General features: G+C 55.9%; 54 protein-coding genes and 2 pseudogenes (2 of these 56 cut by a window edge). 13 read left to right on the top strand and 43 right to left on the bottom strand.

Features of this window, described 5'->3' with window-relative positions:
- Positions 1-884: the 3' portion of a LysR substrate-binding domain-containing protein gene (locus ABTV22_RS14710; protein WP_433741213.1), read on the top strand. The gene continues 16 nt to the left of window position 1, outside the view; only the last 884 of its 900 coding nucleotides appear in the window; the start codon falls outside the window, past its left edge; its stop codon occupies positions 882-884.
- Between the two features lie 40 nt (positions 885-924).
- Here the strand turns inward: ABTV22_RS14710 and ABTV22_RS14705 are convergent, their stop codons facing one another.
- From ABTV22_RS14705 to ABTV22_RS14565, 29 genes and pseudogenes are all read right to left on the bottom strand, one after another.
- Positions 925-1,833, bottom strand: coding sequence for a LysR family transcriptional regulator (locus ABTV22_RS14705; protein ID WP_433741211.1), 909 nt, complete (start codon positions 1,831-1,833; stop codon positions 925-927).
- A gap of 102 nt (positions 1,834-1,935) precedes the next feature.
- Positions 1,936-2,328, bottom strand: coding sequence for a nuclear transport factor 2 family protein (locus ABTV22_RS14700; protein ID WP_433741209.1), 393 nt, complete (start codon positions 2,326-2,328; stop codon positions 1,936-1,938).
- Positions 2,329-2,382: 54 nt separating this feature from the next.
- The gene (locus tag ABTV22_RS14695) at positions 2,383-2,847 is read right to left on the bottom strand and encodes an SRPBCC family protein (protein ID WP_433741207.1); all 465 of its coding nucleotides are present in this window, start codon (positions 2,845-2,847) and stop codon (positions 2,383-2,385) included.
- A gap of 75 nt (positions 2,848-2,922) precedes the next feature.
- On the bottom strand, positions 2,923-3,687 hold the full coding sequence (locus ABTV22_RS14690) for an SDR family NAD(P)-dependent oxidoreductase (RefSeq protein ID WP_216743076.1): 765 nt from the start codon (positions 3,685-3,687) through the stop codon (positions 2,923-2,925).
- 98 nt (positions 3,688-3,785) lie between these two features.
- Positions 3,786-4,226, bottom strand: a pseudogene (locus ABTV22_RS14685) (4-hydroxy-2-oxovalerate aldolase); the annotation flags it as partial.
- Positions 4,227-4,388: 162 nt separating this feature from the next.
- Positions 4,389-5,831: an NADP-dependent succinate-semialdehyde dehydrogenase gene (gene gabD, locus ABTV22_RS14680; RefSeq protein WP_433741204.1), complete on the bottom strand. Its 1,443-nt coding sequence runs from the start codon at positions 5,829-5,831 to the stop codon at positions 4,389-4,391.
- A 40-nt stretch (positions 5,832-5,871) separates the two neighbouring features.
- Positions 5,872-7,515, bottom strand: a complete 1,644-nt coding sequence (locus ABTV22_RS14675; RefSeq protein ID WP_007938271.1) for an acetolactate synthase large subunit — start codon at positions 7,513-7,515, stop codon at positions 5,872-5,874.
- Between the two features lie 173 nt (positions 7,516-7,688).
- Complete coding sequence (gene dmpG / locus ABTV22_RS14670) at positions 7,689-8,708, bottom strand: 4-hydroxy-2-oxovalerate aldolase (RefSeq protein ID WP_008018097.1); 1,020 nt, start codon at positions 8,706-8,708, stop codon at positions 7,689-7,691.
- Positions 8,709-8,718: 10 nt separating this feature from the next.
- Positions 8,719-9,657, bottom strand: coding sequence for an acetaldehyde dehydrogenase (acetylating) (locus ABTV22_RS14665; protein ID WP_007971595.1), 939 nt, complete (start codon positions 9,655-9,657; stop codon positions 8,719-8,721).
- A 35-nt stretch (positions 9,658-9,692) separates the two neighbouring features.
- Positions 9,693-9,893: a 2-hydroxymuconate tautomerase family protein gene (locus ABTV22_RS14660; RefSeq protein WP_008055305.1), complete on the bottom strand. Its 201-nt coding sequence runs from the start codon at positions 9,891-9,893 to the stop codon at positions 9,693-9,695.
- Between the two features lie 16 nt (positions 9,894-9,909).
- The gene (gene dmpH, locus ABTV22_RS14655; RefSeq protein ID WP_007987885.1) at positions 9,910-10,713 is read right to left on the bottom strand and encodes a 2-oxo-3-hexenedioate decarboxylase; all 804 of its coding nucleotides are present in this window, start codon (positions 10,711-10,713) and stop codon (positions 9,910-9,912) included.
- 11 nt (positions 10,714-10,724) lie between these two features.
- A complete protein-coding gene (gene dmpE / locus ABTV22_RS14650) occupies positions 10,725-11,507 on the bottom strand; it encodes a 2-oxopent-4-enoate hydratase (RefSeq protein WP_007987883.1) in 783 nt (260 codons plus the stop codon).
- A 10-nt stretch (positions 11,508-11,517) separates the two neighbouring features.
- A complete protein-coding gene (locus tag ABTV22_RS14645; RefSeq protein WP_008055308.1) occupies positions 11,518-12,978 on the bottom strand; it encodes a 2-hydroxymuconic semialdehyde dehydrogenase in 1,461 nt (486 codons plus the stop codon).
- 18 nt (positions 12,979-12,996) lie between these two features.
- The gene (locus ABTV22_RS14640) at positions 12,997-13,701 is read right to left on the bottom strand and encodes a class II aldolase/adducin family protein (protein ID WP_433741200.1); all 705 of its coding nucleotides are present in this window, start codon (positions 13,699-13,701) and stop codon (positions 12,997-12,999) included.
- The gene (locus ABTV22_RS14635; RefSeq protein ID WP_433741198.1) at positions 13,698-14,561 is read right to left on the bottom strand and encodes a VOC family protein; all 864 of its coding nucleotides are present in this window, start codon (positions 14,559-14,561) and stop codon (positions 13,698-13,700) included. The genes ABTV22_RS14640 and ABTV22_RS14635 overlap by 4 nt, the downstream gene beginning before the upstream one ends.
- Before the next feature lie 192 nt (positions 14,562-14,753).
- Positions 14,754-15,989 (bottom strand): MFS transporter, encoded by a 1,236-nt coding sequence (locus tag ABTV22_RS14630; protein WP_433741196.1) that lies wholly within the window; start codon positions 15,987-15,989, stop codon positions 14,754-14,756.
- Between the two features lie 86 nt (positions 15,990-16,075).
- Positions 16,076-17,023 (bottom strand): SphA family protein, encoded by a 948-nt coding sequence (locus ABTV22_RS14625; protein ID WP_433741195.1) that lies wholly within the window; start codon positions 17,021-17,023, stop codon positions 16,076-16,078.
- 184 nt (positions 17,024-17,207) lie between these two features.
- A complete protein-coding gene (locus tag ABTV22_RS14620; RefSeq protein WP_008055313.1) occupies positions 17,208-18,161 on the bottom strand; it encodes a fumarylacetoacetate hydrolase family protein in 954 nt (317 codons plus the stop codon).
- A 10-nt stretch (positions 18,162-18,171) separates the two neighbouring features.
- The gene (locus ABTV22_RS14615) at positions 18,172-18,549 is read right to left on the bottom strand and encodes a YciI family protein (protein ID WP_433741192.1); all 378 of its coding nucleotides are present in this window, start codon (positions 18,547-18,549) and stop codon (positions 18,172-18,174) included.
- Positions 18,542-19,474: a VOC family protein gene (locus tag ABTV22_RS14610; protein WP_433741191.1), complete on the bottom strand. Its 933-nt coding sequence runs from the start codon at positions 19,472-19,474 to the stop codon at positions 18,542-18,544. The genes ABTV22_RS14615 and ABTV22_RS14610 overlap by 8 nt, the downstream gene beginning before the upstream one ends.
- Positions 19,475-19,489: 15 nt before the next feature.
- The gene (locus ABTV22_RS14605; RefSeq protein WP_007938251.1) at positions 19,490-19,804 is read right to left on the bottom strand and encodes an NIPSNAP family protein; all 315 of its coding nucleotides are present in this window, start codon (positions 19,802-19,804) and stop codon (positions 19,490-19,492) included.
- A complete protein-coding gene (locus tag ABTV22_RS14600) occupies positions 19,798-20,715 on the bottom strand; it encodes an NAD(P)-dependent oxidoreductase (protein ID WP_433741189.1) in 918 nt (305 codons plus the stop codon). The genes ABTV22_RS14605 and ABTV22_RS14600 overlap by 7 nt, the downstream gene beginning before the upstream one ends.
- Positions 20,716-21,072: 357 nt before the next feature.
- Positions 21,073-22,107 (bottom strand): arginine N-succinyltransferase, encoded by a 1,035-nt coding sequence (astA, locus tag ABTV22_RS14595; RefSeq protein WP_433741187.1) that lies wholly within the window; start codon positions 22,105-22,107, stop codon positions 21,073-21,075.
- The gene (ctlX, locus tag ABTV22_RS14590) at positions 22,104-23,042 is read right to left on the bottom strand and encodes a citrulline utilization hydrolase CtlX (protein ID WP_433741185.1); all 939 of its coding nucleotides are present in this window, start codon (positions 23,040-23,042) and stop codon (positions 22,104-22,106) included. The genes astA and ctlX (ABTV22_RS14590) overlap by 4 nt, the downstream gene beginning before the upstream one ends.
- A gap of 172 nt (positions 23,043-23,214) precedes the next feature.
- A complete protein-coding gene (locus ABTV22_RS14585; RefSeq protein WP_433741183.1) occupies positions 23,215-23,694 on the bottom strand; it encodes an Lrp/AsnC family transcriptional regulator in 480 nt (159 codons plus the stop codon).
- 12 nt (positions 23,695-23,706) lie between these two features.
- Positions 23,707-24,468, bottom strand: coding sequence for an ABC transporter ATP-binding protein (locus ABTV22_RS14580; protein ID WP_433741182.1), 762 nt, complete (start codon positions 24,466-24,468; stop codon positions 23,707-23,709).
- Positions 24,469-24,524: 56 nt separating this feature from the next.
- A complete protein-coding gene (locus tag ABTV22_RS14575; RefSeq protein ID WP_433741180.1) occupies positions 24,525-25,235 on the bottom strand; it encodes an ABC transporter permease in 711 nt (236 codons plus the stop codon).
- The gene (locus ABTV22_RS14570; RefSeq protein ID WP_433741179.1) at positions 25,232-25,957 is read right to left on the bottom strand and encodes an ABC transporter permease; all 726 of its coding nucleotides are present in this window, start codon (positions 25,955-25,957) and stop codon (positions 25,232-25,234) included. The genes ABTV22_RS14575 and ABTV22_RS14570 overlap by 4 nt, the downstream gene beginning before the upstream one ends.
- A gap of 59 nt (positions 25,958-26,016) precedes the next feature.
- The gene (locus tag ABTV22_RS14565; RefSeq protein ID WP_433741177.1) at positions 26,017-26,796 is read right to left on the bottom strand and encodes a transporter substrate-binding domain-containing protein; all 780 of its coding nucleotides are present in this window, start codon (positions 26,794-26,796) and stop codon (positions 26,017-26,019) included.
- 556 nt (positions 26,797-27,352) lie between these two features.
- On the opposite strand from ABTV22_RS14565, the gene ABTV22_RS14560 reads away from it, so the two are divergent.
- Entirely contained in the window at positions 27,353-28,396 is a 1,044-nt protein-coding gene (locus tag ABTV22_RS14560; RefSeq protein ID WP_433741175.1) for an ornithine cyclodeaminase, read from the top strand.
- 77 nt (positions 28,397-28,473) lie between these two features.
- Here the strand turns inward: ABTV22_RS14560 and ABTV22_RS14555 are convergent, their stop codons facing one another.
- Entirely contained in the window at positions 28,474-28,608 is a 135-nt protein-coding gene (locus tag ABTV22_RS14555) for a hypothetical protein (RefSeq protein WP_433741174.1), read from the bottom strand.
- A gap of 34 nt (positions 28,609-28,642) precedes the next feature.
- Between ABTV22_RS14555 and alr the strand changes: the two genes are divergently transcribed.
- The gene (gene alr / locus ABTV22_RS14550; protein WP_433741172.1) at positions 28,643-29,881 is read left to right on the top strand and encodes an alanine racemase; all 1,239 of its coding nucleotides are present in this window, start codon (positions 28,643-28,645) and stop codon (positions 29,879-29,881) included.
- A gap of 662 nt (positions 29,882-30,543) precedes the next feature.
- On the opposite strand, the gene ABTV22_RS14545 is transcribed toward alr, so the two are convergent.
- The 4 genes from ABTV22_RS14545 to ABTV22_RS14530 all read right to left on the bottom strand — a co-directional run bounded on the left by ABTV22_RS14545 (position 30,544) and on the right by ABTV22_RS14530 (position 34,842).
- On the bottom strand, positions 30,544-31,761 hold the full coding sequence (locus ABTV22_RS14545; protein ID WP_433741171.1) for a DUF3422 domain-containing protein: 1,218 nt from the start codon (positions 31,759-31,761) through the stop codon (positions 30,544-30,546).
- Positions 31,762-32,077: 316 nt separating this feature from the next.
- Complete coding sequence (locus tag ABTV22_RS14540) at positions 32,078-32,410, bottom strand: hydantoinase B/oxoprolinase family protein (RefSeq protein WP_433741169.1); 333 nt, start codon at positions 32,408-32,410, stop codon at positions 32,078-32,080.
- Between the two features lie 406 nt (positions 32,411-32,816).
- Positions 32,817-33,755 (bottom strand): citrulline utilization hydrolase CtlX, encoded by a 939-nt coding sequence (gene ctlX, locus ABTV22_RS14535; RefSeq protein WP_433741167.1) that lies wholly within the window; start codon positions 33,753-33,755, stop codon positions 32,817-32,819.
- A gap of 34 nt (positions 33,756-33,789) precedes the next feature.
- Positions 33,790-34,842, bottom strand: a complete 1,053-nt coding sequence (locus ABTV22_RS14530; protein ID WP_433741165.1) for an ornithine cyclodeaminase — start codon at positions 34,840-34,842, stop codon at positions 33,790-33,792.
- 189 nt (positions 34,843-35,031) lie between these two features.
- On the opposite strand from ABTV22_RS14530, the gene ABTV22_RS14525 reads away from it, so the two are divergent.
- The 4 genes and pseudogenes from ABTV22_RS14525 to ABTV22_RS14510 all read left to right on the top strand — a co-directional run.
- Entirely contained in the window at positions 35,032-35,454 is a 423-nt protein-coding gene (locus ABTV22_RS14525) for an Lrp/AsnC family transcriptional regulator (RefSeq protein ID WP_433741163.1), read from the top strand.
- A gap of 365 nt (positions 35,455-35,819) precedes the next feature.
- On the top strand, positions 35,820-37,238 hold the full coding sequence (locus tag ABTV22_RS14520; RefSeq protein ID WP_433741161.1) for an amino acid permease: 1,419 nt from the start codon (positions 35,820-35,822) through the stop codon (positions 37,236-37,238).
- 23 nt (positions 37,239-37,261) lie between these two features.
- Positions 37,262-37,513, top strand: coding sequence for a transcriptional regulator (locus tag ABTV22_RS14515; protein ID WP_433741159.1), 252 nt, complete (start codon positions 37,262-37,264; stop codon positions 37,511-37,513).
- Positions 37,514-38,226: 713 nt separating this feature from the next.
- Positions 38,227-38,583, top strand: a pseudogene (locus ABTV22_RS14510) (IS66 family transposase); the annotation flags it as partial.
- Positions 38,584-39,119: 536 nt separating this feature from the next.
- Here the strand turns inward: ABTV22_RS14510 and ABTV22_RS14505 are convergent.
- Together ABTV22_RS14505 and ABTV22_RS14500 are read right to left on the bottom strand one after the other, a co-directional pair.
- Positions 39,120-40,505, bottom strand: coding sequence for an ATP-binding protein (locus ABTV22_RS14505; RefSeq protein WP_433741157.1), 1,386 nt, complete (start codon positions 40,503-40,505; stop codon positions 39,120-39,122).
- A gap of 368 nt (positions 40,506-40,873) precedes the next feature.
- On the bottom strand, positions 40,874-41,686 hold the full coding sequence (locus ABTV22_RS14500) for a hypothetical protein (RefSeq protein ID WP_433741156.1): 813 nt from the start codon (positions 41,684-41,686) through the stop codon (positions 40,874-40,876).
- A 650-nt stretch (positions 41,687-42,336) separates the two neighbouring features.
- Between ABTV22_RS14500 and ABTV22_RS14495 the strand changes: the two genes are divergently transcribed.
- On the top strand, positions 42,337-42,903 hold the full coding sequence (locus ABTV22_RS14495; RefSeq protein WP_433741154.1) for a hypothetical protein: 567 nt from the start codon (positions 42,337-42,339) through the stop codon (positions 42,901-42,903).
- Positions 42,904-42,907: 4 nt separating this feature from the next.
- On the top strand, positions 42,908-43,741 hold the full coding sequence (locus tag ABTV22_RS14490) for an ATP F0F1 synthase synthase (protein WP_433741152.1): 834 nt from the start codon (positions 42,908-42,910) through the stop codon (positions 43,739-43,741).
- A 412-nt stretch (positions 43,742-44,153) separates the two neighbouring features.
- Here ABTV22_RS14490 and ABTV22_RS14485 read toward each other — a convergent pair whose 3' ends face one another.
- The 3 genes from ABTV22_RS14485 to ABTV22_RS14475 form a co-directional block, all read right to left on the bottom strand.
- Complete coding sequence (locus ABTV22_RS14485; RefSeq protein WP_433741151.1) at positions 44,154-44,552, bottom strand: hypothetical protein; 399 nt, start codon at positions 44,550-44,552, stop codon at positions 44,154-44,156.
- A 112-nt stretch (positions 44,553-44,664) separates the two neighbouring features.
- Complete coding sequence (locus tag ABTV22_RS14480; RefSeq protein ID WP_433741149.1) at positions 44,665-45,147, bottom strand: hypothetical protein; 483 nt, start codon at positions 45,145-45,147, stop codon at positions 44,665-44,667.
- 508 nt (positions 45,148-45,655) lie between these two features.
- A complete protein-coding gene (locus ABTV22_RS14475) occupies positions 45,656-46,522 on the bottom strand; it encodes a DNA-binding protein (RefSeq protein ID WP_433741147.1) in 867 nt (288 codons plus the stop codon).
- Between the two features lie 78 nt (positions 46,523-46,600).
- Between ABTV22_RS14475 and ABTV22_RS14470 the strand changes: the two genes are divergently transcribed.
- Positions 46,601-47,791, top strand: coding sequence for a tyrosine-type recombinase/integrase (locus ABTV22_RS14470; RefSeq protein WP_433741145.1), 1,191 nt, complete (start codon positions 46,601-46,603; stop codon positions 47,789-47,791).
- A 213-nt stretch (positions 47,792-48,004) separates the two neighbouring features.
- Here the strand turns inward: ABTV22_RS14470 and ABTV22_RS14465 are convergent, their stop codons facing one another.
- The 4 genes from ABTV22_RS14465 to ABTV22_RS14450 are packed head-to-tail and all read right to left on the bottom strand — an operon-like array spanning position 48,005 to position 52,851.
- Positions 48,005-49,354 (bottom strand): hypothetical protein, encoded by a 1,350-nt coding sequence (locus ABTV22_RS14465; protein WP_433741144.1) that lies wholly within the window; start codon positions 49,352-49,354, stop codon positions 48,005-48,007.
- Positions 49,320-50,264 carry an ATP-binding protein gene (locus tag ABTV22_RS14460; protein ID WP_433741143.1) on the bottom strand — a complete coding sequence of 315 codons (945 nt, stop codon included), beginning with the start codon at positions 50,262-50,264 and terminating at the stop codon, positions 49,320-49,322. Before ABTV22_RS14460 ends, ABTV22_RS14465 begins: the two co-directional genes overlap by 35 nt.
- Positions 50,261-52,174, bottom strand: a complete 1,914-nt coding sequence (locus ABTV22_RS14455; RefSeq protein ID WP_433741141.1) for a hypothetical protein — start codon at positions 52,172-52,174, stop codon at positions 50,261-50,263. The genes ABTV22_RS14460 and ABTV22_RS14455 overlap by 4 nt, the downstream gene beginning before the upstream one ends.
- Positions 52,174-52,851 (bottom strand): hypothetical protein, encoded by a 678-nt coding sequence (locus ABTV22_RS14450; protein WP_433741139.1) that lies wholly within the window; start codon positions 52,849-52,851, stop codon positions 52,174-52,176. The genes ABTV22_RS14455 and ABTV22_RS14450 overlap by 1 nt, the downstream gene beginning before the upstream one ends.
- Before the next feature lie 549 nt (positions 52,852-53,400).
- Here ABTV22_RS14450 and ABTV22_RS14445 point away from each other — a divergent pair.
- The 3 genes from ABTV22_RS14445 to ABTV22_RS14435 form a co-directional block, all read left to right on the top strand.
- Complete coding sequence (locus ABTV22_RS14445; protein WP_433741137.1) at positions 53,401-54,078, top strand: tyrosine-type recombinase/integrase; 678 nt, start codon at positions 53,401-53,403, stop codon at positions 54,076-54,078.
- Between the two features lie 1,359 nt (positions 54,079-55,437).
- Complete coding sequence (locus ABTV22_RS14440) at positions 55,438-56,730, top strand: tyrosine-type recombinase/integrase (RefSeq protein WP_433741135.1); 1,293 nt, start codon at positions 55,438-55,440, stop codon at positions 56,728-56,730.
- Positions 56,731-57,072: 342 nt separating this feature from the next.
- On the top strand, positions 57,073-57,344 hold the 5' portion of the coding sequence (locus tag ABTV22_RS14435; protein ID WP_433741133.1) for a hypothetical protein. It continues 196 nt past the right edge of the window; the window shows 272 of its 468 coding nt (coding positions 1-272); it begins with the start codon at positions 57,073-57,075; its stop codon lies beyond the right edge, outside the window.

Below are 57,344 nucleotides of genomic sequence, written 5' to 3'. Positions count from 1 at the left end.
TGCGCGCTTTTGCGGCCTTGGCCGAAGAGCTGCACTTTGGCCGCGCGGCGGCGCGCCTGCACATTGTCCAGCCGGCCTTGAGTGCGCAAATACGTGCCCTGGAAGAAGATGTCGGGGCGCAGTTGTTCGAACGTGACCGGCACCGGGTCGAGCTGACTGAAGAGGGAGCGCTGTTTCTCCCCGAGGCCCTGGCGACCCTGCGCCAGGCCGGGCGAGCGCGTGAAGTGTTGCAGCAGGCCGCCGCCGGAGAGGTCGGGGTGTTGCGCCTAGCATTTGTGTCTTCAACGTTGTCGCACTTGTTGCCGGTGCTCGTGCGTACACTGGAGGAGCGCTACCCGCGTATCGAACTGGAACTCAAGGACATGCCTTCGCTGCCGCAGGCCCGGGCCTTGCTGGACAATGCCCTGGATTTTGGCTTGGTACGCCTGCCCTTGAGTCTGCCTGGCGTGCACACGCGTCTGCTCTTCGAGGAATCGCTGGTGGTGGCGCTGCCGCAAGATCATCCGCTGTGCAACCTACGTCGTATCAAGCCTCAGGATCTGGTCGGATGTCCGACGCTGGTGCTGGCGCGCAAGTTCGCTCCCGGTTTGTATGACCAGATGCTGGCGGGTTTCCACCGACGCAAGATCACCCTAACGATTGCCCGGGAGATGGGCGAGTTCACCACCCAGTTGGCGTTGGTGGCCGCCGGCCTGGGCGTCGGCATCCTGCCAAGCGGTGCCGCATCGGCGCTGCCCATCGGTGTCGTCATCCGCCCGTTGGCGCTTGCCATGAGCGGAGCTGGCATCGGCGTGGCCTGGACCGGCCTGGAAAGCCCACGTAAGCGGGCGCTGATGCAGGTACTCGACGAGCTCTACCCCGCGTCGAGTCCTGAAGTTACTTAGGAGTCGTAGGGAAGATGGCCGAGGTTTCCTCTGAAAGCGACTATCGCCAGGCTGATTGTTGGCTGCGTAGGACCTGGCCGACCATTTCTCTCAACCACTTGTTCTGAGGGTCTCGGTGAAATCGGTCATGCCAATACAGATCAATCTCGAACGAGGGTATTTGCAGAGGCAGAGGGTGTATGACAAGAGGATAAAAGCGCGCCAGGGTTTTACCCAGGGAAATGGGCAGCGTCCATATCATGTCGGTATCCAACAGCAAGTGCGGAGCAGACAAGAACTGAGGGGTGCGAATTTTAATGCAGTCTCTGCCGCCCGCATCGACCAAAGCACGCTCCAGTGCCTGGTGACCGCCACCACCTGACTCCACCAACAAATGCTCACTGGCGACAAAGGCTTCGAGGCTCAAGCCGCGATGTGCCAAAGGGTGGTCTTTGCGCATGGCGCAGACGTAATACTGAGAAATAACCGGGGTTCGGTGAATGTCAGTCTGAAGGGTTGGCAAAAAGCCGAGCGCCAGGTCGATTCTGCCAGTGGACAGGCCATTGAGCGTCTCATCCATCCCACCCACAACGGTGTGTATCCGAGCTTGAGGTGCAACTCTGGACAATTCGCTCAAGATGGGCGGCAAACAAACGACCTCGCCAATGTCGCGCATTCTGAAGACGAATGTTTTTTCACAGTTTTTCGGATCGAACACCGGCATTTGGCTTCCTGCCTCCCTGACCATCGCAAGGGAGGCCAACAGTCGCGGCGCGATATGGACACAAAACGGCGTCGGTTCCATTCGGCGACCGACCAGCGTAAACAGCCTGTCGCCATAGTCGTTGCGTAACCGTTTAAGCGAACCGCTGACGGCTGCCTGCGTAACACCCAGATTCTGCGCCGCAATGGAAGCTGAGTGGTCTCGCCACAACGCCTCAAAGGTATAGAGCAGATTCAAATCCTTCATCACGATGCCTTGACTGATATTCGGAAACCAAAACACTGCACTTGCCAGCAAAGTTTCGTGGCTTCGACTGGCAAGTGCAGCTCAACTGGCACTCATCAGTGGTTATGCAGACGCTTGGATAACATTACCCGCAGATGCGCTGCTGTACAGGGGCGAAATATCAATATGTATTCGATAATCATTGATCAATCGGGAAGCATTGAAGTGAACAACGACACAACAAGGAACATTGATAATCGTGCCGTCATGCTGGGTGTAATAGGTATCAAAACGCATGATTGTCGTGTCGCCTTCGCTCCACACGCCTTGAAGAATGTGTTCCAGCGAGGCTATTTGAGTAAAAAATAACTCAATCGCCGCCCTGACACCCTTTTTCCCCACTACTTCCGGGGAATTGCCAAACCGAAACACGACGTCATCGGTCAGATAACTCAAAAAGCCTTCGACCGACATCCGATCGACACTTTCAAACATACCTGTCAATTCATGGTTCATTGCACGCCTCATTTTTTGTTTTTGTTTTTTCATGTCTGGTCGCTGCGGTTTCACTTATGCCGCTTTGCTGACCTTGTTACGGATGGCTTGCAGGGTGGATCGCACGGCGCTGAGGTAGGACGTCTGCATGCCGGTTGAGAACTGGACTTCCTTCTCGCTGCCTGCCGATACGCCCGGCAGGGAGAAATCGAATGAGAAGCGCAGGAACAGTTCGCCATCCTCCTCCTCAATGACGTTCTTGATCAGACCACGGGCATTACCGGAGAGGCGCACGAACTCGACTTGCTGCTCTTCAGTAAGAAGGACCATTTCCTGAAGGCGCTCACCGTGAAGCACCACTTCGCGGATAAAGGTATTGCCCTGGTCCTCAACGACATTACATTCGGTAATGGCATCAACGAACGGCACCGCATTGCGAGCCTTGCTCACCAAGCCTTCCCATACCTGGCTGCGGTTCAGGTTCACACCGCCCGACTCCTCAGGGGCATTGACTTTCAAGCGACGACTTACATTGATCATGGGGGTACTCCGGGGTTTCAGGTTCAAAAGTGACCGACTCCCTGTCGAGTGTCAGGGACAGTCTTTCAGGGGGGCTCAAACGGTGAGATAACCACCGTCTACGGCCATTGCCGTTCCGGTCACAAAACTGGCGTCATCGGACAGCAGCCATAGCGCAGCCTTGGCGATTTCTTCCGGTTTTCCGAAACGACCGATAGGGTGTCGCTCACGCAATGCAGCGAACTGTTTGGCAAAATTCGGCTCTTCACTCGCACGCACGATCATCGGTGTTTCGATGATGCCTGGCATGATTGCGTTGACCCGGATATTGAGGGTGCCGTAGTCGACGGCGGCGGCCTTGGTCAAACCGACCACCCCATGCTTGGCAGCGATATAGTCCGACGCAGCGGCAATCGCTACCGAGCCCAGAGACGAAGCGGTATTCACGATGGCGCCACCGCCACTGTTTAACATGGCGCGGATCTGGTGCTTCATGCAGTAGAAAACACCGGTCAGGTCGATGCGGATAATGCGATCCCACGCCGCAGACGAGATTTCATGCAGAGGCAAATTGCTTTGCTCGACCCCCGCATTGTTGAACGCACCATGCAGACGGCCAAATCGAGTGACGACATCATCGACTGCTGCGGCCACAGCATCTTCGTCGGTAACGTCGCAGGGGATTGAATAAACCTTGCCGCCGGCAGCCGTGACAGCACTGGCGGTTTCTTCGATGCCTGCGGTATCGCGATCAAGCAGCACAACCCTCGCGCCCGCTTTGGCAAAAGCCAGTGCCGAAGCACGGCCAATTCCGCCTGAGGCGCCAGTGATAATGATGTTCCGGTCGTCAAGGTTGCTCATATCCACACTCTCGTTTTGTAATGCCACTTACTGTATTTACCGGGGCAACGATCGAGAATCCCGTAAAACCACCAAAGACTGTTGCGCTGTTGCACCAATCAGCGGCGGGTCAAATCCAGCGCCACATCGACGATCATGTCCCCTTGCCCACAGACCATTTTTCGCCGACTCAATTCGACCAGGATGTCGACTGTACGAAACCCGTAGCGCTGGGCAGCCGCTTCGGCATGGCGAAGGAAGCTGAGTAAACTCCGGCACAACCCAGTGCCAGCGTTTCGCGATCAACGCGCACTGGACGGTCCTGTAGGGACGGATGATGTCATTGGCGGCATCCATCAGGGTGTACAGACCGGTGCTATGGTTTCAGCCCAGGCGCTCGGCTGCGGCGATGAACACCTCCAATGGTGTGTTGCCTGCACCGGCCCCCATTCCAGCCAGACTGGCGTCAGCGTGATCACAACCCTGACCACCGCGACGATGGAGTTGGCAACGCCCAAGCTCAGGTTGTGGTGGGCATGGATACCCGTCTTCGCATGGGGGGCGTGGTTCAAGGATTAAGCGGCGCGGAAGCAACTGCGACAGCATGCGATGATCGACTGCTACAGCGTTCCCGGCCACAAAGGATAGGTCCGTTTGGAGCGGCGCAAAGGGACAGCGCTCTCGTGCCCTTTGCGCTTGAAGCAATGCCTTTACCGCGGAGCTTAGATGCCCAGGCAGAGGTATTTGATTTCCAGGTAATCTTCGATGCCGTACTTGGAGCCTTCACGGCCCAGGCCCGAAGCCTTGATGCCGCCGAATGGCGCGACTTCGTTGGAGATCAACCCGGTGTTGACGCCGACCATGCCGTATTCCAGGGCTTCCGCCACGCGGAATACACGGCCCAGGTCACGAGCGTAGAAGTACGAGGCCAGACCGAACTCGGTGTCGTTGGACATCGCGATCACTTCGGCTTCGTCTTTGAAGCGGAACAGTGGGGCCAATGGACCGAAGGTTTCCTCCTTGGCCACGGCAGCGTTTTTCGGCACGTTGGTCAGGATGGTCGGCTCGAAGAAGTTGCCTTCGATGGAGTTGCCGCCGGACAGCACGGTGGCGCCTTTGGAAACGGCGTCAGCGATGTGTTCCTGAACCTTGGCCACGGCTTTCTCGTCGATCAGCGGACCGGTGGTGGTGCCTGCTTCCAGACCGTTACCGATCTTGAGCTTGGCCACGGCCACTTTCAGCTTCTCGGCGAACGCGTCGTAGACCGAATCCTGAATGTACAGACGGTTCGCGCAGACGCAGGTCTGGCCGTTGTTGCGGTATTTGGAAATGATCGCGCCTTCGACGGCCTTATCCAGGTCCGCGTCGTCGAACACGATGAACGGCGCGTTGCCGCCCAATTCCAGGGACACTTTCTTGATGTCCTTGGCGCATTCCGACATCAGTTGACGACCGATTTCGGTCGAACCGGTGAAGGACAGTTTGCGCACGATCGGGTTGCTGGTCAGCTCGCTGCCGATGTCGCCGGCGCTGCCGGAAACAACGCTGAACACACCGGCAGGAATGCCGGCACGCTGGGCCAGTTCGGCCAAAGCGAAAGCCGAGAACGGCGTTTGCGAAGCAGGCTTGAGCACCATGGTGCAACCGGCGGCCAGTGCCGGGCCGGCTTTACGGGTGATCATCGCGGCCGGGAAGTTCCACGGGGTGATTGCAGCGGTCACGCCGATAGGCTGCTTGATCACGATCAGGCGCTTGTCAGGCTGGTGGCCAGGAATCACGTCACCGTAGATGCGCTTGGCTTCTTCGGCGAACCACTCGATGAAGGAAGCGGCGTAAACGATTTCACCCTTGGCTTCAGCCAATGGCTTGCCTTGCTCCAGGGTCATCAGGCGAGCCAGGTCATCCTGGTTCTCGATCATCAGTTCAAACCAGCGACGCAGCTTGCCCGCACGTTCTTTGGCGGTCAGTGCACGCCAGGCCGGCAGCGCTTTGTCAGCGGCTTCGATGGCACGGCGGGTTTCAGCAGCGCCCATCTTCGGCACGGTGCCCAGAATTTCGCCCGTTGCCGGGTTGTTGACCTTGATCGTCTGACCATTGTCCGCATCAACCCAAGCGCCATCGATGAAGGCTTGCTGGCGGAACAACTGAGTGTCTTTAAGCTGCATGACGTTTCCTTTTCTGAATGAGGGGTTGGCGAGCGTTGGCTTAAACCAAAGCGCTACGTCTTTTCAGCTCATGGTTCAGAATGAAATCGTTCTCGGAATAATCCACCGGGCAATCGATAACGTGCACACCCGGCTCACTGATGCAGCGCTGCAGTAGCGGCAAGAAGCCTTCGGCGCTTTCCACCCGGTGGCCCTTGGCACCATAGCTTCGCGCATACATGACGAAATCCGGGTTGCCGTAGTCCAGCCCAAAATCAGTGAACCCCATGTTGGACTGCTTCCAACGGATCATGCCGTAGCCATCATCGCGTAGGATGATGACCGTCAGGTTCATCTTCAAACGTACGGCGGTTTCCAGCTCCTGGCTATTCATCATGAAGCCGCCGTCACCGCACACAGCTACCACAGGACGATCCGGATAGACCAAATGTGAAGCCATCGCCGAAGGCAGGCCCGCACCCATCGTTGCCAAGGCATTGTCTAACAGTACGGTGTTGGGTTTATGTGCCTTGTAGTTGCGCGCGAACCAGATTTTGTAGATGCCGTTATCCAGAGCCACGATGCCTTCGGAGGGCATGGCACGACGCACGTCGGCGACAAAGCGCTGCGGGTAGATCGGGAAACGGTTGTCGTCCGCGCCCTCGATCACTTGGGCCTCGTTGGATTCACGGATCGTCATAAGGCGGGTGAAGTCCCAGTGTGAAGTGTCATTCAAGGACTCGCCGATCTGCCAAACAGCATTGGCGATATCGCCGATCACTTCGACCTGTGGGAAGTACACCGGATCGACCTCGGCGGAGCGGAAGTTGATGTGGATGACTTCGGTGCCGCCACGGACCATGAAAAATGGCGGTTTCTCAATCACGTCGTGGCCAATGTTTACGATCAGATCAGCTGCCTCGACGGCACGGTGCACGAAGTCGCCGGAAGACAGTGCGGCATTGCCAAGGAAGCGTGGATGACGCTCATCTACCACGCCTTTGCCCATCTGAGTAGTGACAAAAGGGATGCCGGTCTTGTCGATCAGTTGCTTGAGTACCTTGGCAGTCATCTTGCGATTGGCGCCGGCACCAATCACGAGAATTGGGCTACGGGCTGTCTGCAATTTCTCGACAGCGGCCTCGATGGCCTTGTGTTCGGCCAGTGGGCGACGATGCAGGCTCGGAGGAATTGGCCGGCTTTCGGTCTGCTCCGCGGCGATGTCCTCGGGAAGTTCAAGATGAACCGCTCCGGGCTTTTCTTCCTCAGCAAGGCGGAAAGCTTCACGCACACGCGAGGGAATGTTGTCAGCGGACGCCAACTGGTGGGTGTACTTGGTCAGCGGTTGCATCATCCCAACAACATCAAGAATCTGGAAACGGCCCTGCTTGGACTTTTTGATTGGCTTCTGCCCGGTAATCATGAGCATTGGCATTCCACCCAAGTAGGCATAGGCGCCAGCAGTGACCAGGTTCGTAGCGCCAGGGCCAAGGGTCGATAAGCTGACTCCCGTTTTTCCGGTTAACCGGCCATAGGTTGCCGCCATGAAACCAGCCGATTGTTCATGTCGAGTGAGAACGAGCCGGATGTTGGAGCGCCTGAGTGATTCAAGTAAATCCAGGTTCTCTTCACCAGGAATCCCGAACACGAACTCTACGCCCTCATTCTCGAGGCACTGCACTACGACGTCTGAAGCCTTGAGCATTTCACTCTCCTCTAAAATCATGTATCCGCGCTTGAGGTGCAACCTTGGACAATTCGCTTACGATGGATATTCAGAAACCAAAACACTGCACTTGCCAGCAAAGCGACGTGGGCTTCGACCGGCAGGTGCAGTAAAACTGGAATTCCTTAGTGTTATGCGGACGCGTGGATAACTCAACGTCGTGTCAGGTCCAGTGCCACATCGACGATCATGTCCTCCTGCCCACCGACCATTTTTCGCCGCCCCAATTCGACCAGGATGTCGACGGTACGCAACCCGTAGCGCTGGGCCGCTGCTTCGGCATGACGCAGGAAGCTGGAGTAAACGCCTGCATAACCCAGCGCCAGCGTCTCGCGATCTACGCGCACCGGACGGTCCTGCAGCGGACGGATGATGTCATCGGCGGCATCCATCAAGGTGTAGAGGTCGGTGCCATGATTCCAGCCCAGTCGCTCGGCGGCAGCGATGAACACCTCCAATGGCGCGTTGCCCGCCCCCGCCCCCATGCCAGCCAGGCTGGCGTCAATGCGGTCACAGCCCTCTTCCACCGCGACGATGGAGTTGGCCACGCCCAGGCTTAAGTTGTGGTGCGCGTGCATGCCGGTTTCGGTTTCCGGCTTGAGCACCGCCTTGAACGCCCGGAAACGCTCGCGGATGTCCTGCATGTTCATCGCCCCACCGGAGTCGGCCATGTACACGCAGGTCGCGCCGTAGCTCTCCATCAACTTGGCTTGGGCAGCCAACTGCTCGGCCGGAATCATGTGGCTCATCATCAAGAAACCGACGGTGTCCATGCCCAGCTCGCGGGCATATTCGATGTGCTGTTTCGACACATCGGCCTCGGTGCAATGAGTGGCGATGCGCACCACCCGGGCACCGGCGTTGTAGGCTGCTTTCAAGTCATGCACGGTGCCGATGCCGGGCAACAACAAGGTAGTGATCTTGGCGTGGCTGATCACATCGGCGGCGGCTTCGATCCATTCCAGGTCGGTGTGGGCGGCGAAGCCGTAGTTGAAGCTCGACCCTTGCAGGCCATCACCGTGCGCCACTTCGATCGAATCGACCTTGGCTTTGTCCAAGGCGCGGGCGATGTCCTGCACGTTTTGAAGCGAATACTGGTGACGAATCGCGTGGCTGCCGTCGCGCAGGGTTACGTCGGAGATGTAAATTTTTTTGCCGGGATTGAAAGTCATGACGGTCTCCTCAGGCGTTGAGCATTGACTGCGCCATACGCTCGGCGGTGGCCAAGGCAGCGGAAGTCATGATGTCGAGGTTGCCGGCATAGGCTGGCAGGTAGTGGGCGGCGCCTTCGACTTCAAGGAACACTGAGGTCTTGAGGCCGGAGAACTTGCCAAGACCCGGTATGTTCAGTGGTGCGTCTTCGGGGATGACGTCGAACTGGACTTTTTGCTTGAGGCGATAGCCCGGCACATAGGCCTGTACGGCGGCCGCCATCTCTTCGATGGAGGCCTCGACCAGTGTCTGATCAGCGGCTTCGGACAGCACAAACACCGTGTCACGCATCATCAGCGGCGGTTCGGCCGGGTTCATCACGATGATCGCCTTGCCCTTGGCTGCGCCGCCGATCGCTTCGATAGCCTTGGAGGTGGTTTCGGTGAATTCGTCGATGTTGGCACGAGTGCCGGGACCCGCGGACTTGCTGGCGATCGAGGCGACGATTTCGGCGTAGTGCACCTTGGCCACGCGTGATACCGCTGCAACCATGGGGATGGTCGCCTGCCCACCGCAAGTGACCATGTTGACGTTGAGTTGGCCGAGATTCTGTTCCAGATTGACCACCGGCACGCAATACGGGCCGATGGCTGCAGGTGTCAGGTCGATCAGACGGATACCGGGTTTGATCGAACGCAGGAAGGCGTCGTTCTTCACGTGGGCGCCGGCCGAGGTGGCATCGAAGACGAAATCGATGTCCTTGAATTCGTCCATGCGGGTCAGGCCTTCAACACCTTCATGAGTCACCGCCACGCCCAAGCGTTGGGCGCGGGCCAAACCATCAGAAGTCGGGTCGATGCCGACCATAGCGGCCATTTTCAGGTGCTTGCCGTGACGCAAAATCTTGATCATCAGGTCAGTGCCGATGTTGCCCGAGCCGATGATGGCGACGCTTATTGGATTGCTCATTGTTATTGTGTCCTGTCGTTGCACACAGCCTGGGATCAGGCGTTACCACGCCGGCGTTCGGCAAGGGTCTTGCCACCCGCAGCCCACTGGGTTTCGGGAATCTCTTGAAGCAGCACACGGACGCTATCTACGGGCACATCGAGGCTTTGCGCGATGGCCTGGGTGACATTGACCAACAGCGCATGCTTCTTCTCTTCACTGCGTCCTTCGGCGAGGTGGATCATGGCGATAGGCATGGTCGATAGCTCCGGATCAACGCTGGCTGGACGAAGTGAAGCGCATGGAGACGCTGCCCAAATGCTGGTAGCGGACGGTGATGTTGTCCCCGGCAGCAACGGCAATGGCCTCGGTGATGCCGCCGGTCATGATGAAGCAGCCCGCCGGCAGTTCACGCCCCTTGGCACCGAGCATGTTGGCCAGCATGGCGACGCTCTGCGCCGGGTGCCCGAGCACTGCGGCGCCGGCACCGGTGGCGACTACTTCGCCGTTCTTTTCCAGCACCACACCCAGGCATTTAAGGTCAATGCCCTGCACGCCACTCATTTGTCCGCCGGTGACGAAGCGTGCCGAAGAGGTGTTGTCGGCAATGACGCTCTTGAGATCGAAGCGGAAATTCTCGTAGCGCGAGTCGATCACTTCAACTGCCGGCAAAATAAAATCTGTAGCCGCCAATACGTCGCCAACATGCACGCCCGGTCCCTTGAGTGGATGCTTAAGGACAAAGGCGATCTCGGCCTCGACCTTGGGATGGATCAACCCGTCAACATCGATAGCCGCGCCGTCCAGGCAAGAGCCGTAGTCCGTAAGGAACCCGTGGATCGGGTCAGTGACCCCCATTTGCTTCATTTTTGCGAAAGACGTCAGGCCCATTTTCAGGCCGGCGATACGTACACCGCGTGACTCTTTGCGTTGGCGAATGGTGTCCTGAATGGCGTAGGCGTCTTCCCAGTCCATGTCCGGGTGGGCGTCGGTAATCTTGGCCACCGCCTCGCGGTTGAGCTCGGCGTTTTCCAGGTGTTCGGCCAGTTGGGCGATAGTGCTTGCAGAGAGATTCATAAAGGATTCCTTCAAACGAAACGAACAGAAGCTGAGCCGATACCGCCCAGGCTGATGCGCAATTGATCACCGGCCTTGACCGGTACCATGGCCGCCAGTGAACCAGAGAGAATGACTTCGCCCTTATTCAGGCCAATGCCAAGTTCACCGAGTTTGTTAGCCAGCCAGGCCACGGCATTCGCCGGATGGCCGAGGGCCGCAGCACCGGCGCCGGTGGCAACCACTTCACCGTTCTTTTCCAGGGTCATGCCGACACAGGCCAGGTCAACGTCACGCGGGGACACGCCCTGCCCGCCCAGGACGAAAGCCCCGGCGGAGGCGTTGTCGGCGACGGTGTCCTGGATGCGGATCTTCCAGTCACGGATGCGCGAATCGACGATCTCGAAGCACGGCATCACATAGTCAGTAGCCCGTAAAACATCAGCCACGGTGATACCGGGGCCATGCAGGTCTTCCTTAAGCACGAACGCGATTTCGCCTTCGGCTTTGGGTGCGATCAAACCGTCGATGGCGATGGCGGCGCCGTCGGCATAGAGCATGTCCGAGAGCAGATGACCGAAGTCCGGTTGATCGACGCCGAGCATGTCCATCACTACTTTGCTGGTGACGCCGATCTTTTTTCCGATGACCCGCTGGCCGTCGTCAAGGCGTCGCTGGATCATCGCCAGCTGTACCTCGTAGGCCTGCTCCAGGGTCATGTCCGGGTAGGTGTCGGTCAGTGGCGCCAGAGCCTGGCCGTTGCTGAGGGCCTGGTGCAGTTGCTGACCGAGTACGTGGATCTCTTGTTTATTCATGAATGGCTCCTTACAGCCGCACGCAGACGTTGCGCAGTTCGGTGTAGAACTCAAGCGAATGCACGCCCCCCTCACGGCCGATACCCGACTGTTTGGCACCGCCGAAAGCGGTACGCAGGTCGCGCAGAAACCACGAGTTGATCCAGCAAACACCCACGTCCAGTGCACTGCCCAGACGATGAGCGACCTGCAGGTTGCTAGTCCACACGCTGGCAGCCAGGCCATAGGGTGTGTCGTTAGCCAGGCGGACGACTTCTTCTTCGGTATCAAAGGGGGCGATGTGGCAAACCGGACCGAAAATTTCCTCGCGTACCACGGCCGAGGTTTCGGCAAGGCCGGTCCAGATCGTCGGCTCGAACCAGGCGCCTTCGGCCAGGTGCTCCGGTACCTGCGCAATGCCACCGCCGTGGACCACGGTTGCACCATCGGCGACAGCCTGACGGCAGTAAGAGAGAATTTTTTCGCGGTGACCGAGCGAGATGACCGGCCCCATGGTGCTGTCGTGCTGGTTCGGATCACCCACTTTGATGCCTTCGGCGTGGGCCTTGAACGCAGCGACAAAACGCTCGAACAGCGGACGTTGCACGTAGATGCGCTCGGTCCCCAGGCAGACCTGGCCACTGTTCTCGAACACGGCGCGCCCCAATCCTTTGACGGCTTTTTCCAGGTCCGCATCGGCGAAAACAATACCGGCGTTCTTGCCGCCCAGTTCCAGCGATACCGGGCGGATACCCTTGGCTGCGGCCTTCATGATGATCTCGCCCGTGCCCGTTTCACCGGTGAAGGTGACACCATTGACCTCAGGGTGAGCGGTGAGGAAGGCACCGGCCGAGTCCCCGCCGAAACCATGCACCACGTTGTACACACCCGGTGGCACGCCGGCTTCATTCATGACTTCGGCGAGCAGAGTGGCGGTGGCCGGAGTCTCTTCGGAGGGTTTGACCACGACAGTATTGCCACAGGCCAGGGCCGGCCCAACCTTCCAGGTCATCAGCAACAGCGGCAGATTCCAGGGACAAACAACAGCGATGACGCCACGTGGTGCTCGCACGCTGTAGTTCACCGCCTTGCCACCGTCAGGGGTGTCCATCACGAAGCTTTCAGTCGGCACATTCTTGATCAGGTCGGCGAACACCTTGAAGTTGGCCGCCCCACGAGGAATGTCCAAGTGCCCGGCGAGTGCGCGGGGTTTGCCGGTGTCGGCCACTTCCGCAGCCACAAACTCTTCATGGCGACGTTCGATGCCCTCCGCCACTTTGTGCAACAAGGCCGTTCGCTGGGCGACAGTCATGCTGCCCCAAGGGCCTTTCAATGCTGCTTGCGCAGCTCGCACGGCGGCGTCGACCTCAGCCTTGCCGGCCTCGTGCACCAAGCCGATCAGGCTGTTATCGGCTGGGTTGCGGTTTTCGAAGGTACGGGTGCTACTCACCCATTCACCATTGATGAAATGGCGGAATTCTTTAGCAGGCATAAGGTGTTCCTTCTTTTTCTAGTTGGCTGGAGCGCTGGCTTCGGGATCACCCGCCGTCAGGTATTCCCACATACGTTCGTAAATTCGGCCGCTGGTGACAGCCCGTCGCGCGCAGGCCTGTGGGTCGAGTACCGGCCCTTGGGTGGCAAGACCTGCGCTGTGCAGTTGCAACTCAATCCGCGCGGCGTCTTCCAGATACCAGGTCAGCGTCAACGCTTCGATCAGTGACGCGCCAACGACGATGGCGCCGTTGCCACGCATGACCAGCGCATTCCCCTGCCCTAATTGATTGGCCAAGGCGCTGGCTTGCTCGTCGCTGCGCAGCAGTTGCGGGTCGTCCCACAGCGGGATTGGCTGCTGAAAGTAGCTGCCCATACCATGGCGCGGTTGAGGTGTGAGCCTTGCGCATGACAGGGTCATGACCTGGGCAGGCATGCTTCGGATCACGGCGTGGACGTCTGGGCGCCGACGATATATTTGCTGGTGGATACGAACCTCACCCAGCACGCCGTCGGGCAACTCACCTTTGACCGGTACCACGATTCCTGGCTCGCCCGGCTGGATCAAACCCATCGGTTGCGCGGCGCAGACCAGAAAGTGCTCCTCATCCAGACGCAGGCTGCAGTGCCCGTAGGCATGCACCAGACCCGCACGGGCCAAAGCGCGCGCAGCCACGCGCACCTGCGACTGCTCCTCGCGGCCGGGTAATGGCAAGCGACTCACGATTTGAACTCCGGAATGTCTGGCTTCGCACCCCATGCGCAGAATCCCGCACCCTCCGCCGGAAACTGCCGAGGTTGGTGGGTTGCATCATTTTCTGGAGAGATCAGGCTGACCCCTGTCGAGTATTCGTATGTCATGCCGTCAGGTCCCTCGAAATAAAGGAACATCGCGCCCGAGGTGGGGTGGCGGCCCGGACCAAAGAGGATGCGTATGCCCCGCTCAACCAGGAAGTAATAGGCACGCATCAAGTCATCGACGGACTCCACCTGGTGGTTGATGTGTTGCACGCCGGGATGGGACGAAGGGAACAAGGCGATCTTGTGATGGATTTCGTCGATACGCAGCAGTGGCGCCTCGCCAATTCGGTCACTAACCCTGGCGTTTGCCAGCTGAGTCCAGAACAGTTCATCACGCCGGGCATTCATGGTGCGCAAGCCAATGTGGCTGAAACCGGTGATGCCGGCATCGCGACTAGGGAAATAGCGTCGCCCGCTTGCCTGGGGACGCAAGACCAGCTCGATGTTGTTGCCGCTGGGATCCTTGAAGCGAATGAAGTCGTCTACATAGCGCACTTCAGCGTCTGCACGCGCCCCATGCTGCACGCTGTATTCATTACGCTCGAGCAAGACTGCCGCGTCCTCGAGGTCTTGGGCAGTCCTTACTTCGAATGCCGTCGTGGTTTCTTGCGGGTCACCCTCGTAGTAGCAAAGCGTATGGTCGCGACTGTCCGATCGGAAGTAGACCGCACCATTGGCTTCGCGGGCGATCTGCAATCCGAGAACCTGGGTGGCGTAGCGACGTGCCTCGTCCAGATTCGCGGTTCCCAGCCGAACGTATCGAATGTCATGCAAGTTGATCATGAGGGATGTCCTCTTATTTATAGTTGTCTGGGACTCATCTTCCCGTCACCCCATAGATAAAAGAAGCAAATATTAGTTATTCGCACTATCTGATATCGTTATACAGATACCGACATCAAACTCCGATTTTCAAACGCAAAAAAAAGCCCCGTATCAGTAGATACGGGGCGGCATTAGCACCAACGAATCAGGTCACCCAATAGCCTCCTTAGCAATGTCTGAATTGACCGTCTGCGTACTCACTTCGCCCACTGTTTTGTTCCTTGGCATGGAGATTACAAACAATGCGGAGATGACGTAGAACCCGGCGCACACCATCAGTCCCGCCGCCAGGCTATAAAAGCTGGCAATGCCACTGAGCAGTACGGGGGCAAAAGCCGCCAGGCCTCGGCCCACGTTGAAACAGAAGCCCGCCCCAAGCGTTCGCACCCGGATGGGGTACATCTCGCTGAAGTAAGAGCCGAATAACCCGGCGAATACCATGAAAAATGCGTATCCCGCCCCTATCCAGATCAGCGATTGGGTCTGGGTGGTATAGACATAGACCAGCGCCATCATGGATGTCAGCAATAGCGATATGACAATCGTAAGCCGCTTGCCAATGCGATCGGCGATGAAGCCGAATACGTTCAGGCCACAGAAATTCCCGAGATGCAGTACAGCCATAAAGCTGGTCATCGACGCCAGACTCAAGCCTCGGTCCTGTATCAGGTAGGTGGGCAGCCACGTGCTGACGCCCCACGAACCAAGCAACGCAAAGCTGGCTGCAAGAGACCCCAGCAGGGTGTAACGAAGTAACTCAGGCGAAAAAATCTCCTTGACCGATATCCGCTGCGCAGCAGTGCCCTGAGTAACGCGTTGAGCTTTCCAGGCCGACGATTCCGGAATCAGAAAATACACATAAATAATCGGCAGTATCACCGAGGCGCCGGACACGAAAAACATCAAACGCCATTCCGGCAGCATGAACTTTGCCGCCAGGGCAGCGGCGATGGCGCCAACCGGGAAGGCACTGATCACGAAGGATATGGCCCTGGCGCGCTGCTTGGGCGGCCACGTTTCAACGATATAAGCCGAGAGGATTGTCCATACCCCACCGAGCCCAAGACCCGAGATAAACCTCAGGCCCATCAGTACGTAGAGATCATGGGCGAATGCAAAGACGCACGTCAGTGCACCGAAGATCGCCAGCGATGCAATCAGTGCCTTGCGCCGGCCGAAGTTGTCGGAGTACCAGCCTGTGGCAACTCCGCTGACACCAATACCCAACAATGTAGCGCTAGCCAGCGCACCCACCTCGTGGAGGCTGAAACCCAGGTCCTGGCGGATAACGGGCAGTGCGAGCGTTAGCAGAATGATCTCCATTGCATCAAAAAGGTACGCAATGAATCCACCGATCAGTACGTGCCACTTAGATATTCCAGTCATGGTTTCACCTGATTTTAATTATTGGACAGTGATATTCGTTCGATGGGCCGCCACGTTCTTATGACTTCCCATCAAGGACGCGACGTTCAGAACCGGTAAACAGCCTGCAGCCAGATGCGATCACCTTCAGCTCGGTTCTCTACCATCGTCTCGTGCTGCCATTTCATGACAAACCCGATTGCCGGGGTCTGGTATTTGATCGCGGGGCCTATAGCGGCGACCTGACCACGGTTACCATCCAAGTAGGTCTGGCCATTCTTTTCATCGTCGCTGAGCTGCTTGTACAAGTAGCCGTTCACGCCTACCTGCCATTCGCGGGTGATGTTGTAGCCGATGTTGTAGTCGGCGTTGAACTCACGGCCAGAGCGATAGTTGGTTTCGGAGTTCTCGCCATTGATCATGTAGATGAGCTTGGCGCTGACCTCCAGATTCTCCAGCGGATAGGCGGTAAAGGAATACCAGGGCCCGTAAGCCCACGTGTTTCGACCGGGGTTGAAAAGGCGGTCCTTGTCATAGGACCCGGTGGGCGCAAACACATCCAGACCGAGTAACTGGTGGTACCGCGGAGAGCTCCACCCCAATACAAAAGGAACTACCGTCAGATCGCCAACACCTTCTTGACGGTCGCTGCGATGAACCCGACCGGCAGGCGTATCGACATCAAAACTGATGTCACCCTTGATCAAGGGCAAGGCAAGGCGGCTGGCCAGTTTGGCTCCCAATATCGTGAAATCCTGATAGACATAATCCACTCGAATCGACAGTGCCTGAACATTAAGGTCGAAGTTGTGGATGCCTTGTTTCTTGTCGCCATCGCCGTCAAGCGTCTTGTTCGCACTGTAGTCGGACAAGTAAAAGAACTCGGTAAAGCCTGGCGGTGGCATCTTTCCCGCGCCGACCGTATTCACACCCAGTGGATATGAACTGCCGCCGCCCTCTGTTGCCTGGGCCAGCGGAACGCAAAGAAGGCCGAGGCAGAGGGTACAAATCCAGGCGCTTGTCGCGCGCAGAGCATTTGATCTTGGTGTGCTCATCTCATGTACCATTGTTATTTTTGTATGACGGAGGAGAGTTTTTTTGCAGCTATCAGTGCTGGCGTTACTGAAAGGCGACTGGCAAATTTCAGGCGCAGCGAAGCACACCGTCATTTGTCAGGACGCTGCAAACAGTTGAGTTTTTCAACGGCCGGGCATTGATTGCCCGGCCCTCAGCAAGGTGTTACCGAATAGTGGTTTCCAGCTCGCCGAGCCCTTCGATGCAGACTTTCAGTACATCGCCGCGGTCCAGGAATGTGTGGCTTTCCATGCCCACGCCCGCCGGTGTTCCCGTCAACAGAACATCACCGGGAAACAGATCGATGGTCTGGCTCAGATAGGAAATCTGCTCTGCAATGCCATACATATGGTTGCGGGTGTTGGAATCCTGTACCCACACACCATTCCTCGACAGCTTGATATCCAGGTTCTCAGGATCTTTGACAAATTGTGCCGGCGTCAGGTACGGGCCCAGCGGGCAAGAACCCGTGAAGCATTTGTGGCCAATCCAGTCGAAGCGAAACGGCGAGCTGGGGTCGACTTGCTCGCGACGCAGTCGATCACGTGCGGACAGGTCATTGGCGCAGGTGTAACCCGCCACATAGTCGAGCGCCTCTTCAATGGAGACACGCGATGCTCGCTTGCCAATCACCACCGCCAACTCGGCTTCCCAATCGAGCATGCGGACACCTGCCGGAAAGTCTACCGCTTGCTTGTGTGCGACCAGACTGCCGCGGCCAGGCTTGATGAAATGCCAGGGAGCAATGCCCTCGCTGCGCGGATCCAGCGACAATTTCATGTTGAACGCACGGGCCATGGCTTCGACATGGTCTCGATAGTTTGCTCCCGCGCAATAGATCGTGCCTGGACGTTCCAGAAAAGGAGCAAAGTGCAATGTGGCAAGATCAAGCCGTTGCGATTCATAGAGCGCTGGCGCTTCAAACACTGCCATTGCAAGCTTTTGCAGCTGTGGATTGGACGTCTCCCAGCGCTCGAGCAATGCATCGACGGAAACTGCCGGCAATTCAAGGCCGGTCTTGGCCACAAGCTGACCAAGATCATAGGCGTATTCGCCAACCAGCAGGCCGGTAGCGTTTGACTGGACATCCGTCCGATAGGTGAAAAGCTGATACTTCATGGGGCCACCATCACAGGAGCGAAAAACGTTGATTGGAAAAGCTGACGTGGAGCGTGAGGCCGCCTTCCATGAGCAGCCACTTGCGCACATCCACGTCATAAACGCCGTGGGCGATAAAGGGATCTGACTGGACGATGCGCAGTGCTTCGGCATGATCCGCCGCACGCAAAATGCTCATACCCCCCAGCTCACCGGGAAGGGTCTGATCCGAGACAAAGGGCCCGGAAGCGAACAACTCGCCGCGTTGCTGCGAGAGAATCGCCCACTTCAAGTGGGCGTCCAGCAGCTCTGGTACGCGGGTCAGGTCCCGTGGTGTACGCATGACCACGAACAGCGGCTTGTTCAACATCCCTGCCAACAGTTCCTTGGTCGTAGAGCTATCACTCATCACGCACTGCCTCGAAATTCTGAATGAACGTTTCAGGAGGTGGATTGGTTGCCCACACGGCGATCAGGTCTGGTGGTGCCCCGTCGATAGCCAGCCATTCGCTGTCATCTTCGGGAATGACATCGATGTCCCAGAAGTATTCGACCATGCTGTCCCAAGGGTCGCGGATGTAATGAAAGTAGTTGGAGCCGGCCACATGTCGTCCCAGGCCAAAAGCGCTTTCGTAGCCCAGGCTCATCAGGTGTTGAGCACCCAATTCGATCTCATCAATACCCATCACCTCAAAACTGAGATGATGCAGTCCGCTATGACTGCTCTTGGCCAGGCCCAGTACATGGTGATCACCGCCACAGCCACACCGCAGAAAGGCGATCTTGTCTCCCGCGCGATCTGAGACTTTCATCCCTAGTACCCGGGTATAGAAATCAATCGAACGATCCACATCGGGTGTAAATTTGATCAAGTGGCCCAAGCGCAACGGTGTTGCTCGACGCAACTTAGAGGCTGGTGTACACCCGCGCTGACCTATGCGGCGGTAACGGCCCGGGGTGTTCAACTCTGGCGTCGGCAAAGGAGCTACCGGCATGGAATCTGCGTCGGTGACGTGAACCCAATCGCCGGACGGGTCACGAAACCACACTCCGTCTTGCCCGATATCAAACGGTGCCGGATGGATGACCACACCGTGGTAGCTGAGGTTTTCTCGAATAGTCTGCAGGCCCTCAGCATCGGTACCAAACGAGATATAACTCAGGTGCTTTGTGTTACCGGGCATCAGTCGGACTTGATCCTGGGCGCGCCCCTTACAGCGCAACACCAAATGATCACCGGCCATGCGGGCTTCAAGCCCGACAGCTTCGTAGAAGGAGCGACCTACTTCCAGATCCGGAACAGTCACGCCTACGTGTTGTAGTGAACGAATCATCTTGGACGCTCCTTTTTAACGAATAGGGGAAAAGGGTGCGGCGCTCAACAGTTCCACCTGCTGGGCAACCACCAGATGGCCGTTCTTGCCAAGGAACGTACGCCACCTTGGATCACTGGACAGCGCCGCGCGGCGTTGGGCACGGTCCTCGTAGCTGGAATATCCCCACAACTGAATGACCCGATTGATGTCCCCCGTTTCCGGCTTGAAATAACCGATCAGGTTGCCCAGTGCCTCGCCCTGAAGTGGGAGTCCCTCCTCCTCGTAAGCACGTAGGAATTCGTGCAAGGCGCCAGGCTTGAGTTGATAGGTACGTTGTTCAATCAGCATGTTGTTTTCTCTTTTTTGGAAGGTGCCTGGGAGTCGGCTTTGGAGTCGGCTTCGATAAACTTGATCACTGCCGAGATATCTTCTTCACCGATGCCTTCTTCAATAGCCCTTAGAAAATAGGGCTTGGCGGCATTGAACAAAGGCGCGGCGCTACCGAGTTCCTCGGACAGCTCACTGGCCATGTCGATGTACTTTTCCAGCGTGGCAAAAGGTCCTGGTGCCGGCAGGAAATGACGATCAGCCATCATCGGTGCTCTTGCGCTGAACATCGTTGAACCACCCGCGCTTTGGCGAATCACCTCAACCACCTGCTGTGCGCTGAACCCCGCGTTCACGCCAAGGTTTAGCGCCTCAGCTGCGGCCAAGGTGTGAATAGTCACCAGATAGTTGGCGATCAATTTCATCGCGACTGCGCACCCAAACCCACCGATGTGGAACTGGATGTCGGCGATCGCATCGAGCACTGGCTTGCAGTGCTCCACCAAGTCAGGATCACCACCCAGAAACAAGGAAGCCTTGCGTTGGGAAACCATTGATGGAGTACCACTGACCTCCGCTTCCAACACCCGCGCACCACGTTGCTCGATACGCTGAGCCATTCGTTGCTTGAAGGCTTTGTGATAGGTGCCGATCTCGATGAGCGTGTGCTGCGGCCCTATGGACTGAAGCAGGCCATCAGGCCCCTCCATGATTTCCATGTGGGCCACTTCGCTGGGCAGGCAAGTGAGGATGAAGTTTGATTGCGCCGCTACGGCGGCAGGGCTTTCGAGCGCGATGCCGCCTTGACGAATGAAGGCCTCGCGATCTCGACGTCGGTAACCGACAACGCGAAATCCGGCCGCAAGCAGGTTGGTTGCGATAGGAAGGCCAAGCTGGCCGATTCCCACCATACCGATGGTTATCACAGGCATTTTTCGCCTCTCTTGTTGTTGTTCTTTTATGCAAAGCTTGAAGCTCGGCTAGGCGCTAACCTAGGCGCAGCCGGGTTCTGGAGCAAACAGCCCAGGTTATGAATAAGTAGAAGCTAGCGTTATACAAAGGTGACGAAGCGCGCTGGATGGCTCAGGTTAAAGACTGAGAGGCGATGCTGAATGCGTGAAGTCGGGAGTCGGGAGCGGATCTGAGGCTATTGATGATTTGTCATGACGACCCAGCATTGAAAAAATGCAGCGCGCGTCAGCTCCCTTCATTGTGTTCACCTCAAAAATGAGATGAATTCGGACCTGTAGGGGCTGACGCAAGCTGCGATGTTTTTTTCCGTAAGCTGTTTAAGCGGCTGATTTTTGCAAAGCAGGCACCGGCAGACTCACCGCCCTCACCGAATCCCCTGCATTCAAGCCCAACGCCTTCGCGATTTGAGCATCGACAATCAAGGTATCGGCAGCAACTCGCGCCGCTGCCGCAGTAATCCGGCAATCGGCAAACTGACGGTTATGAATCAAGTATGTCGCTGCTTGCTCCCCCGGCGTGCCAATACTCAGTTGCAGTACCTGGCTATCGCGCACGGCACGAATATCCCCGGTGGCACACTCGATCAATGGACCACCGTCAAAGATATCGATGTAGTCACGATGCTCAAAACCTTCTGCCTTGAGCATACCCAGTGCAGGTTCGGTGCTTGGATGAACCCTTCCGATGACCGTTCGTGCCCCCTCCGGCAACAGGCAGGTTGGCAAGGGAAATTTTGGCATCAGTTCAGCGATGAAGGTCTTGTTGCCCAGGCCTGTAAGGTAGTCGGCGTCGGCAAAATCCATCTTGAAGAAGTGACGTCCCAGACCTTCCCAGAACGGTGAAACGCCCTCTTCATCCGAATAACCGCGCATTTCCGCAATAACCTTGTCACCGAAGCGCTGGCGAAACTCCGCCAAAAACAGGAAGCGCGCCTTCGACAACAGGCGACCATTGAGACCACTGCGATGATCAGCGTGCAGAAACAGCGAACACAACTCAGAATGGCCCGTCATGTCGTTACCTAGAAACAACGTTGGCAACTGTTGATTGATGCCGAGGTTTTTCGACGCTGCGACGAACAGCCCCAACCGGTAGTTGTACCAAGGCTCACGCAGGCCGACAGCACCTGCCAGGGCACAGATACCCACCGTTTTCTTTTGTTCATTCTCCATCACAAACAGGTAGTCGGCATCGGCGCGTTCGGCTTCACCGGCGAAGGTTTTGGTCGCCCATTCCAGCCGCTGACGCAATCGCGACGCATCAGCCGGCAAGGTGGTCAATCCGGTACCAGCGCTATGGGCCAGGGCCAGCAGAGCCGGAAGATCGTCAGTTGTTGCAGGGCGGACGATCATCGCACGTGTTCCTGAGCGGACAAATGCTTGGGCAGGAACACCTCTGCCAGCATGCAGCGCGCGCTGCCGCCACCAATGCGCTCGATGGTGTCGATGTTCACAGGCAATGGCGTGGTGTGGGTTTCGATCAAGCGACGCTGATCGGCGTCAAGCGATTGCCAGGCTGTGCGTGACATCACCAAAAGCGGTTCGCCCGCCGCGTTGTGCACTTCCAGCATGTTGCCAGCAAAGGACTCCAACTGCGCCCAGTTCAAGGCAACGACCTGTTTGCCGCTGGCCTCAAGGCGCGAGCGCAGCGCCGCGCGCTCACCCAAATGGGGCACGGACGCCAGGCAAGCCACCGCCACGTGGGTACCGACACTCATCATCACATTGGTGTGATAAATCGGCACGCCTTGGCGATCCACCGCGTTAAACGCACACAGTTCATAACCCAAATGGTTGACCAATTCATCCAGAGCCTGAGCATGTGTGCGCGCGGAATACCCGGCATAACAAATCCGCTGCTGCCGATCGAGGACCATACTGCCGGTGCCCTCTAGGAAAACCTCATGTTCTTCGAGGCTGGACAGGTCCAGCACCTGCTCGACCCGGTATTCGTCCAGCAACCCGTCGAGTACACCTTTATCTCGCTCCAGACGCCGGTTGTGACCTTGCATTGGGTACAACACCAAAGTGCCGTCCGGGTGGCTGCTCCACCAGTTGTTGGGGAAGATCGAGTCCGGGGTATGCGGCGCTTCGCGATCGTTGTGCACCAGAACCTCGACGCTGTGCCGACGTAACGCGGCGACATAGCCATCGAACTCGGCAAGGGCCTTGAGTTGTACGTCTTCAGCAACTGTTGCCGGACGCTGGAAACGGTTGTTCGCCGCTGTGTCCTGATTGAAGGAGAAACGTGTCGGGCGAATCATCAAAACGGTATTGGTGGTTTGCATGGGCACAGACTCAATGAGGGGCGAGAGAGGCTCATTGTCTGATTCGAGGCGGGAAAAACCCGGTTGATAAAGGCTTTTTCGGTGATGAAAACGGCTGAAGATTATTGGTTGTCCAGCCGATTCGGTGAGTCGAAAAACAAAAAAATCGCTGCTCTCGGCAGCGATTTTGAACTTACTCCATGGAGGTCTTGACCATTGCCAGTTCCGGGTGGCTGACCAGTTTGTCGATGTGCAATTCCGGGTCGTCGAACCAGACTTCGGTCAACACCCGGTAATGCTCCATATCCCGGCATCGCATGCGCAGGCTGTAGTCGAAAGCGCCGCTGATCAGGCGACATTCCAGCACCTGTGGGCAGGTACGGACCTTGGCCTCGAAGGCCTTTTGCGCCGCGCGTCCGCTCTGGTTTGACAACGCTACCAGCACGAGCAACGACAAACCCGGAGTCAGTTTTTTCTCGTCAAGAATCGCACCATAGCCGCGAATGACCCCAAGCTGTTCGAGCTTGCGAACCCGCTCCAGACAGGGTCTGGGGGTCAGGTGCACACGTTCGGACAGCTTTTGATAAGTGATTCGCCCTTCGTGGCGCAACACTTCAATGATTGCCTGATCGATACGATCAAGCACGATCGACAGATCGCGGATATCCGCCATGTACACCTTGCCTCACTTCAAACGACCCGATAGAAATTGTTGCAAACGTTCGCTGGTTGGCCGGTCGAGTATCGTAGCATCACCCTGCTCCTCGACTCGCCCTTGATGCAAGAACATCACTTGGCTGGAGACTTGACGAGCGAAGCCCATTTCATGGGTCACCATCAACATGGTCCGGCCTTCTTCGGCCAGCGCCTGAATCACCTTCAGGACTTCACCCACCAGTTCCGGGTCGAGCGCCGAGGTGGGCTCATCGAACAACAGAATCTCCGGTTCCACCGCCAGGGCACGGGCAATCGCCACCCGTTGTTGCTGCCCGCCCGACAAAAATGCCGGATATTGATTGGCCACCCGTTGCGGCAATCCAACCTTGTCCAGATACGCCCGTGCGCTCTCTTCCGCGGCCTTGCGGCTCATGCCCAAGACTCGACACGGCGCCAGCACGATGTTCTCCAGTACAGTCAGATGACTCCAGAGGTTGAAATGCTGGAACACCATCGCCAGTCGTGTGCGCAAGCGCTGCAACTGCTTGGGGTTGGCCACGCGCATGCCACCGACGCCTTGTCGGGTGAGGACTCGCTCTCCATCCAAAGCGATAGCGCCTTCGTCTGCGCGTTCCAGAAAGTTGATGCAGCGCAGCATGGTGCTTTTACCCGAACCGCTGGCGCCGATCATGCTCACCACATCCCCTGCCCGTGCGTTCAACGAGACGCCCTTGAGCACTTCATTGTCACCAAAACGTTTATACAGATTTTCAACTGTGAGTTTGTACATGCGTGTACTCCTGAAGCGGCTGCCTCATGGGCGCCGCTCTGGATAAAAAATGGAAGTCAGTGAGCCGGGCCCAGGAAGCTCAGCCAGCGTTTCTCTGCCAGCCGGAACGCCCCGACCAGCCCGAACGACAGCGTGAGGTACAACAGGCCGGCAATGCCGAATGCCTGAAACGTCATGAAGGTCGCGGCGTTGGCATCACGGGCGATTTTCAGGATGTCCGGGATCGTCGCGGTGAACGCCACCGACGTCGCGTGCAACATCAGGATCACTTCGTTGCTGTAGTACGGCAGCGCGCGGCGCAGCGCCGAGGGCAGGATCAGTTGCAGATACAGGCGCCAGCCACTCAGGCCATAGGCATGAGCCGCTTCGATTTCGCCATAAGGGATGCTACGGATCGCTCCGGCAAAAATTTCCACGGTGTACGCGCAGGTATTGAGGGTGAACGCCAACAGCGTGCAATTCATCGCATCGCGAAAAAACGCTTCCAGCAGCGGCTGCGAACGCACCACTGCAATGCCGTAGATCCCGCTGTAGCAAATCAGCAACTGGATATATAACGGCGTGCCGCGAAACACATAGGTGAACACCTGAACCGGCCAACGCAGAAGCCCCCAGCGCGACACGCGCAGGACCGCCAGAGGCAACGACAGGACAAACCCCATCGCGATACTCGCTACCAGCAACCACAGGGTCATCGCCAGCCCGGTGAGGGTTTCACCGTCACTGAACAGAAAGGGTTTCCAGTATTCGGCAATTAACTCGATCATCGCGCCATCCCCCGTACGCCCTGGTTATAGCGGCGCTCCAGCACGCGCAGCACATAGTTCGACGCGCTGGTAATCAGCAGGTAAAGCGCCGCGGCCAGCAACAGGAAATCAAGCATGTTGAAGGTGCTTTTACCGGCCTCTTGGGCGACTTTTACCAGGTCTGATAACCCGATGATCGATACCAGCGCTGTAGCCTTGAGTAGCACCAGCCAATTGTTGCCCAGGCTCGGCAAGGCGAAACGCATCATTTGCGGGAACACCACAAAACGAAAGCGCTGCCAACGGTTCAGGCCAAAGCACGCCGCAGCTTCCTGTTGCCCGCGTGGCACGCTAAGAATTGCCCCGCGAAACGTCTCCGTGAAATACGCGCCATAGATAAAACCAAGCGTGATGATGCCAGCGACAAACGGGTCGATCTCCATGTAAGGCCAGCCCATAGCCTCGGTCAGGGCGCTTAGCCAGCCTTGCAGGCTGTAGAAAATCAGCAGCATCAACACCAAATCAGGCACGCCACGGATCAGCGTCGTGTAAAAGGTCGCCGGTACATTCAACAGCTTCAGCCGCGACAGTTTGGCCGCTGCGCCGAGCAGCCCCAGCGCCATGCTCACCAGTAGTGCGAGAGCTGACAGTTTGAGGGTGACCCAAGTGCCGTGCAGTAACAAAGGGCCATAGCCTTGCAGGGCCGAAAGGTCGACCCCCAGAACATTCAGGAAGGAATTCACGCCAGTCACCAGTCTTGATGCGCCCCGGTCGCTGCGTCACCGCGACCGGGGCACGGGGATCAGTTGTTGTAGAGGTCCAGATCACCGAAGTGCTTCTGCTGGATCTGCGCGTAGATGCCCTTGTCGTGCAGGGCCTTGATGGCGGCATTGAGCATGCCTTTGAGCTCTTCGTTGTCCTTGCGGACCCCAATGGCGATTTCCGAAGGCACCAACGGGTCGCTGATGCCTTCGCTGTTCTGGAAGTCCGCACCTTGCGGCGAGGTCAGGAAACTCATCTGCGCTTGCAGTTTGTCCTGGATCGACGCATCGAGACGGCCATACACCAGGTCGGCATAGACCTGATCCTGATTCTGATAAGCCCGCAGTTTCACCCCGCCCGGCCCCAGCTTGGCCTTGGCGTAGGTTTCCTGAATCGTGCCTTGCATGTAACCGATGGTTTTACCGCGCAGCGACTCGGCGGTAGGCAGCAGCCCGGAGTCTTTACGGGTAACGATGGCGGTCGGTCCGGCGTACAGGCGATTGGTAAAGTCGATCTGTTTTTTGCGCGCGTCGGTCACGGTCATCGAAGATTCGATGGCATCGAACTTGCCGGCCTTGAGCCCCGGAATCAGTCCGTCGAAGTCATTGCTGACCCACACGCAAGTCAGCTTCAACTCGGCACATATCGCATTGCCCAGATCCACGCCGAAGCCCTGGACCCCGCCATCGGCCGTGGTCGATTCAAAGGGCGGGTAGCTTGGGTTGACGCCAAATCGCAGCTCCTTCCATTCCTTGGCGCTGGCGCCCGTGGTGCAGCACAGCAACGCGAGTGCCGGCAAAGTCAGCCATTTGATGTTCATCTTCTTGAGTCCCGGATTATTTGGATTTATCGCGATCCGGCGCCTGCGTCGGACCACACTTTTTTGACAGGGGCAGAGAGTTGATGCGGTCTTCACCGCAGCCGTTTTTTGTTGTTGTTTTCGACCGCAAGCAGCCAGTCGTCGGAGTTGCATTCCATCTCAAGCGGCGATCGACAAGCGCTTGAAACGGACCGCCAGAATGCCAATTGCGGGGAAGGTGCTGGTGTCGTAAGCCCTCGTTCAAACAGCGTGCTTGTGCTGAACGAAGGGCGTTCACAGCCGATTCTGTCGTCTGCTGTAAATCACGGTTTCACCACTTGATGGGGGTTGGCGCAGGCCGTGTGTTGGTCTTTGCGACCTTCTTTATCTGCTTGACGATGCTTCGCGAAACAGCAAGCCGATTCCGCTGTGCGTGCTCTGTTTTTCGACTTCTCACGCTGTATCCGGGGTCAGTATTGGCCGAAATCTACGCGCCATTGCCTCGACAATAGGTCTGCGGCCAATACATGGACCACCTCCCGAGTCGCAGCCGCCAAAACGCCCAAAGGAACCCGATATGACCCGTTACATCGACGTCAATGATCTGAGCCGTCTCGCCCAGGAAAAAGGCTTGCCTCGCTGCCTGACCGAAATGGCCGAATACATCCGTCAGGATTACCTACGCTGGCCAGATTTCGAAAAGTGTGCGCGCCTGGCGAACCACTCACCCGAGGGCGTCATCGAGTTGATGCCGGTGTCTGATGCAGCGCTCTACGCTTTCAAGTACGTGAATGGACATCCGAAGAACACGCAAAACGGCATGCTGACAGTGATGGCGTTTGGTGCGCTAGGAGACGTCGATTCCGGCAAGCCTGTGTTACTGAGTGAAATGACGCTGACGACTGCCATTCGCACCGCCGCCACGTCTGCGCTGGCCGCCCTCTACCTCGCCCGACCGGACAGTCGCCGAATGGCGCTTATCGGCAACGGCTCGCAGAGCGAATTCCAGGCCCTGGCGTTTCATACCTTATTGGGTATTACGGAAATCAGCCTGTTCGACATCGACCCTGCCGCGACGGCGAAACTGGCGGCCAACCTGCGGGCCTACCCCAATATTCAGGTGACCATTGCCAGCACCGTCGCGGAAGCGGTACACGGTGCCGATATCGTGACCACGGTCACGGCCGACAAGGCCTACGCAACCATTCTGACGCCTGAAATGATCGAACCAGGCATGCACCTCAACGCGGTGGGCGGTGACTGTCCCGGCAAGACCGAACTGCACCGTGACATCGTGGATCGTGCGCGGGTCATGGTTGAGTACGAACCGCAAAGCCGTATTGAAGGGGAAATACAGCAGATGCCCGCCGATTCACCGGTTATCGAGTTCTGGAAAGTCGTCACTGGTCAGATTCAAGGTCGCCAGCATGTCGAAGAAGTCACTTTGTTCGATTCGGTGGGCTTCGCCTTGGAGGACTACTCCGCCTTGCGCTATGTGCTGGATGTTGCAAGAGCACTGAACATTGGCAGTGACATCCAACTGGTGCCAGAGCTGCAAGATCCCAAGAACCTGTTCTCTCTGCTGCAGCCTTCAGCAGCCGATGTAAGGCTTCGGGCCTAACTCAACTCGACTCTTCAACGTGCTCATCTGGCGACCCTGCGGCTGCCAGGTGGCCCCCTGAATAAGCCTCGGTCGTTTCAGCCTGTTTTACAGCGCCATCCGCTGCGCGAGACACCTGGTTCCACATAAAAAAACTTAGCCTTTGCATAAGAATTCCATGGCTGTTCGCCCCATGCTTGATGGATCTGGCTGATGCCAAATCCATCAAGCATGAGGGCTTTCCTCATCCACTATGGAAGACTCGATATGCCACGTTTTATGCTCAGCACGCTGACGCTCACCCTGGCCTTGACGGCAATGATGCCGGTGGCCAACGCCGCTCCTTTACTCGACCCCACACCTGAACATACTCGTGCCGACAGTCAACCAGGCCAGGCCAATACCTGGCTGGAGATTGATCAGGCTGCTTTCGAAGGAAACATCACCAAGCTTCAGCAACGCCTAGCGGGTAAAAGCCAGATGTGTGCCGTAATGAAAGCCGACGCTTATGGAAATGGCATTGGTTTACTGATTCCTTCCGCGATCAGGATGGGGATCACCTGTATCGGCGTTGCGAGCAACGAGGAAGCACGTGTTGCTCGGGAAAAAGGCTTCAAGGGACGCCTGATGCGTTTACGTAGCGCTACCTTTGAAGAGGCCGAGAATGCGCTGGGGTACAACATCGAAGAATTGGTCGGCAACCTGGAGGTCGCACGTCAGCTCAATGAACTGGCCACCCGCAAGGGCCTGAAGCTGCCGGTTCACCTGGCATTGAACTCGGCAGGCATGAGCCGAAACGGTCTGGAAATGCGCACGGCTGCGGGGCAACAACAGGCGGTGGATCTGACACGGCTGGATCATCTGAATATCGTCGGAATCATGACCCACTTCCCGGTCGAAGAACGAGCGGATGTCCATCAGGGACTGGCTAAATTCAAGGAGCAGTCTGGTTGGCTGATCGAACACGCCAAACTGGACCGCAGCCGTATCACCCTGCACTGTGCAAATACCTTCACCACCCTTGAGGTGCCGGAAGGTTGGCTGGACATGGTTCGTCCGGGGGCTGCACTTTACGGCTACCCAGTGGGTGGGCATAACGAATTTCAACGGGTGATGCAGTTCAAATCGCGGGTCGCGGCGGTCAATGCCTACCCGGCGGGCAGTACGATCAGCTACGACCGCACCTTTACCCTGAGCAAGGACTCGTTGATCGCCAACATCCCGACCGGCTACTCCGACGGTTATCGACGAGCGTTCTCCAACAAAGCCTCAGTGCTGATCCGTGGCCAACGCGTGCCGGTGATCGGCAAAGTCACCATGAACACGCTGATGGTTGATGTCAGTGGCATCAAGGGCGTACAGGCGGGAGACGAGGTTGTACTGTACGGCAAGCAAGGTGATGAAGAGATTACCCAGACGGAGCTTGAGACCATCAACGGCGCTTTGTTGGCCGACCTGTACACGATCTGGGGCAACTCCAATCCGAAGGTATTGAAGTCAAAATAACGGTGAAAAAAGAAGGTGCGAACGCTGCCCCTCTGTAGGAACCGAGATTGCTCGCGATGGACTCAAGGACGGCGCGTTTATTCAGAAGCCACGCGTTATCGCTAGCGTCCATCGCGAGCAAGCTCGGGTCCTATTCAGGTGCACCCGGGCGATCTGGTGTTGGGAGACGACAACGGTTTACTGATTCTTAACAGTCAGGCACTTGCCGCAGTCATCGACCAGGCATTGGCCAGTGATCGTACAGAACCCGGTCTGCTGGAACGTCTTGAAGCCGGAGAGTCAATAGCATCCGTACTGCGTGTTCAGTGATTGGTTGCTTGTAATGCAGTCAACGATTCCGGTGCCGCGAGTCAACATGGAGTGGGCACCTGGATCGGTCAATGAGACCTGTTTATCCAGCGATTTGGTTCTCCGGCTGCTAGTTCTGTGTAACGCAGAAGCAGTGTACGACGGCTAAGGAGCGACGCGTATCTTCACGAACACCACGTTGGCATCAACAAAATCGACAAAGCCCGCTGAACGATTTAGCCAATATGTTGCGTCGACCGGTTGAATCCACAGCCTTAAGCAGTCACTCAGCGACATTCAATAATGTGTGTGTGTGCTTTCCCGGGTGCTTAAGACCATATGCACTGGTAAATTAAGACTGCACGGCCATCGTTTCAATGCTCTTTGACTTTTTTGATACGAAGCACAATCAACGCGAGAATACCGATTGCAAGCGGCGTCATTGCCAGCATGGCCTCTCGCGGGGTCACCGCAACGCCGAGCAGGTGCAGCCCCGAGTAGCCTAGTTTGAGCAGATTAAGCAGGTAGTAGGTAATAGCAATAATCGACAGACCTTCCACTGCACGCTGGATCTTGATCTGAGCATCGGCGCGGGCGTTCAGGCTTTTGAGAATTTCCGAGTTCTGTTCTTCCATTTCTACCTGAACCCGTGCTTGTAACAGATCGCCCAAGTTGGCCACGCTTTTGGCCAAGTGCTCCAATCGCTGTTCGGTGGCGGAGCAATACCTGACAGTGGGTTTGAAGCGGCGCTCGATAAACACGCCAAGGCGTTGGCAATCTCCCAGGTGACTTTCTCGCAATTCACCCAGGCGCTCAAACACCAGTTGAGCATATGCCTGCGTGGCACTGAAGCGGTGGCGGGTTTTCGCGGTGCTGCTGACCACTTGGGCAGAAAGGCTGGAGATATCCGCAAGCAGGGTTTTCGCATCATTGCCATCGGCGTCAGAGTTACGTTCGGAGAGTGTGACCAACGTCTTGTCAAAAACATCGAGTTGTGCGCTCAAGGACTTGGCCATGGCCAAGGATAACGAGGACATCATTCGGTAGGTCTCGATTTCCAGAAGACGGCGTATCATTCGACCTTGGCGGTAGGCATTCAGGCGTCGGTTGACGAACAATATGTGGTTGTTTCCATCCTCGCTGAGACGAAAATCGCTCCAGACCATTGCATCGCCACCACCCACGCAAGAACCGCTCGGATCCTTGAAACAGTAACGGGACAGATCTAGGTCGTTTTCACCACGCACTACAATCTGCACCGAGTTGATCAGGGCCGGCAAATGCACTTCGACCTTTGACGCTAGCACCTCGGGCAGCGTCGTCCAGGACAGGTCATCACAGGATGAAGTGACCACCAGGGTCAGAGTGAAAAACTCGGCATGGCGCTCCCATTTCAGTGCATGGCCATCGAGCCGAGTAATTCCTTGGGCGGCAGTCAGGTCGAGGGACTCAGGGCAGCAGTTTTCAAGGAATGCATTGCACTCCTGGTCGCTGCCGAGGAAGGCCAGGTGGAACACATGGGCCGGCTCATCGAAGTACAGTGACGGACGCGCGTGTAGTTCGTTGTGCAGGCTTTGTCGTAACGGGTGCATGTTGTATGGCCATGTTGGAGTTGTTCTTGCCGCTTGCGATTAATACCCACCCGAGCCAGGCGCAAAGTCTTTCGAGGCATTATCGACTGCTGTTGTTGGTGGGACAGTTTGACGAGCTGACAAGTCACCGCGAGGCTATGAACGTTGGGAAGGGACGACGCAGCCCGTCCGTGGGGAACCCGGTCTGGAGTCGAAAGAGCAAGACGCGAATGAATAATCGAGTTTCCTTCGGCAGAAACGAAGCACTTCCGTCCCTGGCAGGCACCTCTTATACCGGTTCTGTTGCCGGAGCTGTCACTCACAAGCTCCGGTTCAGCTATGCCGATGACATCTGCTCGGGGTAGTAGCGCCGGGCTTGTTCGACCGAGATGTTGTCGTTTTTTATATCATCTTGGATAGCCTCCAGGCTCCGCGCTTTTACCGGCCCCCAACCACCGCCGTTGGCAGTGACTAGACGCAGCAAATCGCCTTTTTCAAGCTCCACACGATTGGCTCGACTGAAGCGTTCGGTTGGCCCCTGTGCGCGAATTACTTTGGCGTAGTTGCACGAGCCCTCATGGTCTGCGTCAATTCCCCATGGTGGGGTGATGCCACGCCCGAAGAATGTCGATACCCAAGCTTTGGGCGACAAGATCCGAGAATCAAGCATTACCCCCTCTTCCACCACAGTGACGCCCCGCGTCATCCTCCTCATGATGAAAACCATAGCGCTCGACTAATACTTAATAACAACGCTCGGTCAACTCGACCGGAATGTTGCTGGTTTCACCATTGCCCACACAGAACTGACCGCTCTCCCTGTCCTTATCATGCCCGGCGCCCCAACCGCCAGACTGCCGGCGATGCGAATGTTGTCCGGGTGGGACAGCCAGTCACGATCTACGCGATGACCGAAGCACATCTGCTTCCGGCGAAGACACAGCGGCTTATCGAGTTCCTGCGGGAGCGCCTGAGCATCAACGTCGCGAACACGCTCCAAAGCCTCGACAGCTCCGCAAGCTAAAGACCATCATCAACAGCTGACAAGGGTGGGGATGATGGTCGCCTCGTTGAGGTTACTTTCGAGGAGACAGGTGGATACCTGCGATCATGCAGCGAACAGAGCCTCCGGCCATTTCAATGGTCGGAACGTCCAACGGCACCAACCTGGCCGACCGCTCGATACGTTGGCGCTGCTCTACCGTAAGGCTGTTGAAGGCTCTGCGCGAGAGGGCCAGGATTCGACCGTCTCGACCAGAGAGCTCGATTGCGTTGCCGGCAAACTCGTTGATCTGCTCGTTGGTCAGATCTATGACATCTCGACCTGACTCCATCAAACGCATGCGAACCTCTTCAGCACGAGCCTTTTTCGTGAAGGTGCCGAAACCCACCAGGGCGAACTCAGTCGCGACACACATCAAGACGTTGGTGTGATAGATCGGCGCCCCTTTCTCGTCCGCCGTGTCGAACACCATGGGCTCGAAGTTGAAGTGGGTGCTGAACCGCTCCAGGGCAATCGGATCGGCTCGGTTCGACCGAGCCGTGTACGCCACCCTGGACATATGATCGAACACCATGGCTCCGGTGCCCTCAAGGAACAGCTCATCCTGTTCCAGGCCTGAGTAGTCGATCACGTCCTGAACCCGGTACTCCTGCTTGAGCATCTCGATGACATCGGCACGCCTCTCCCGACGGCGGTTCGGGGAGTACATCGAGTAGATCGCGATGTGACCACCTGGGTGGGTCGAGAACCAGTTGTTCGGGAAGACGGAGTCCGGCGTGTTTTTCTCGCCGAAGTCATCAAAGAGATGAACCCGAACACCCTCAGCCTCCAGCCGCCCTGCAGCCTGGGTGACCTCATCACACGCAATCTCGGAAAGGGTTTGAGCGGCGATGTCAGGATTTGAGCTTTGGAAAGTGTTATCTGCAGCCGTTTCCGGATTAGGAGTAAAGGCGTGGGGCCTGACCATCACCACAGCCGCAGGCGCTTGAATCGAACGCGTTGGAAATGCCATCAAGAAATACCGATATAGGAGACTGATCGAAGAGTTATGCAACGCGTCGGAAACTTTTTTTTGCGGCGCGGCCACGGGTGTGGCTGAACAGGTCTTTCGGGTCGTCCTCTACCCACGGAACGAGATCAATCTTCGTACCCATCCCACGCTTTTCAGCCTGCTGAAGCACGTAACGCAGCACCGAATAGTCTTCGAGAGCGAAGCCCACAGAGTCGAACACCGTGACCTGCTCTGCGCTCTGGCGACCTTCCTGATCACCCGTGAGCACACGCCATAGGTCGACGACGGGCGAGTCAGCTTCAAGCTGCTGGATATCGCCTTCAATGCGGGTCTGCGGCTCGTACTCTACAAAGACCCTGGACTTGCGAAGGACGTCGGCATGGAGTTCGGTTTTACCTGGGCAGTCACCGCCAACGGCGTTCAGGTGCATCCCCGGCTCGAGCATCTCAGGCGTTATGATGGTCGCGTAGGCCTTATCTGCGGTGACGGTGGTGATGATGTCTGCACCCCGTACTGCCTCGGCAGCACTCTGCGCACGGGTGATTTTAAGCTCGGGGTACTCCTGAAGATTCCTGATCAGCTTCGCAGTCGCGAGAGGATCGGTGTCGTATGCAACGATCTCCTGGATGCCGAGGTGCTTGTGGAAGGCCAGTGCCTGGAACTCACTTTGAGCACCGTTGCCGATCAACGCCATCTTTCGAGCGTCTGGACGGGCAAGTGCTTTGGCGGCCATCAGCGAGGTAGCGGCGGTACGCAAGGCCGTCGCAATCGTCAGCTCAGAAAGCAGCACGGGATAGCCCGTGTTGACATCAGCCAGAACCCCGAATGCCATCACGGTATGAAGGTCTTTGACGGTGTTGGAGGGATGGCCGTTTACATACTTGAACGCATATTGGCTGTGATCCGCCACGGGCATTAACTCAATCACCCCGACATCTGAATGGCTTGCCACGCGGGCAGACTTGTCGAACTCCGGCCAGCGCTTGAAGTCTTCGCGAATAACCTCGGAAAGCTCACCCAAGAACTGAACTACGCCAATGTCATGAACCAGGTCAGACATCGTGGGGACGTCGATGAAATGCGTCATTGCTAAGCACCTAAATAAGTGCGCCCGCCTTGAATTGAAGTAGTGCTTAGCGGGCGCCAAGTAAGAGTTCTGCCACCTCCAAAATTCTGATGAAAGGCTGATACAAAATGAAGCGTACAGGTTGCCAGATATTGCAGTTTTCTAGACACTTTGCCCACTAAAAATAGCAATCTGGATAGCGTGCGCATCATGGATAACATTGATCGGGAGCTTATCGCTCTACTGCGGGACAATGCCCGCACCCCTGTTATGACGTTGGCCAAGAAGCTGAGGGTCGCTCGAGCCACTGTGCAGAATCGCCTCACCAGGCTCGAAGAGATCGGCGTCATCATGGGCTACACGATCCGCCTTCAGTCTGATGCGATAGAGCGAGGGGTCAGGGCAATCACCAGTATTGCTATCAGTGGCCATCATGCCGCCGAGGTCAAACACGCACTACGGGGGCACCCCAGCGTAGTCGCCATCCATACCACCAACGGCCGATGGGACCTGATGGCAGAGCTTCGGACCGAAACACTTGAGGCCTTTGACAAGGCGCTCAACACCATTCGCTCCATTCAGTACATCGACAACACTGAAACCAGCATCCTGCTGTCGACCTTCAAGATGTAGTCCGATTTGGGCCACTCGTACCTTGTTTTGCACGACTTATCAAAATGCAATACAGGCTATGCAAAGTGATAATCAAGACCTTCGCGCATAACATTTTGTAGCGTTCCGGTTGACAACTATGGCTGGCAAAATGGGCACTTCTAGGCGACCGGGGCAGGATCCACCAACGGCAACAAGCACACCGCGTCTCTAGAGTTCAATCACCTGACAGTTCGGTCAGGCCCTTGCGCTGGAATTTGCTTTTCTCGTCTGCGTATTAACCAAACCCTCCGTTTTATGAGGTGCAACATTACTTATGCCCACATAAATCACCTTCCATAAGGAAGGAGGTAGAGGTTTTCTCAGAAAAAAATAAGAGGTCAGTTATGCATCAAACCTGCAACTCGCAAGACGCGACTCACGGCGACGGACGAACACTTAAAAGGCGGCTGGAAAATCGTCATATTCAGCTGATTGCCATCAGCGGCGCCATCGGCACGGGTCTCTTCATGGGGTCAGGGAAGATGATTGCACTCTCCGGATCCTCAATCATCCTGGTCTACGCGATCATTGGGTTGTTCGTCTTTTGCATCATGCGGGCGATGGGAGAAATGCTCCTCGCCAACCTTGAAATGGGCTCGTTCGCAGAGCTTGTCCACCATTACCTCGGGCCACGCGCAGGATTCATACTGGCCTGGTCGTACTGGCTCAGTTGGGTGGTAGTCGCCGTCGGTGATGTGGTGGTAGTCGCAGGGTTCCTTCAATACTGGTATCCAAACCTACCCACATGGATTCCAGCCTTCAGCACCATGTTCCTGCTCCTGGTACTCAACATGCTGGCCGTGAAGGCTTTCGGTGAGGTGGAGTTCTGGTTCGGCCTGATCAAAATCATCGCCATCGTCGCTCTGGTCGTCACCGGGCTGGTGATGGTGGCCACGTCCTACACGTCCCCTTCCGGGGTAACCGCGTCCTTTAGCCACCTGGTAGCACCCGGCGTCGTGATGCCGCATGGCATCTTGGGTTTCCTTGCTGGTTTCCAGATCGCCATCTTCTCGTTCGTTGGCACAGAGCTTCTCGGCACCGCCGCAGCTGAAGCCCACAATCCGGAGAAAACGCTGCCCAAGGCCATCAACACCATCCCTCTGCGCATCCTGCTGTTCTACGTCACTGCGCTTGCATGCATCATCAGCGTGATCTCCTGGGCCAACGTGCCCGCAAACCGCAGCCCCTTCGTCGAGCTGTTCCTCCTGGGCGGCCTGCCGGCTGCCGCTGGGATGATCAACTTCGTAGTGATGACGTCGGCGGCCTCCTCGGCCAACAGCGGCGTGTACTCGGGCTCCCGCATGCTCTACGGCCTGTCTCACAACAAGCAGGCACCGCAGGCCTTCGGACGCCTATCGGGCTCCGGCACACCGGCCCGCGCACTAGTGTTCTCGGGCCTGTGCATGGCGATCGCGCTGACGCTGCTATTCGCCATCCCGGACATCATGGTGATCTTCACCCTGGTTTCGACGATTTCGGCTGTCATGGTTATCGTCACCTGGTCGTTGATCCTGCTGTCGTACTTCGCCTACCGCCGCAGCAACCCAGAAGCCCACGTGCGCTCAACCTTCAAGCTCCCAGGTGGCAAGTTCACGGCAGGGATTTCCCTGGCGTTCCTGATGTTCGTCCTGTGCCTTCTTGCACTGGAACCGGATACCCGCACCGCCCTGTACGTGATGCCCATCTGGTACATCGGCTTGCTGCTTGCCTATCGCTACAATGCGAAAGCGACTGCGTACCCGGTAGCCACCACAGTCTCTTGAGATATTGAGAAAGAAAGATGCGAGTGAGCTCATCGACGTCAGGCATCAAGCTCGACCCTTCAACCAGAAAGAGGATCAAGCAGGCCGCTGCAACTCTGGATCGAACACCGCATTGGTTCATGAAGAAGGCAGTGCTGTATTGGCTACACCGGGTCGAGGACGGCTCAAGCGCATCAGACCTGCTGAACGAGGTGGACATCGACGCTGATAACAGCCACCTCAGTCGACAGAAACTGTTGAACGTTGACCAGCGAATGAAAAAGACCGTGGAATAGGCGCCTCGTAAATGACCAGCGACGACCAGGATCAGCAAGCCCCAAGTCAATCTTGCGGACCGACCATCAAGGATTAAGACAATTTGCTCAATAGAGATGGGGGTTAGGTTTCTTGAACGAGTCATTTAACCCTCCAATCTCTATGCGAGGCACATTTATCTCCTCAGTGCCTTGCCCTACCTCACTGGACTCCCTCAGTGACCACACATTCGTTTGGATGCCGGAACTGAACGGCCGGATTGGGTTAGCTGCCGTTCACAGCGCACAGCTGAGTGAAGCGGTGATTGGCCTACTCGCATATGAATCGTTCCTACGCGGTAGCATATGAACGGTAAGCGTTCGGCCAAGTCACCTTCTTGATATCAGCGTTGGGGCTCCAATCGACCACAAGTGATATCCACGGCCTCATCGGAGAACTCTCAGGTTAGCTTCTCAATCAATTTTTCAACAATCTCTCGGTCGGCTTTCTCGCGCCAATCGGGGTCTTCCATATCGAATTTAAAACGGACGCCAATGATGTCCGCGGGGACTCCCCTAAACTTGGTGTCGCTTACGGACAATAGGCGTTTTGGCAAATGGTTTGTCCCAAACGCCATGTAGCCAGCGTACCGTCGGAAGGCACCAAATGACAAAACCTCCAATGATCATCGCCATTGCCAGAGCCGTAGAGATGTCTAGGAGTAGGTCACCCAACAACAATGCCAGCAGGTACCTGGATGACCGCCCAGCGCGACATCGTGCACAACGGGTCGACCATCAGCAAAGCTCTGGATTACAGCCTCAAACGCTGGACGGCACTGTCACGTTACCTCGATGACGGCGCTGTACCCATCGATAACAATTGGTGTGAGAACCAGATCCGGTCGTGGGCGCTGGGGCGCTAGAACTGGCTCTTTGCAGGATTGCTGCGCAGTGGCAAACGAGCGGCAGCGATCATGAGTTTAATCCAGTCGGCACGCATGAACGGGCATGATCCGTACGCGTATCTCAAGGATGTGCTGACGCGATTGCCGACGCAGAAAGCCGGTGAGATTGAGCATCTACTGCCGCATCAGTGGATGGCTGACTGATCTGAGCAAGGCATATTCCCTGTACGTGTACGATAGATCGGCATAACCCCTAGATTTTCCATATCCTCCCCTGTCGTTGGCTAGATTTTCTTAACCGAGCCAAGATTTTCTTAAAATATGGGCCGAGTACTCAGAAAATATTAACCGAAATGGCCGCACAGCCACTATTTGGTAACCGTCTGGCCAATACTTGACGACTTGGGCTATGAACGGCTTGGGATAAGAGCTTCGTTGGCGCACGAAAACCCTGGCGATAGGGGCGATCGCGTCGCTTAAAATTACGCGGACACCATCGCCCTTAATGCTGGATTTCGGTAGGTATGTTCGCCGTCCGATTACAGAGGATTGACCGATGAAAGCGTCCTCTCGGCACACGGCTACTTGAAATCCATGTCCGCCGGTCTCTGCCGACAGCGAATGTTTCAATCTCATGCTTGTCTGTTCTGATGCGGATAAACTTGGCCTGCTTCTTCATTTGAATCGGCTGGAGCCTGTCATTGCGAACGCTTCGAGCCCCAGCCGATAAGTCGCCATTATCAATTTTCAGAGCGAAATTTGACGTTCCTAGACGGGTTGGCCGCATAGGCGGATAGCCTGCCCTGCCCCCCACTGAAACGCGATTTGGCCATTGCGGTGGGAATTCGGGGCTCGTCAGGTAGGTCACCTTGAAGCTCAATGCCCGCCTCTTGAGCTTTCAATGCAACGAAACCTCGGAGCAGGTTCTCACGGTAGGAGTACATATGCTCTCGGCCCTCAACTAGTTCCAGGACTTCACCGCAGTCCTTACCGAGAAACTTCTTCAGAATCTTTCTGAACTGGGCTAGCTCAAGTGGCTTTTTATCGGTTTCTGCCGGATCGAGGCCAAAAAGCTGCTGATTAATTCTCAGATAGGACTTGAAGATGTTGTCGACGTAGCGAACCGTGTCCTCCGAATCCGCGGTTGCCCATAACGCCAGCAAATAATCGTGGCTTTTATGCAGCACTGCACTGTCGTAAGGCCTCTGCAAACGGCCACTGATACCTATGATCGAGCGCGCGATAGCTGCGTCAAAATGTACCCATTCAATACGGTGCACTTCGTTTTCATCTTTGAATACCGACCACAGAAGGTTCTGTGTCAAAAGATGAACGAAATACGGAAATCCATTGCTGATTCGCGCGATCGAATGAACGACTTCTTCATCTGCCTCCAGGTCGAAAGCCTTGATGGCGCTGTAGGCTATGTCTTCTCGGTAGGACCAATACAGACGCTCCAGTTTCAATGTGAAGAGCTGGCGGAAGCTGGACTCGTGATCGCCTAGCAACTGGTACAACGACGTGGCGATGCCGGTAAAAATGAACTTGACGTTTACTCCCCGATCTCCCAGGTCTTTGAGAAAGTGGGCGAACTTGGCGCGCTCGGAGACTGATTCAATCTGGTCAAACTCATCAATCACTACAACCGGTCGCTCCGAATGCACACCGACCATCTCTTCCATGACATCTACGGCGGAAAACATCGAATCAATGGGGGGAATCGTGATGCTTTTTTCCTTGTCCTTGATCTGCAACTTGTACAGCTTCAAGTTAAGGGTGTGAGTGTACTCCAGGTCTCGCCGGCCACCCGCACGTCGTAAAATTCGTTCGGCAATCTCTTCGATCGTTTTATAAAAACACGTGTCTTTGCCACAGGGTATCTGAATGGGCTCGTTGTCGCTGCTTTGGTACTGAGCGGCCACTGACGCGGCTAGTGACGATTTACCCACACCGCGATCGCCATAAATGAAGACGTGCCCTCCCTGATCAAAAAGGGCTTCCTCCACCAGTTCCAACTCTCGGTCACGCCCGAACAAACGTTCAATGCTCTTGACCGGTGAGCGAACTGACAGCTTCGACTGGAGAATTTCAACAAACCGATCCTGGTCCAAATTCCGAATAGCCACACTCGTATCCTTGATTGACTTCGGTCCAGCACTACAGATGTGAACCACCTCTGGCTCAACGGTTTGCTGCAGGCCTGAACTGATTTTTCTGTGAATTATCGGTCAAGTATGTTGAACAAGAACGGTCACGGCAATCCAATATCAGTGCAGCCACACGCTAGGATTCGCTAATCAGCCAAAATCATCGGAATTATTACCCACGGGGTACTAAGGCGGCACCCAACTCAATGATCGCTAACGACTCAATCAGGCACCTGACGACGACATTTCGGCCAGCACTCAAATGTTCTGTGAAGCCCATCGCCTTGATGAACTGGCATGTGAAATGAAGTGTTTTTGACGTATGCCTTGTTCGAACCTGTATTGCCCTATGCCCGGTTGTATGAAGGAGATATGAGTTGCATCAACTCATCAATCTCGCCCGCGGTGGGAGAGTAAGCAGGTTCATATCGGCCATTTTCGCCGGCAAACACATACCGTTCGCATAAGCATCCATCAGCCGACTGATCGCAGTTTTTGCACGGGGGATTACAAAGCTCAATCATTTGGTCGATGGCTGTAGATGGGTCATCGGGATCGTAGGCATCAGGATAGTAGGGGCTTTCCATAACGATGAAGCCGCCCCGCGCGAACTTTAAGAGGTCTTCAGCACATTCAAAATCCCAGTTTGATAATGCCCTTAGCGCTGGCAAAAGTACCACGCGGCAATAGTCGAATCGGTAACCCACAAGGTGACACATGACGCGCCCCCCATCTTCCACCAGACTCTGGAACGAAATCTCTCCGTAGCGTTCCCCTAGACTCTTGTGTCGCTTGAGATCAACCCGAATGTGCTTAAGGGCGTTGTTGATCCCGTCGATTAACTCCATTTTTCGGTTACCGAGATACGCACCGGACACTGAGAAATTTTCATCGAAGGTTTTTACCAGGTCCTTTCGGGTTTCTTTTATCCCATCTGCAGCTCTCACTGCTTGCAAATAATCCACGCTGTGAGCCAAAAGCAAATTAACGCCGAACGCTTGGTGGAGCATAACCTCGTTTCTACTGACCCTCGCTTTGAGGTCGTCCCATGCCGGCTCAAGAATGCAAGTGATGAAGTGACGATAGTCGTCACATGCCTGCTGAAGGGACTCGTTTACTTCGATTACGGGTTTTGACTCAGTCTTGCTTATGATCGCCATACCTGCCCCCAGATGAGCTTTTATTCCTGCAGAAACGGCCCGGCCAAAACAGGTGAGGCATGCCCTTGTTGTGCTTCAATCTCCCTAGCAAGAAAAGGTGCACGACGGCGCAGATATTCGCGACTGATCGTTGGCGCTTGAACATATGATATTCGCGATAATTTCGTTCGGTTCGTAGGTGAGACGCGAGGATTCTCGACCTTCGGTAACCCCGCCACTTTGCATCAAAAAGTTGCGTGCATTGATAAACTTTGCCAGGAGTCTTGGAGACTACTCCTGCATCCTTGCTGACACCTGCAGACCCTCTCTGTAATCGAACGCCCCGAGAACATGAATGGACACATTGGCAGTCACGTCGTTCAAGGGGACGCTATGCCAATCAACAGAACAGATCTGTTTCGCCGGACCAGTGCTTTTACATCGATGAAAATACGCACACGAGGTGTAACGTCTTAGGTTTCGTGAAGCTAAGCCACCAAAACGCCTGGCCCGGCGTACTACCTCATGCTGGTCTTGCGCATTGACGCGACTGCACCGGTAGCACTTGGTGACGTATACGTTGTGGACTCGCAGCATGGCAATTTGATACCGTTCAAAGCCCTTTGTCACAACAGCCGTTACCACGGTCAACGTCAATCACAGGAGATGCCATGGACTGGCTGAAGTTCGACCTGAACGTCCCTTTTCGGTTGTTATTGACCTTCAATGCAACCTCTCTATTGGTCATCGTGTTTTTAGTGCAGAAGGGCTACGTGCTGGGGTATTTTTTTCCTGAACATCCTGCGATCGTCGCGCTGCCAAATATTCTGTCATACATCCTTTATCTCTCCGTACCCGTTTTCCTTACTGGTTTGAGCTTGGTGCTCAGTTCATCGTTAGGGAAGGATGAGTTCAAATCCGGCCAAGTCGAGTCGATTGATCATGCCAACAACAGTTTTTTGCCGAGTTATCTCGGTTATTTCTTTGTGGCACTAAGCGTCCCGAATTGGGAAACACTATTTTTTGTATACGGCGTTCTGTTCGTTTTCACGTACAGATCGCAAGCGCTTTATTTTAACCCGCTATTTTTGTTATATGGGTACGAGTTCTACAACATAACCACCAATGCGCGCGCGTCAATTTTCTTGATCTCGCGCACAAGATATAAGCTGCCCGCTCACATCGTGATCGAAAAGGCTTATCGAATCAATGACTATACGTTCATCGAGAGAGGCTGAGCATATGGACTATGTACTGGTAAAGGTGAAGAAGCTCAGAAAAAAGCCATTCTTCAAGTTGATTTCTGACTACACGCTTTTTAACAGGTTGGATATTGATCCGGCCGCTTGTGTGGCCTACAACCCGGATCACAATCTTGACGAGGACTCCTGGTTCAAGGTTGAGCAATTCTCCGAGCAACCGTTTTGTGTCGAGATGGTGAAAGGCGAATTTGATGCCAAGGAGTACGATGACTTGGCAAAACGACTCTTCAATGACATCTCCTACATATTTGCAAGCCAGGGGGAAAACTTTTACTTTCAGAAAGTCACCCCATCACTGTTTATCAAAAGAAAGACGGTGGTGTTTGGCGAGGTCGCGGAAATTGAGGAAGGCCAGAGCCGTTTAGTGATTAACGCCCAGCCGGATGCCATCTACCTCAGAGCATCGGACACCCTCATCTTTAAAAATCTGGCGACGATTTCCAGTATTTTCCCTGGGATCGATGAACTGTACAAAGAGGCAACCCAAGAAGAGGTTGAACAGTTTCTGGAAAAGCCGTTTATTGCCCTCTCCAACGATTTCGCGGCGGAAAAGGTTTCCAAACCGAATCGTAAGCGCATTGCCTTGGCGATGGCGACTTTAGAGGCGCTACCCGAGCAAGACAAGGCCGGAATGCTGGCCTACATCGATGGCTACTGTGGCCAGAAGCTCGCCTTTGATGCCGATAGTGGCCAGTTCGAAATTTCGACCGACACCGAATTAAAGCTACTCATTTATGGCATTGAGCAACGGTTCTACACGACTCAGTTCGGCCAGGAGAAGCGATTGGCCAATTCGGTTCAAGCCCTTGGTTGACAGGTCCGCCGCCGGCGCCAGGCCGGCCCGGTCTCGCCTGCCCAGGCAATGCGGCGGATCGCCGACCTGCTGAAAGATGCCAGTGACGATATACCCGGCGATCGACTGCCCTCGGTTTCGCCGCCTTTGTTGTGTGTTAAATGAATTCATCCGATGAAAATCAACCAACCAGCTGACTGCACCTTGAACTAGTGGGAGGCCGGTTCCGGAAAGCTGCTGACCGATTGACCTCGCGACCGCCACACTTTCACGGAGCTCCGGAAGCAAGTCCCCACAACTCCGATCGAACGGAGCTTGAAGCACGGAGCTTTCAACACACATTCGAGACTCAGCCACGATGGTTCATTCGAACGTACAATAGGCTAGCCATTGGCGCACGAAATTTTCCAAGGCAGGTACTGCGGCCATACGCCTAAGCAATAACCTCCTCGCACACCACTGTTCCGTCCTGACGCAGACTTGGTGGGAACACCTCCATTTGGCCATTATTTGGAGTCACGTCCCTGTATTGCGCTTTGACAAAATCACGAAGCTCAGTTTTTGTATATTCCGAGTGCCACCAATACTTCACTTGATGCGGCCCTTGAGGCTCGAGTGTCGGATCGTAGTAGTGCTCATTGACCTTTATTACCGCATGCCCTAACTTTTCACCGTTTGCTAATTCGACAAAACATAAAACATATTTTTCAGCTAATTGGTAATTGGTTACTGCGTCCAGGCAATTTCCATAGCATCGTTTCGGCACTGTACAGCCAGCGTTGTGGAGCTGCTGAAGCCAGACACTTGGCAGCGGGGTCATTTCAATCTGCATGCGGACATCCATTGGCTCAGGGCTGGGATAATATAAAGTCAGCAACACTCAAGCGCAGATCTGACGCACTGCCCGAGCGGGCGATCTACGCGAACGTTGGTCGATGGACCTGCTAACCGGGCTGCACAACTGGATCTGAGAAATCCACTTGAGCTTTGAGTACGCAAGCCATGGACAGGAAGTCGTCGCCGAGTGCTTTCCAGTCACACGCCTCAAACGCGGCTTCGGCGATGATATATATCTCTTTCACGCCGTAGGTTCTAACAGAGGAGCGAAGGTGCGTGAAATACGGCTGCAGATACGCATATTGAGTGTCAGGTCGCGGGGGGCTGGTCGATTTGCCACAAAGGGAAAAAATAAGAACACCATCGACAGCACTATCGGAAAAAAATTTATCGGCGAGAAACAACTCACCGACTCCAACCTTACGATCGTTAGTGCTCGATGATTCTATTACGCAGACCACCCTACCCTCAGCGTCTCGGAAAGATAAATCAGGTCGATACTTATCAAAACCAATCACTTCGCCCTTGGAGTGCCGTTCCCAACCGGCTGGAAATACAATCGGTCTTTGTTTGAAGTCGGAATCCGCCATGAAGGTTACCTTGGATCTTACGCACTCTCGCAGTGAAGCGGCGATGCTAATATTGAAAGGCGATGATATCAACCTGACACCACCCCAGACCAGTCCTCAGTCGAAGCTGGCAACCACAGCGGAGCAGAAATCAAACAGCTCGAGCTGAACATCGCCTTCGAGCGCCCGTGGCTCTGCGATAATTACGAGTACTTCGTTGCGGCGACGGTTTGGGGTCTATGACAGGTGGTGATGCCAATACGGCCCCGCTCGATTCAATCCGGTGCCGGTGACCTGAACATCCGCAACTGTCCAGTCGCAGACTGATCGCCTTTGTCAGTTTGATTAAGTGCTTGCATGAACACCGACACCAGACCCCGGACCGGCGTGCAAGCAAACCGTTCGTTGAACTGCACAGCGCATGTGAGGCGCAGCACTCCATCCGGATTAGGTCAGCGTCGGCCTGCTCAGCCCTCAGGCCAATCATCCCCGTTCGCCAGCGGCACGCTGGCAACCACCAGTTTCATGGTTAGAGTGGCGGTGTCGTGGCTTTGCGGATCCGCGGCTTGCGCTTGGCGACGGGAACCAGGCGCACCTGTGTCAATTGCTGCTCCAGCGTCTCAGCACGGGCCTGCTGCGCCGCGGCACGTTGTTGCGTTTGACCGAGCTCCACCTGGGTCGCCTCCAGCCGCCGTTGCAATTGCTCGACGTGCCGCCCGGTCTCTTTGAGCTGGGCCGACATCGCCTTGCCCTCCTCCCGAGAGCGGTCGACCTCGCGATGCGCACGATCCTCCACACTGCGGGCGTGGTTCTCCTGCGCCACGCGTTCCTGCTCGGCCTTGAGCCGCAGCGCTTGCAGTTCTTGTTGTAACGCCTGGTTGTGCTGCTGCGCTTCGCGGCGCTCGTGCAGCAAACCTTCACGCTGCTGCTGCAGGTCCTCGACCTGCGTCTGGCGCTGGGACAGCAGCAGTTCCAGATCCGCCAAGCGCAACTCGAGGGCCTGGCGCCCCGCTACGGCGTCCGTCGCCTGTTGGCGAAACTGTGCTGCGTCCTGACGCGCTTGATCCTCGACAGCCGCTACGCGTTCACGCTCGGCAGCCAAGACCTGACGTTGCTCGGACAACGCCTGCTCAGCAACACCCTGTGCGAGATGAATCGCTTGCTGCCATACCGCAACAAACGCTTGCGAGACCTCGCCGGGCAGTGCTGGCAGACGGGTCTCGCCGCTCAGCCGCTCGGCCAGGCGCGCCCACCATTGATCGAGCAAGCCGCCGACCCGCGCCGGACTGCCACGTCCCAACTGCAGGCGCACACGCTCCACGGTCGGCCGTTCGCCGCGGGCCAACACCGCATCCGCCGCGGCAAACACCTCGTGTTCCGGCACCCCTACTGCCATGGCTCACCTCCGGCTATATTAGGTCTGATAATAGAATGTTATCCGACGTTATTTTTTGATTATTGGAATTATCATACGTTGAACGTATTAGATATTACAGACCAACTGCCTCTGGTCGACGAAACCCCATTGGACCCGCATGTTCTGGCGCTTAACGCCCAGGCAGCCGCCGCGGCGTTTATCGCCGCCGGCACCGCGGCCAATACCGTGCGCAGCTACCGCAGCGCCCTGACCTACTGGTCGGCCTGGTTGCAGTTGCGCTACGGCCAGGCACTCGGCGACGCGCCGCTACCGACTACGGTGGCCGTGCAGTTCGTGCTGGATCACTTGGCGCGGCCGCTGGAAAACGGCGGATGGGCGCACCTGCTGCCGCCGGCAATCGACGCGGCACTGGTCGCCACCCGGGTCAAGGCCAAGTTGGGGCCGCTGGCGTTCAACACGGTCAGCCACCGTCTGGCGGTGCTCGGGAAATGGCACCGGCTCAACGACTGGGACAGCCCGACCGACATACCCGCGCTGAAGACCCTGCTGCGCGAGGCGCGCAAGGCCCAGTCGCGCCAGGGCGTGGCGGTGCGCAAGAAAACCGCGATCGTGCTCGAGCCCTTGCAGGCGCTACTGGCCACCTGTACCGATGGCGTGCGCGGGGTGCGCGATCGCGCCCTGTTGCTGCTGGCCTGGAGCGGTGGCGGCCGGCGCCGCTCGGAAGTGGTCGGCCTGCAGGTGGGCGATGTGCGCCAACTGGATGCCGACACCTGGGTCTATGCGCTGGGCGCAACCAAGACCGACACCGGTGGCGTGTGTCGTGAGAAGCCGCTACGTGGCCCGGCCGCAGCAGCGCTTGCCGCCTGGCTGGCGGCGGCACCGGCCGACGCCGGTCCGCTGTTTCGCCGGCTGTATAAAGGTGACAAGGTCGGGGCTGCAGGCTTATCGGCCGATCAGGTGGCGAGAATTGTCCAGCGTCGCGCGCTATTAGCTGGACTGGAGGGGAACTGGGCCGCACACAGTTTACGCTCGGGCTTTGTCACCGAAGCCGGGCGTCAAGGGGTACCGCTCGGCGAAGTGATGGCCATGACCGAACACCGCAGCGTCAACACAGTGATGGGTTATTTCCAGGCGGGGGCATTGCTGGACAGCCGCGCCACTCAGTTGCTCAAACCAGCAGCGCGGGTGATCGTGCCGTCTAACGATTACCACATGGAAATCGCCGAGCCTCCCTTCGCCCCTGATAGCGCGGAACGCGGCACAACAGCCCCCGCGCGTGACGCTTGAGGGGGGCGCCCTCTCATGTTTTGGACGCTCTGCCTCTAGTTACAGGCGGGCGTACCTGATTGGAGGCTGGTGTGTTTCGCCCCCCTGTCGCATGCGCCCCCATCCAGCCAGCAGACTGGCCGACACGTGACTGAAACGATCGACTTAAGGAGGCGGCCCTCCTTTTGCTTGCGAGGGTGCGCACGCCTCATACCGCGTTGCCAGGCACCTCAGCTAGAAGTAAAACAACGGCGTCGCCTTCAGGGTACCGTAGAACAGGGCGGGTTCTGCCGGGGTACTAAACTCCGCGCAGTTGCCGAAATTGCGCATAACTAGCACCTGCTCGGCTTCAACTGGCCCCATCAGCCGGCGCATGGACACACGGTCCGCGGGAAGGTCAAACTGACACTGATAGTCCCCTTGCAGCCGCTTCCCAAGCAGGCGATCCAACACGATCTGGTTTCTGCTGGCCTCCAGTACCGCAAAAAAATGATCACGATCAACATGAGCGAAAAACCGCGACGCCGAGCGACTCCAGAACCATAAGCGGGCGACTAACTGGTAGAACACGCATTGAAAAAAAACTCGCACTGCGCTGGGCGCCATGTTTTGCTCGAGCAGCGCCGAATAGGCCGGCACTGAAATGCTTGGCTCCTTTTCGAAGACTCTCTGAAGCTCAAATTTTTGCCGAAATAAAGACAATGCCGCGTTATACACGCAAACGCTGCGCTTCGGAGCACCATAGTCAACTAGCGAAAGAACGCCACCGCATGGGCAGTCGCGATGAGCATTGAGCAGGCGCGACTGATGAAAGCTGACGAAACGCTGGTAGTCTTCGTCGGGTAGGCCCAACTCCGCCATATGCGGGTCCCTCATCGAGAATTCCTTCTGCCATATTTTTGTAGTTTCGTCAGGCAGGACCTCCGCGATGGTGCCTCCGCCGGCAAGGGCTTGCGCACGGTCAGGTAAAGCGGCGTAATGCAGCACGTCCAACACTGCCAACCGCTCCAGCCGTTCAGTATTGGCGAGAAAATCGCGACAAGCGAAGATGAGCGGGTTGACGACACAAGAACGACAGGTGGCAAATATCACCGGCCGATTCGGGACCCAGTAACCACAGTCCTGGCAACTGTAGCCAACCACACTGGCAAACGGGGTGGGTGTGAATTTACGAATGTCCTGGCAGCGCTCACAAAGTGGTTTCAACGGCTGCTGATGCCACGGACAGCAGACAATAAAACGCAGTGCAAAAAACGCCGCTACAAACCCTGTCTCCGCCAGGCATCGCGCACAGTACTTGGCGGTGCCGTTCACATTTTTCGGAAAATAATCGGCGACGGGCTTGGCGAAATTGCTGAGTGATACAACGGGCCAAGAGGAATGATAGATCTCGCCCAATACCATCTCGATATGCGCTTCTTTGCCTTTTTTCGTGCTGCGCCGTGCCTTTTTCAGGGGAAAGCTGTCCATTAGCACCCTGCCGCTGACGCCATTCACCACGGCCGCCTTGTGCAGGCGGGCCACGGCATGCTCAAACGGCCAAGGAAAATCATCTGGGAAAAATAGACCGTTTATTTTGTGCATCGCAAAATGTCCGCACACCAGAACGGCGCACCGCCTCGTTGACCAGCTTTTCATCGGCTTCGAACAGGGCGCTGTCATGTGGCGCAATGAGCAGCAACAGGTCGACGATCGCCTCGCGCACATGTTGCATGGGGAGATTGTTGACGTACTTTCCTGTTACGCCTTCAGCGAATGCCTTCCACATTAAGCCGGCCAGCGGGGCCAGCCTGAAGCCGGCGGCAAATGCCTCGGGCACGAAGAAGGCTGTATAACTGGTGCCCGACCCGACAGGGTATTCGGAGTTATCGTCGCATCCCGCTAGAATCGTTGCCAGTTCCTCAATGGTCCGACAGCCTCGGAACGGGATGATTTCCGAGAAGAAACGCCCCACCATCGCATGGTGCCCTACCAGCTGAAGCCCCGAGAGCCGTTCATAGATCTCCAATTGCGAGAAACCAATCACCGTCAGATTAATACCTTGCAGCTGGAGGTAATTGTGCAGTCCGCTCAGTACATGGTAGTCGTTTGGACGCCAATGTTGAATTTCATCGACAACCAGTACACATTGCGGTGCAGGCTGACCGGTCACATGCCCTTCGATGTAAGCCAGTAGGTGCTGGAGGTAATCCACGCCCCGTGGTGTAGGCTTGATGTGCTCCGATTGACACAGCTCAGTCAACACGGACTGCCGCTTGCCGGATTCGCGGTAGAGGGCGATGTGTAGCATTACATGCACGTGCGGCAGCTGGACCTTCAACTGGCCGGCGACGAATTCTGCGCAACGGGATTTACCGACCCGCGGCGCGCCTGCAAACAGCACGGCTGATCGTCTGGCGCTCACCCGATCGAGGCTTAAGCGAAGTACACGCACCATCTGATGCGTGATGAACTGCGCCTTGTCGGTGACGAGGGGATGCGCGGAGGAGCTCATCGCTCGCCTCGATTCAGCACGCGGCCGGGGGTGGGCAGCTCACCGTAATCGACATCCGCCTGGATAAAATAGTCCGATCGCACTGGCCGGTTTTTTTTGGGGGGGGGCGAGTTATCCGCCTCCGAGCTGGCCGCGTCCCGGCTGAGGGACAACGCCACGCCAGCTTGCCCGTGCTGGGTGAAATAATCACTGAGCTGCTGAGCTGGGCTTTTATCCGCATCGATCTGCAGCTCCCCTGAGCGAATCAAGCTGTTTACCCTGCGCCGTACGGCGGGCGTATGCTTGAATTCGCCCCAAAATCCCTGTGCCAGGAGAAAACCGAGACAGCCGCCATTTGGCAGGTACGCTTTGACTGCCCGGTAATCGCGATTGTCGATTTCGATCAATAACTCCATGCCGACGAAGCCGAAATCACCGGCCAGCACTTCGTTGGTATAGTGCACCCGGTCTAGTTGGATGTAAGGACGACGTCCACTGTCACAACCGCCACGCACCGTGGCCTTGCGTGTGGTCATGTCTGCTTGCAATCGCTCGACCTGATCGGCCCCGTACCTTGGTATGAGCATGCCCTGGCGGAAGAACTGCTCCAGGTAACTCAGCGGGGAAAAGTGTCCCAGCCCTTCGCTGGGCCGGGCATTGTAGTTGGCCAGCATCACGTCCATCGCATCCTCCATGAGCGTGAGGTCTATTTCGTATTTCACCGCCTTTTGCTCGGCGTCCTCGGCTCGCCCGGCATAAGGATGACTTCCTGTCGATGACACCAATAGATGAACCTGTCGAGCCACCTCCAGAAAGGAGCGCTCGATCTCCGCCCGCGTTTCAAAATGCCCCACCGGCCCTATGCACACGTGGAAACCGAAGTCGCTGCGTGCCTCGGTAGTGATTTTTTTGGCGAGGTTGGACAGGTGGGAGTCGGTAAACAACGCGCCGAAGCTGATACCTCGGCAGTCTTCGATGACACCCGAGGGCAACCCTGCACCCGGCTTGTACCGATATTTTTCATTGGCCAACACCCGCGGGCACCAGCGCCCAAGACAAGCCTGGGCAATGACTTCGCGCACATCGGAGGCTGAGACTTCACTTTTCAATACCAGCTTGTAAGCCAGGACGGCGTTGGCGTAGGCATCCATCATCGAGAGTAGCCAGATCCGATCGACCACTACCCACTGATAGACTCCCGGAGCTTCTTCCACTCTCAGTGCAAACATCGCGTCGATACAATGGCCATCAAGTTGAGCGCAATCGAAAGGCCGCTTCGCCTGGATGTAACGCTTATGGCCTGTCCCCGTCGCCAAGTGCGCTACGGCAGTCTCCTCTCCGTGTGCGTGGATGTACTGGACTGCGTACCGTGCCCGTAGTGCTTTCAAATACTTCCGTATGGACGTACGCCCTTTGTGCTTGGTGTTGAACGGCCAGGACGGGTACTCAATTTTGGCTTTGGCCAGCACTTGATAAAATTTCGTTACCAACGTACTCATGCCCCCTCGAGCGTCACTCCACACCGCACCCGGAGTACAGAGGATCTCGATCATGGCCGCTTCAATTTCGCTATGCTCAGATAACAACATGTTGAGCACTCCGGTCAGGCCCCCTTGCTGCTCGGTTCGTTTCGGAGCAATGGGCTTGCGTCGTGTATAGAGAACAACCCGCGCTTGCGCCAGCAAGGCCTGCTCACCGAAGTAACGTCCCTCCTCATCCATAGAGCAGAAGCGCTGCACCATTCGGTTGACCTCATTGCTCGGCACTCCGGTTCGCAGCTTGATCTCCTTCATTGAAGCGCCGTCGATATACATTGACACGGCGAGCCGTTTGCAAGCGAAGTCCGGCCATTGCGCCTGTGGAATTGATGCTGGCTCGAGACGCGGCCATTCACCATTTTTGAATGCCTGCGGAACCGCGACACGTTTCATTAGGCCCCCCGCAACGACCAGGTCGTCTGCCGCGTGGGGGTGGTGTCCTCGATGTCCAGTGCCACAACCCCTTCGATCGTGAGGCGAACCAACGCGCTGATCAGGTGTGTGGGTGCCAGCTCGGGATACGCTTGCAACAACCCACCCAGCGTGCCGGCCGTGACCTGGTTCACGTAGTCGAAGGTAGTCTTCTGCACGTGATCGACGATGGGCTGATTGCGCGCAACTGCAATGAAATGCATCAGGCGCAGACGTGGCATTAGTTCATACTGGCGAGCGATGCGCGTTGACTCATCGAACAAGCAGTAGAGCGCGCCGTTATTCGCGGATATTTCTCGCTGCATCAGGATCTGTTCGCTGGAATTTACTTCATCAACATGTCCTGCTTTGACCTCATGCCACTCGATCCCGCCGTCGGCATTTCTCACCACTACATCTGGCCGGGTCCGACGGCCGTCTCGTTGCACGCCGTACAACTCATTCGCCGTCGGAATCCAAAAATCAACAACATGGGCATCAAACTCAAGGTTCAAAAGCCAGTGAGCAAGTTCCTGGTTGCTTTCCAGAATAAGGTCAGAGCGGATCTTATGGCTGTAGACCAACCATAAGTAGCTGAGCGCCGATCGGCGGCTACGGATCCGTGCGAGAAATGCATTGGCCGGTGTTTTATTAGGCATAGCCGCCTCCTAGACTGATGTTAGTCGTGGAGTGACTAGCCGGTCCCTCGCTTGAATTCCCTTTGAATGGGGTGGCAGCACCAAGGTGTAAGTATAGCTAACGGCATAAATAGCGCTGTTCGAAAATGACCACAACATTCCGCGTCTATGCGCTTCGGCATGTGCACATACTACCCTTGCAAAGGCCAACGCAACGTTCATCTCCGCAGGTCCATTATGAAAAGGGTAGAACTTTTGCTAAGCGCTGATCTCGTCGGCCGAGATGTTCAGTACGACCGGTCCTTGCACCATTACCTTGAGTGGTGGCAAAGGCGGGATCTACCGGCGCTTGCTTACGAAGTCTGTCTTTACCTGGCGGACTGTTACGCCTGGGGTGATAAAAAGCGAATAGATCCCAGTCTGGCGGCGCTCCGTCGCTGGCACCAAGCCAATGACTTTCCCGATCCTACTCAGTGCCCGTCAGTGATCGCTCTGGCACAACAAATCAGAGACAGGATGCCTCCGCGAAGCCGTCCTCGAATTCAACCCCCTCCGTCTATAGTTGATGTAATGTCTCTAGCCGATGCGTTTGAACGTCGTTTCTGCCACGAGACGCAACCCAACGCAGAACGCGACGAAGTGGTGAGATCAACTTGTTACTCCAGAATGGTTGCCCGCCGTAACAGAGCAATTTTGCTGATAGGTTTCTGGTTCGGGCTGACCACCGCAGAGGTGTGTAAACTGAGGTGGAACGAGGTAACGATGGCTGACGGTTTTCTCAAAATCGCAACTTATCGTTTCGACGCCAACAGACGCAATAGGAAATACTACTTCCAGCTCGGTCGCCTGCCTTTACTCTGCCCTCTAGCGGCACTTGAGGACTGGCTGGCTTATGCAGGTGGCTCCAACAACTATGTCTTCCCCTGCAGCATCCCAAAAGCGCTGCCGTGCCCGGTCAGTTCTCGAGTCGTGCAAGATAACTTCAATAAACTAATAAAAAACAATAATGGAGCGGTATTTAGCATGAGATCGCTTCGCTACAGCCTTTACTTCTTCCTTGCGGACAATGGCTGGTCGCGCCAGAAGATATTGAGATATGTGCCATTTTATAAGATGGAGGCATCCAAAACTCGCCTATTAAGAACCAGGCGAGACATCACTACCGATAGAACCTCTTCCACGACCCGCGCCGAAGACATCTTGAATATAATCTCCGCAATCGAAAATAGCAGTAACCAAACCGATTAAAACTTGTTGGAATTAAAATGCATTCAAACATTACCAACTAGCCCGATCATTCCTAAATCTTTAGTTACAGGCAAAAAAAGGCAGCCCATGCGGAGGCAAAATATCACGAACAAACTCATTGAAATTATGTGAATGGGGAACTATAAAGCGTTGAATATTATTGGTTTTTTTATTAGAGTAAATTCGGTAAATTAGTTCTGAGAGCTCCCGGTGTTGCTTCTCTGTGACGAAATGAGCGGACATTCCCGGCACTGCTTCCGGCTAATGACTGGTTTCCCGCCGATGGCATGCTGGTACCGAACCTCCTGGAAGCCCCGCAGATCAACCGTTCGACCTCACCGTAGAACGATGGCAAATGCTACCAGCCACAGCGATCGCGTCAGAATGGGCCTCACCTTGAAGTTACGTCGGAACGCGCCCAGATTTGCCTTAATCAGCGGACATTCCCGGGCCGGATTTTGAGCAACGTGCCCTGCAGGCCAATAAAATCGGGCGCCTAGGCTTTTTTGGCTTTAATCAGCGGACTTCCCAGCGCCCCTTTGCGTTTAACGAAATCGGCGGACTTTCCCGACCGATAATGTTGGCTCACGATCGTATTTGGAATGACGTCGTTAAAAGTTCTATAAAACATAAGGTTAGCGCGATTTGACCATTTCAGCGGACATTCCCGGCGTGCCGTTTTGACGTAATGAGCGGACATTCCCTGGACCTCTGTTGGAACAAAGATGCCGTGCAGGCCACGGAATCTGCAGGTCTCCGCGGTTTTAACCAATGAACGGACGTTCCCGACACAGGGAGCTTTTAAGGCGATCAATCTAAGGACATGCGCAACAATCGTTTCGAACGATCAACGTGCAAACACTTTTCCGCTACCAATATTTGAATAAAGCAACGGTGCCTGGTTGGCGGCTGGTGTTAGCGGTCGGTATTCCTCAGGGAGCTGATACGCGAGACGGCTCTGGCCTGCGTATTTAATTTTAAATACGCTCGTTAGGTTGAAGGGTTTCGTATTAAAAAATAATTAACCATATGAGGTATCAATATTAGGGTAATTAGCGCGTGGGTGATTAAGCGTAGGGCCAGCGGATATTCTGCGAATCGGAGTGCATCTAAAAAGAAACGGAATTCAAAGATTCCTCGCCCGCGAACTAAATCGTCAGGGTGTTACTTGTCAAGCATTGCAACTCAAATAAGTTTGGGCTGAGTGGTAGTTGCGCAAGTGCAAAGCAGCGGCTACTATCCGGCAATGTCAATCCGTTATGCAAAAAAAAGAGTAGTAGTGAAGCGCATCTATGTAACTTCCGATTACTCCCATAACTGGAAGTTTCTTTTCAACGTTTAAAGTGTCCGGTGGTTCGAATGCTCAGCGCGCCAAAACCCATTTTTGAAACCTACGAGGCCTTTATTGATCAAGACTTCAGTTTCAGCGTGCCTGCACTTAACTGCGTCAAAGACTTTTTAGATTCATTTCCCGAGGAGCTGGAGGCCGGCCGTGGCTATATGGCGGTGCGCAGCTTCCTACGGGCATTTTCCGACAATGCCCAGACCTTCAGTTCATACCGCACTCAGGCCGAGCGTCTGTTGCTGTGGACGCTACTGGTTAAGAAGAAGCCGCTGCACCTGTTGAAACGTCAGGATGCCCAGGACTACTTGGATTTTTGCCGTAATCCTTCCCAGGACTGGGTGGGTCCCGTGACGCGTAGCCGCTTTGTTCCTAACGATGAGGCGCATGTCACCGAGGCGGATGCCCTGATTCCGAATCCAAAGTGGTTCCCGTTCAATTCAAAAATGACGAAGGCGGTAGGAACGACTTCAGAGCCGAGCTCCATGAGCCCGGTTTATACGACCACTGAAAGCAGCCTCAAACAGGTGTTTACGGTGTGCAGTCGGTTTTATGAATTTCTGATCGAGGATGGCGGCGCGGCCGCCAATCCATTCAGAATGCTGAAAAAATCGAACCGCTTTACCGACGACACGCTTGACGTGACCTCGGGACGGGCCTTGACGCCCCTGCAATGGGATTACGTCTTGGAAACCGCCGAAAAGCTGGCGGAGGATGATCCCGTTCGTTTTGAACGTACCCTCTTCATCCTCGCAACGCTCTTTGCGATGTACCTGCGCGTCTCCGATGTGGTGGGCCGGAAGAACTGGAAGCCCACCATGGGCGACTTCCGCCAAGACGCTGAGGGCTTCTGGTGGTACCACGCAGTGGGAAAAGGCAATAAAGCCGGCAAGATCGCTGTTCGCGACGAGTACATCGAAAGTTACCTCAAGCGCTACCGCAAATTTCTAGGACTGAGTGATCTGCCTGAACGCAATGAGTCCACGCCGCTGATCTCGACCCTCAGAGGCCGATCGGGCCTATCAGATCGGCAGGTTCGCGCCCTCCTCCAAATCGTCTTCGACAAGGCGCTGGAAAGAATGCGCGGTGAGGGGCGTGAGAAGCATGAAATGGACAGCTTGTTGGTGGCGTCTGCTCATTGGTTGCGCCACACCTCGGCGACGTTCGATGCGCCGCTGCGTGACGCCAAAGAACTCCAGGTCGATCTACGGCACAGCAACCTGAGTACCACGCAAGACACGTACTATCATTCCCACGATCAAGCGCGCGGGTATTCGGTCAAACGCATCGGTATGCGCGATCGCGGTTGAGCTCCGGCGACATCTGCCTTAATCCGAAGGATGGGTATGAGGTCCTCCAGGTTGCGGGAGTCCCTTAGTTTCGCCAGCGATGGCAATCACTTCACCGTAGTCAAACACGTTAGAGAAGTTGTGTGCTGTCCACCGGCCAGGACTCTTGAAACAATAAGCTGCTGGACGCTCCATAGAGTTACAAGTCACTCGCCAACAAAGAAGCACTGGTATTGCTGCGTTATAACTCCCCTCCTCTTCGCTATATAACTGCAATCAGAAAAATGTCAAGCCAAAAACAATTGCGAGCTAAAAAACTACATGTTAGATTGAATTATAAAAATAAAAACAGGAATAATGAAAATGGCTAGCTACGTAATTCATATTGAATACAGAGAAGGACAAGAGCTTGCGTGGGTTGAAATTAATGGATTCAGCGAAGAGTCCCGCTCGGCACGCAAGTGTCGATTTCAAACGATCGGTTGGATATTGGATATCGTCGACACCGTTCACAACAAAACACACCCAGACAACCTTTTGGATGAAAGCTTTGCGTTCGATGCGCTGATCAAATATGCAAAAATGGACACGAAGTCTGCCGAGCAGCTTTTGGTTGCAAAAAACTGGAAAGAACG

The organism is Pseudomonas putida (assembly GCF_050990305.1).
Taxonomy (GTDB): domain Bacteria; phylum Pseudomonadota; class Gammaproteobacteria; order Pseudomonadales; family Pseudomonadaceae; genus Aquipseudomonas; species Aquipseudomonas putida_AH.
This window is presented reverse-complemented; position numbering and strand designations above follow the sequence as displayed.

Excerpts from the sequence above, each read along its gene's own strand:
- ABTV22_RS14705 (WP_433741211.1), bottom strand. The coding sequence starts at position 1,833 with ATGAAGGATTTGAATCTGCTCTATACCTTTGAGGCGTTGTGGCGAGAC.
- ABTV22_RS14700 (WP_433741209.1), bottom strand. The coding sequence starts at position 2,328 with ATGAACCATGAATTGACAGGTATGTTTGAAAGTGTCGATCGGATGTCG.
- ABTV22_RS14695 (WP_433741207.1), bottom strand. The coding sequence starts at position 2,847 with ATGATCAATGTAAGTCGTCGCTTGAAAGTCAATGCCCCTGAGGAGTCG.
- ABTV22_RS14690 (WP_216743076.1), bottom strand. The coding sequence starts at position 3,687 with ATGAGCAACCTTGACGACCGGAACATCATTATCACTGGCGCCTCAGGC.
- gabD (WP_433741204.1), bottom strand. The coding sequence starts at position 5,831 with ATGCAGCTTAAAGACACTCAGTTGTTCCGCCAGCAAGCCTTCATCGAT.
- ABTV22_RS14675 (WP_007938271.1), bottom strand. The coding sequence starts at position 7,515 with ATGCTCAAGGCTTCAGACGTCGTAGTGCAGTGCCTCGAGAATGAGGGC.
- dmpG (WP_008018097.1), bottom strand. The coding sequence starts at position 8,708 with ATGACTTTCAATCCCGGCAAAAAAATTTACATCTCCGACGTAACCCTG.
- ABTV22_RS14665 (WP_007971595.1), bottom strand. The coding sequence starts at position 9,657 with ATGAGCAATCCAATAAGCGTCGCCATCATCGGCTCGGGCAACATCGGC.
- ABTV22_RS14660 (WP_008055305.1), bottom strand. The coding sequence starts at position 9,893 with ATGCCTATCGCCATGATCCACCTCGCCGAAGGACGCAGTGAAGAGAAG.
- dmpH (WP_007987885.1), bottom strand. The coding sequence starts at position 10,713 with ATGAATCTCTCTGCAAGCACTATCGCCCAACTGGCCGAACACCTGGAA.
- dmpE (WP_007987883.1), bottom strand. The coding sequence starts at position 11,507 with ATGAATAAACAAGAGATCCACGTACTCGGTCAGCAACTGCACCAGGCC.
- ABTV22_RS14645 (WP_008055308.1), bottom strand. The coding sequence starts at position 12,978 with ATGCCTGCTAAAGAATTCCGCCATTTCATCAATGGTGAATGGGTGAGT.
- ABTV22_RS14635 (WP_433741198.1), bottom strand. The coding sequence starts at position 14,561 with ATGATCAACTTGCATGACATTCGATACGTTCGGCTGGGAACCGCGAAT.
- ABTV22_RS14630 (WP_433741196.1), bottom strand. The coding sequence starts at position 15,989 with ATGACTGGAATATCTAAGTGGCACGTACTGATCGGTGGATTCATTGCG.
- ABTV22_RS14625 (WP_433741195.1), bottom strand. The coding sequence starts at position 17,023 with ATGAGCACACCAAGATCAAATGCTCTGCGCGCGACAAGCGCCTGGATT.
- ABTV22_RS14620 (WP_008055313.1), bottom strand. The coding sequence starts at position 18,161 with ATGAAGTATCAGCTTTTCACCTATCGGACGGATGTCCAGTCAAACGCT.
- ABTV22_RS14615 (WP_433741192.1), bottom strand. The coding sequence starts at position 18,549 with ATGAGTGATAGCTCTACGACCAAGGAACTGTTGGCAGGGATGTTGAAC.
- ABTV22_RS14610 (WP_433741191.1), bottom strand. The coding sequence starts at position 19,474 with ATGATTCGTTCACTACAACACGTAGGCGTGACTGTTCCGGATCTGGAA.
- ABTV22_RS14605 (WP_007938251.1), bottom strand. The coding sequence starts at position 19,804 with ATGCTGATTGAACAACGTACCTATCAACTCAAGCCTGGCGCCTTGCAC.
- ABTV22_RS14600 (WP_433741189.1), bottom strand. The coding sequence starts at position 20,715 with ATGCCTGTGATAACCATCGGTATGGTGGGAATCGGCCAGCTTGGCCTT.
- astA (WP_433741187.1), bottom strand. The coding sequence starts at position 22,107 with ATGATCGTCCGCCCTGCAACAACTGACGATCTTCCGGCTCTGCTGGCC.
- ctlX (WP_433741185.1), bottom strand. The coding sequence starts at position 23,042 with ATGCAAACCACCAATACCGTTTTGATGATTCGCCCGACACGTTTCTCC.
- ABTV22_RS14585 (WP_433741183.1), bottom strand. The coding sequence starts at position 23,694 with ATGGCGGATATCCGCGATCTGTCGATCGTGCTTGATCGTATCGATCAG.
- ABTV22_RS14580 (WP_433741182.1), bottom strand. The coding sequence starts at position 24,468 with ATGTACAAACTCACAGTTGAAAATCTGTATAAACGTTTTGGTGACAAT.
- ABTV22_RS14575 (WP_433741180.1), bottom strand. The coding sequence starts at position 25,235 with ATGATCGAGTTAATTGCCGAATACTGGAAACCCTTTCTGTTCAGTGAC.
- ABTV22_RS14565 (WP_433741177.1), bottom strand. The coding sequence starts at position 26,796 with ATGAACATCAAATGGCTGACTTTGCCGGCACTCGCGTTGCTGTGCTGC.
- ABTV22_RS14560 (WP_433741175.1), top strand. The coding sequence starts at position 27,353 with ATGACCCGTTACATCGACGTCAATGATCTGAGCCGTCTCGCCCAGGAA.
- ABTV22_RS14555 (WP_433741174.1), bottom strand. The coding sequence starts at position 28,608 with ATGCTTGATGGATTTGGCATCAGCCAGATCCATCAAGCATGGGGCGAA.
- alr (WP_433741172.1), top strand. The coding sequence starts at position 28,643 with ATGCCACGTTTTATGCTCAGCACGCTGACGCTCACCCTGGCCTTGACG.
- ABTV22_RS14545 (WP_433741171.1), bottom strand. The coding sequence starts at position 31,761 with ATGCACCCGTTACGACAAAGCCTGCACAACGAACTACACGCGCGTCCG.
- ABTV22_RS14540 (WP_433741169.1), bottom strand. The coding sequence starts at position 32,410 with ATGCTTGATTCTCGGATCTTGTCGCCCAAAGCTTGGGTATCGACATTC.
- ctlX (WP_433741167.1), bottom strand. The coding sequence starts at position 33,755 with ATGGCATTTCCAACGCGTTCGATTCAAGCGCCTGCGGCTGTGGTGATG.
- ABTV22_RS14530 (WP_433741165.1), bottom strand. The coding sequence starts at position 34,842 with ATGACGCATTTCATCGACGTCCCCACGATGTCTGACCTGGTTCATGAC.
- ABTV22_RS14525 (WP_433741163.1), top strand. The coding sequence starts at position 35,032 with ATGGATAACATTGATCGGGAGCTTATCGCTCTACTGCGGGACAATGCC.
- ABTV22_RS14520 (WP_433741161.1), top strand. The coding sequence starts at position 35,820 with ATGCATCAAACCTGCAACTCGCAAGACGCGACTCACGGCGACGGACGA.
- ABTV22_RS14500 (WP_433741156.1), bottom strand. The coding sequence starts at position 41,686 with ATGGCGATCATAAGCAAGACTGAGTCAAAACCCGTAATCGAAGTAAAC.
- ABTV22_RS14495 (WP_433741154.1), top strand. The coding sequence starts at position 42,337 with ATGGACTGGCTGAAGTTCGACCTGAACGTCCCTTTTCGGTTGTTATTG.
- ABTV22_RS14490 (WP_433741152.1), top strand. The coding sequence starts at position 42,908 with ATGGACTATGTACTGGTAAAGGTGAAGAAGCTCAGAAAAAAGCCATTC.
- ABTV22_RS14485 (WP_433741151.1), bottom strand. The coding sequence starts at position 44,552 with ATGCAGATTGAAATGACCCCGCTGCCAAGTGTCTGGCTTCAGCAGCTC.
- ABTV22_RS14480 (WP_433741149.1), bottom strand. The coding sequence starts at position 45,147 with ATGGCGGATTCCGACTTCAAACAAAGACCGATTGTATTTCCAGCCGGT.
- ABTV22_RS14475 (WP_433741147.1), bottom strand. The coding sequence starts at position 46,522 with ATGGCAGTAGGGGTGCCGGAACACGAGGTGTTTGCCGCGGCGGATGCG.
- ABTV22_RS14465 (WP_433741144.1), bottom strand. The coding sequence starts at position 49,354 with ATGCACAAAATAAACGGTCTATTTTTCCCAGATGATTTTCCTTGGCCG.
- ABTV22_RS14460 (WP_433741143.1), bottom strand. The coding sequence starts at position 50,264 with ATGAGCTCCTCCGCGCATCCCCTCGTCACCGACAAGGCGCAGTTCATC.
- ABTV22_RS14455 (WP_433741141.1), bottom strand. The coding sequence starts at position 52,174 with ATGAAACGTGTCGCGGTTCCGCAGGCATTCAAAAATGGTGAATGGCCG.
- ABTV22_RS14450 (WP_433741139.1), bottom strand. The coding sequence starts at position 52,851 with ATGCCTAATAAAACACCGGCCAATGCATTTCTCGCACGGATCCGTAGC.
- ABTV22_RS14445 (WP_433741137.1), top strand. The coding sequence starts at position 53,401 with ATGTCTCTAGCCGATGCGTTTGAACGTCGTTTCTGCCACGAGACGCAA.
- ABTV22_RS14440 (WP_433741135.1), top strand. The coding sequence starts at position 55,438 with ATGCTCAGCGCGCCAAAACCCATTTTTGAAACCTACGAGGCCTTTATT.